The organism is Rhodococcus sp. I2R, assembly GCF_020889545.1.
Lineage (GTDB): Bacteria > Actinomycetota > Actinomycetes > Mycobacteriales > Mycobacteriaceae > Rhodococcoides.
On the sequence record NZ_JAHUTG010000012.1, the window covers coordinates 1 to 57671 of the forward strand.

General features: G+C 62.6%; 58 protein-coding genes and 1 rRNA gene (1 of these 59 running past the window's edge). 25 read left to right on the plus strand and 34 right to left on the minus strand.

Going from position 1 to position 57671, the window contains the following annotated elements; genetic code table 11:
- Nucleotides 1-2 precede the first annotated feature (2 nt).
- Nucleotides 3-119: ribosomal RNA gene (rrf, locus tag KVY23_RS14075) — 5S ribosomal RNA — on the plus strand.
- 110 nt (nt 120-229) lie between these two features.
- Here the strand turns inward: rrf and KVY23_RS14080 are convergent.
- From KVY23_RS14080 to KVY23_RS14095, 4 genes are all read right to left on the minus strand, one after another.
- On the minus strand, nt 230-625 hold the full coding sequence (locus KVY23_RS14080) for a hypothetical protein (RefSeq protein ID WP_230557111.1): 396 nt from the start codon (nt 623-625) through the stop codon (nt 230-232).
- Nucleotides 625-1008, minus strand: coding sequence for a hypothetical protein (locus KVY23_RS14085; RefSeq protein ID WP_230557112.1), 384 nt, complete (start codon nt 1006-1008; stop codon nt 625-627). Before KVY23_RS14085 ends, KVY23_RS14080 begins: the two co-directional genes overlap by 1 nt.
- A gap of 148 nt (nt 1009-1156) precedes the next feature.
- On the minus strand, nt 1157-1906 hold the full coding sequence (locus KVY23_RS14090) for a YqjF family protein (RefSeq protein ID WP_230557113.1): 750 nt from the start codon (nt 1904-1906) through the stop codon (nt 1157-1159).
- Between the two features lie 61 nt (nt 1907-1967).
- A complete protein-coding gene (locus tag KVY23_RS14095) occupies nt 1968-2630 on the minus strand; it encodes an SIMPL domain-containing protein (protein ID WP_230557114.1) in 663 nt (220 codons plus the stop codon).
- A gap of 152 nt (nt 2631-2782) precedes the next feature.
- Here KVY23_RS14095 and KVY23_RS14100 point away from each other — a divergent pair, with 152 nt between their 5' ends.
- The 6 genes from KVY23_RS14100 (at nt 2783) to KVY23_RS14125 (ending at nt 11750) form a co-directional block, all read left to right on the plus strand.
- A complete protein-coding gene (locus tag KVY23_RS14100; protein ID WP_230557115.1) occupies nt 2783-4825 on the plus strand; it encodes a hypothetical protein in 2043 nt (680 codons plus the stop codon).
- A complete protein-coding gene (locus tag KVY23_RS14105) occupies nt 4818-6296 on the plus strand; it encodes an ATP-binding protein (RefSeq protein WP_230557116.1) in 1479 nt (492 codons plus the stop codon). Before KVY23_RS14100 ends, KVY23_RS14105 begins: the two co-directional genes overlap by 8 nt.
- Entirely contained in the window at nt 6293-9211 is a 2919-nt protein-coding gene (locus KVY23_RS14110; protein WP_230557117.1) for a Z1 domain-containing protein, read from the plus strand. Before KVY23_RS14105 ends, KVY23_RS14110 begins: the two co-directional genes overlap by 4 nt.
- Nucleotides 9212-9241: 30 nt before the next feature.
- Nucleotides 9242-10096, plus strand: a complete 855-nt coding sequence (locus KVY23_RS14115; RefSeq protein ID WP_230557118.1) for a ParA family protein — start codon at nt 9242-9244, stop codon at nt 10094-10096.
- Nucleotides 10093-10593 carry a hypothetical protein gene (locus KVY23_RS14120; protein WP_230557119.1) on the plus strand — a complete coding sequence of 167 codons (501 nt, stop codon included), beginning with the start codon at nt 10093-10095 and terminating at the stop codon, nt 10591-10593. Before KVY23_RS14115 ends, KVY23_RS14120 begins: the two co-directional genes overlap by 4 nt.
- Before the next feature lie 92 nt (nt 10594-10685).
- Nucleotides 10686-11750 carry a DNA polymerase IV gene (locus tag KVY23_RS14125; protein WP_230557120.1) on the plus strand — a complete coding sequence of 355 codons (1065 nt, stop codon included), beginning with the start codon at nt 10686-10688 and terminating at the stop codon, nt 11748-11750.
- Here the strand turns inward: KVY23_RS14125 and KVY23_RS14130 are convergent.
- The 15 genes from KVY23_RS14130 to KVY23_RS14200 all read right to left on the minus strand — a co-directional run bounded on the left by KVY23_RS14130 (nt 11747) and on the right by KVY23_RS14200 (nt 23724).
- Nucleotides 11747-12154 carry a CoA-binding protein gene (locus KVY23_RS14130; RefSeq protein ID WP_075837904.1) on the minus strand — a complete coding sequence of 136 codons (408 nt, stop codon included), beginning with the start codon at nt 12152-12154 and terminating at the stop codon, nt 11747-11749. The genes KVY23_RS14125 and KVY23_RS14130 overlap by 4 nt on opposite strands.
- 9 nt (nt 12155-12163) lie before the next feature.
- A complete protein-coding gene (locus KVY23_RS14135; protein WP_230557121.1) occupies nt 12164-12574 on the minus strand; it encodes a DoxX family membrane protein in 411 nt (136 codons plus the stop codon).
- The gene (locus tag KVY23_RS14140; RefSeq protein ID WP_230557122.1) at nt 12571-13053 is read right to left on the minus strand and encodes a heme-degrading domain-containing protein; all 483 of its coding nucleotides are present in this window, start codon (nt 13051-13053) and stop codon (nt 12571-12573) included. The genes KVY23_RS14135 and KVY23_RS14140 overlap by 4 nt, the downstream gene beginning before the upstream one ends.
- Entirely contained in the window at nt 13050-14102 is a 1053-nt protein-coding gene (gene mgrA, locus KVY23_RS14145; RefSeq protein WP_230557123.1) for an L-glyceraldehyde 3-phosphate reductase, read from the minus strand. The genes KVY23_RS14140 and mgrA overlap by 4 nt, the downstream gene beginning before the upstream one ends.
- A gap of 13 nt (nt 14103-14115) precedes the next feature.
- Nucleotides 14116-14727: a bifunctional 4-hydroxy-2-oxoglutarate aldolase/2-dehydro-3-deoxy-phosphogluconate aldolase gene (locus tag KVY23_RS14150; RefSeq protein WP_230557124.1), complete on the minus strand. Its 612-nt coding sequence runs from the start codon at nt 14725-14727 to the stop codon at nt 14116-14118.
- Nucleotides 14715-15458 carry an IclR family transcriptional regulator gene (locus tag KVY23_RS14155; protein ID WP_206510296.1) on the minus strand — a complete coding sequence of 248 codons (744 nt, stop codon included), beginning with the start codon at nt 15456-15458 and terminating at the stop codon, nt 14715-14717. Before KVY23_RS14155 ends, KVY23_RS14150 begins: the two co-directional genes overlap by 13 nt.
- A 19-nt stretch (nt 15459-15477) precedes the next feature.
- Nucleotides 15478-16389: a sugar kinase gene (locus KVY23_RS14160; RefSeq protein WP_230557125.1), complete on the minus strand. Its 912-nt coding sequence runs from the start codon at nt 16387-16389 to the stop codon at nt 15478-15480.
- Complete coding sequence (locus KVY23_RS14165) at nt 16382-17887, minus strand: tripartite tricarboxylate transporter permease (RefSeq protein WP_230557126.1); 1506 nt, start codon at nt 17885-17887, stop codon at nt 16382-16384. The genes KVY23_RS14160 and KVY23_RS14165 overlap by 8 nt, the downstream gene beginning before the upstream one ends.
- Nucleotides 17884-18402: a tripartite tricarboxylate transporter TctB family protein gene (locus tag KVY23_RS14170; RefSeq protein ID WP_075837908.1), complete on the minus strand. Its 519-nt coding sequence runs from the start codon at nt 18400-18402 to the stop codon at nt 17884-17886. The genes KVY23_RS14165 and KVY23_RS14170 overlap by 4 nt, the downstream gene beginning before the upstream one ends.
- On the minus strand, nt 18399-19388 hold the full coding sequence (locus tag KVY23_RS14175) for a tripartite tricarboxylate transporter substrate binding protein (RefSeq protein ID WP_230557127.1): 990 nt from the start codon (nt 19386-19388) through the stop codon (nt 18399-18401). Before KVY23_RS14175 ends, KVY23_RS14170 begins: the two co-directional genes overlap by 4 nt.
- A 171-nt stretch (nt 19389-19559) precedes the next feature.
- Nucleotides 19560-19976, minus strand: coding sequence for a VOC family protein (locus tag KVY23_RS14180; protein ID WP_230557128.1), 417 nt, complete (start codon nt 19974-19976; stop codon nt 19560-19562).
- Nucleotides 19977-20034: 58 nt separating this feature from the next.
- Entirely contained in the window at nt 20035-21294 is a 1260-nt protein-coding gene (locus tag KVY23_RS14185) for a cupin domain-containing protein (RefSeq protein WP_230557129.1), read from the minus strand.
- Nucleotides 21291-21548, minus strand: a complete 258-nt coding sequence (locus tag KVY23_RS14190; RefSeq protein WP_230557130.1) for a BatC protein — start codon at nt 21546-21548, stop codon at nt 21291-21293. Before KVY23_RS14190 ends, KVY23_RS14185 begins: the two co-directional genes overlap by 4 nt.
- Before the next feature lie 98 nt (nt 21549-21646).
- Nucleotides 21647-22783: a hypothetical protein gene (locus tag KVY23_RS14195; RefSeq protein ID WP_230557131.1), complete on the minus strand. Its 1137-nt coding sequence runs from the start codon at nt 22781-22783 to the stop codon at nt 21647-21649.
- An 11-nt stretch (nt 22784-22794) separates the two neighbouring features.
- Complete coding sequence (locus KVY23_RS14200; protein ID WP_230557132.1) at nt 22795-23724, minus strand: metal-dependent hydrolase; 930 nt, start codon at nt 23722-23724, stop codon at nt 22795-22797.
- 171 nt (nt 23725-23895) lie between these two features.
- On the opposite strand from KVY23_RS14200, the gene KVY23_RS14205 reads away from it, so the two are divergent.
- Genes KVY23_RS14205 through KVY23_RS14225 form a run of 5 tightly spaced genes read left to right on the plus strand, consistent with a single transcriptional unit; the run spans nt 23896 to nt 27641 of the window.
- Entirely contained in the window at nt 23896-24507 is a 612-nt protein-coding gene (locus KVY23_RS14205) for a TetR/AcrR family transcriptional regulator (protein WP_230557133.1), read from the plus strand.
- 19 nt (nt 24508-24526) lie between these two features.
- Complete coding sequence (locus KVY23_RS14210; RefSeq protein ID WP_230557134.1) at nt 24527-25024, plus strand: nitroreductase family deazaflavin-dependent oxidoreductase; 498 nt, start codon at nt 24527-24529, stop codon at nt 25022-25024.
- Nucleotides 25025-25075: 51 nt separating this feature from the next.
- Nucleotides 25076-25465, plus strand: a complete 390-nt coding sequence (locus tag KVY23_RS14215) for a hypothetical protein (protein WP_230557135.1) — start codon at nt 25076-25078, stop codon at nt 25463-25465.
- A 2-nt stretch (nt 25466-25467) separates the two neighbouring features.
- A complete protein-coding gene (gene galT / locus KVY23_RS14220; protein ID WP_230557136.1) occupies nt 25468-26559 on the plus strand; it encodes a galactose-1-phosphate uridylyltransferase in 1092 nt (363 codons plus the stop codon).
- A complete protein-coding gene (locus KVY23_RS14225; RefSeq protein ID WP_230557137.1) occupies nt 26556-27641 on the plus strand; it encodes a galactokinase in 1086 nt (361 codons plus the stop codon). The genes galT and KVY23_RS14225 overlap by 4 nt, the downstream gene beginning before the upstream one ends.
- Before the next feature lie 50 nt (nt 27642-27691).
- Here the strand turns inward: KVY23_RS14225 and KVY23_RS14230 are convergent, their stop codons facing one another.
- Nucleotides 27692-28333 carry a hypothetical protein gene (locus KVY23_RS14230; RefSeq protein ID WP_230557138.1) on the minus strand — a complete coding sequence of 214 codons (642 nt, stop codon included), beginning with the start codon at nt 28331-28333 and terminating at the stop codon, nt 27692-27694.
- A gap of 70 nt (nt 28334-28403) precedes the next feature.
- On the opposite strand from KVY23_RS14230, the gene KVY23_RS14235 reads away from it, so the two are divergent.
- A complete protein-coding gene (locus KVY23_RS14235) occupies nt 28404-28808 on the plus strand; it encodes a hypothetical protein (protein WP_230557139.1) in 405 nt (134 codons plus the stop codon).
- 25 nt (nt 28809-28833) lie between these two features.
- On the opposite strand, the gene KVY23_RS14240 is transcribed toward KVY23_RS14235, so the two are convergent.
- Nucleotides 28834-29211 (minus strand): VOC family protein, encoded by a 378-nt coding sequence (locus KVY23_RS14240; protein ID WP_230557140.1) that lies wholly within the window; start codon nt 29209-29211, stop codon nt 28834-28836.
- A gap of 55 nt (nt 29212-29266) precedes the next feature.
- Between KVY23_RS14240 and KVY23_RS14245 the strand changes: the two genes are divergently transcribed.
- Nucleotides 29267-30109 carry a helix-turn-helix transcriptional regulator gene (locus tag KVY23_RS14245; RefSeq protein ID WP_230557141.1) on the plus strand — a complete coding sequence of 281 codons (843 nt, stop codon included), beginning with the start codon at nt 29267-29269 and terminating at the stop codon, nt 30107-30109.
- 51 nt (nt 30110-30160) lie between these two features.
- On the opposite strand, the gene KVY23_RS14250 is transcribed toward KVY23_RS14245, so the two are convergent.
- Nucleotides 30161-31537: an NAD-dependent succinate-semialdehyde dehydrogenase gene (locus KVY23_RS14250; RefSeq protein WP_230557142.1), complete on the minus strand. Its 1377-nt coding sequence runs from the start codon at nt 31535-31537 to the stop codon at nt 30161-30163.
- 215 nt (nt 31538-31752) lie between these two features.
- Between KVY23_RS14250 and KVY23_RS14255 the strand changes: the two genes are divergently transcribed.
- Nucleotides 31753-33009, plus strand: a complete 1257-nt coding sequence (locus KVY23_RS14255; protein WP_230557143.1) for a DUF4185 domain-containing protein — start codon at nt 31753-31755, stop codon at nt 33007-33009.
- Between the two features lie 16 nt (nt 33010-33025).
- On the opposite strand, the gene KVY23_RS14260 is transcribed toward KVY23_RS14255, so the two are convergent.
- The 5 genes from KVY23_RS14260 to KVY23_RS14280 are packed head-to-tail and all read right to left on the minus strand — an operon-like array spanning nt 33026 to nt 38469.
- Complete coding sequence (locus KVY23_RS14260; RefSeq protein ID WP_230557144.1) at nt 33026-34066, minus strand: substrate-binding domain-containing protein; 1041 nt, start codon at nt 34064-34066, stop codon at nt 33026-33028.
- A 48-nt stretch (nt 34067-34114) separates the two neighbouring features.
- Nucleotides 34115-35134, minus strand: a complete 1020-nt coding sequence (locus KVY23_RS14265; RefSeq protein WP_075837918.1) for an ABC transporter permease — start codon at nt 35132-35134, stop codon at nt 34115-34117.
- Nucleotides 35131-36681, minus strand: coding sequence for a sugar ABC transporter ATP-binding protein (locus KVY23_RS14270; RefSeq protein ID WP_230557145.1), 1551 nt, complete (start codon nt 36679-36681; stop codon nt 35131-35133). Before KVY23_RS14270 ends, KVY23_RS14265 begins: the two co-directional genes overlap by 4 nt.
- Nucleotides 36682-36715: 34 nt before the next feature.
- Complete coding sequence (locus KVY23_RS14275) at nt 36716-37480, minus strand: SDR family NAD(P)-dependent oxidoreductase (RefSeq protein ID WP_230557146.1); 765 nt, start codon at nt 37478-37480, stop codon at nt 36716-36718.
- Nucleotides 37477-38469, minus strand: coding sequence for an NAD(P)-dependent alcohol dehydrogenase (locus tag KVY23_RS14280; protein ID WP_187346694.1), 993 nt, complete (start codon nt 38467-38469; stop codon nt 37477-37479). Before KVY23_RS14280 ends, KVY23_RS14275 begins: the two co-directional genes overlap by 4 nt.
- Nucleotides 38470-38694: 225 nt before the next feature.
- On the opposite strand from KVY23_RS14280, the gene KVY23_RS14285 reads away from it, so the two are divergent.
- The 4 genes from KVY23_RS14285 (at nt 38695) to ppk2 (ending at nt 42497) form a co-directional block, all read left to right on the plus strand.
- A complete protein-coding gene (locus KVY23_RS14285; protein ID WP_206510317.1) occupies nt 38695-39642 on the plus strand; it encodes a sugar-binding transcriptional regulator in 948 nt (315 codons plus the stop codon).
- A 193-nt stretch (nt 39643-39835) separates the two neighbouring features.
- Complete coding sequence (locus tag KVY23_RS14290; RefSeq protein ID WP_075837920.1) at nt 39836-40234, plus strand: hypothetical protein; 399 nt, start codon at nt 39836-39838, stop codon at nt 40232-40234.
- Nucleotides 40235-40240: 6 nt separating this feature from the next.
- Nucleotides 40241-41644, plus strand: coding sequence for a hypothetical protein (locus KVY23_RS14295; protein WP_230557147.1), 1404 nt, complete (start codon nt 40241-40243; stop codon nt 41642-41644).
- Complete coding sequence (gene ppk2, locus KVY23_RS14300; RefSeq protein WP_374108726.1) at nt 41622-42497, plus strand: polyphosphate kinase 2; 876 nt, start codon at nt 41622-41624, stop codon at nt 42495-42497. Before KVY23_RS14295 ends, ppk2 begins: the two co-directional genes overlap by 23 nt.
- Before the next feature lie 31 nt (nt 42498-42528).
- On the opposite strand, the gene KVY23_RS14305 is transcribed toward ppk2, so the two are convergent.
- A complete protein-coding gene (locus KVY23_RS14305; RefSeq protein ID WP_230557148.1) occupies nt 42529-43848 on the minus strand; it encodes a diacylglycerol kinase family protein in 1320 nt (439 codons plus the stop codon).
- Nucleotides 43849-44048: 200 nt separating this feature from the next.
- On the opposite strand from KVY23_RS14305, the gene KVY23_RS14310 reads away from it, so the two are divergent.
- Nucleotides 44049-45656, plus strand: coding sequence for an MFS transporter (locus KVY23_RS14310; RefSeq protein WP_230557149.1), 1608 nt, complete (start codon nt 44049-44051; stop codon nt 45654-45656).
- A 151-nt stretch (nt 45657-45807) separates the two neighbouring features.
- On the opposite strand, the gene KVY23_RS14315 is transcribed toward KVY23_RS14310, so the two are convergent.
- The gene (locus KVY23_RS14315; RefSeq protein ID WP_206510322.1) at nt 45808-46425 is read right to left on the minus strand and encodes a TetR/AcrR family transcriptional regulator; all 618 of its coding nucleotides are present in this window, start codon (nt 46423-46425) and stop codon (nt 45808-45810) included.
- Nucleotides 46426-46509: 84 nt separating this feature from the next.
- Between KVY23_RS14315 and KVY23_RS14320 the strand changes: the two genes are divergently transcribed.
- Nucleotides 46510-47862: a cytochrome P450 gene (locus KVY23_RS14320; protein ID WP_230557150.1), complete on the plus strand. Its 1353-nt coding sequence runs from the start codon at nt 46510-46512 to the stop codon at nt 47860-47862.
- Between the two features lies 1 nt (nt 47863).
- On the opposite strand, the gene KVY23_RS14325 is transcribed toward KVY23_RS14320, so the two are convergent.
- From KVY23_RS14325 to KVY23_RS14340, 4 genes are all read right to left on the minus strand, one after another.
- On the minus strand, nt 47864-48727 hold the full coding sequence (locus tag KVY23_RS14325; RefSeq protein ID WP_230557151.1) for an alpha/beta fold hydrolase: 864 nt from the start codon (nt 48725-48727) through the stop codon (nt 47864-47866).
- Between the two features lie 79 nt (nt 48728-48806).
- A complete protein-coding gene (locus KVY23_RS14330) occupies nt 48807-49106 on the minus strand; it encodes an antibiotic biosynthesis monooxygenase (RefSeq protein ID WP_230557152.1) in 300 nt (99 codons plus the stop codon).
- 89 nt (nt 49107-49195) lie between these two features.
- A complete protein-coding gene (locus tag KVY23_RS14335) occupies nt 49196-51607 on the minus strand; it encodes an ATP-dependent Clp protease ATP-binding subunit (protein ID WP_206510325.1) in 2412 nt (803 codons plus the stop codon).
- A gap of 85 nt (nt 51608-51692) precedes the next feature.
- Entirely contained in the window at nt 51693-52565 is an 873-nt protein-coding gene (locus KVY23_RS14340) for a hypothetical protein (protein ID WP_230557153.1), read from the minus strand.
- Nucleotides 52566-52682: 117 nt separating this feature from the next.
- Between KVY23_RS14340 and KVY23_RS14345 the strand changes: the two genes are divergently transcribed.
- The 4 genes from KVY23_RS14345 (at nt 52683) to KVY23_RS14360 (ending at nt 55423) form a co-directional block, all read left to right on the plus strand.
- Nucleotides 52683-52976 (plus strand): hypothetical protein, encoded by a 294-nt coding sequence (locus KVY23_RS14345; protein ID WP_230557154.1) that lies wholly within the window; start codon nt 52683-52685, stop codon nt 52974-52976.
- A gap of 194 nt (nt 52977-53170) precedes the next feature.
- On the plus strand, nt 53171-53941 hold the full coding sequence (locus KVY23_RS14350) for a hypothetical protein (RefSeq protein WP_230557155.1): 771 nt from the start codon (nt 53171-53173) through the stop codon (nt 53939-53941).
- Between the two features lie 106 nt (nt 53942-54047).
- Complete coding sequence (locus KVY23_RS14355; protein ID WP_230557156.1) at nt 54048-54899, plus strand: hypothetical protein; 852 nt, start codon at nt 54048-54050, stop codon at nt 54897-54899.
- Entirely contained in the window at nt 54896-55423 is a 528-nt protein-coding gene (locus KVY23_RS14360; protein ID WP_230557157.1) for an LpqN/LpqT family lipoprotein, read from the plus strand. Before KVY23_RS14355 ends, KVY23_RS14360 begins: the two co-directional genes overlap by 4 nt.
- A 1-nt stretch (nt 55424) precedes the next feature.
- Here KVY23_RS14360 and KVY23_RS14365 read toward each other — a convergent pair whose 3' ends face one another.
- On the minus strand, nt 55425-57671 hold the 3' portion of the coding sequence (locus KVY23_RS14365; protein ID WP_230557158.1) for an excinuclease ABC subunit UvrA. It continues 51 nt past the right edge of the window; the window shows 2247 of its 2298 coding nt (coding positions 52-2298); its start codon lies beyond the right edge, outside the window — the gene reads right to left on this strand; the stop codon is at nt 55425-55427.

Sequence of the window (57671 nt, forward strand, 5' to 3'; positions counted from 1 at the left end):
GTTACGGCGGCCATAGCGGAGGGGAAACGCCCGGTCCCATTCCGAACCCGGAAGCTAAGCCCTCCAGCGCCGATGGTACTGCACTCGACAGGGTGTGGGAGAGTAGGACACCGCCGAACACAATTTAAGAAAAAGGGGACCCACCTTGGTGGGTCCCCTTTTTTTGCGTCCACCGGAGCAGTTACACCGAGTCGTTGGAGATCGTCATCGCCCTCACAAGGAGGGGAATCTAGCGCCGATGCCGTGTGCGGTTGAGAACTGCACCCATTGCGACGGATCCCAGGATGATGCCGGTGACTGCGCTTAGGCCGGACCACTGGAAGTCGTCGGACATGCTGAAGATGCCAGTCGCGCCGACAACGAACAGGATCAAGACCGAGACAAATCCGGCACCCGCGACCCGAACCGCCCGGGCTGCGCCGTTTCGGAACGCTGTACCGATGCTTGCCGCAACCACAGCCCCGATGAACAGGCTGGCTGCGGTGGTGAAGGTAGACCAATCAGAGAGGGACACCAGAATTGGAATAGCAATCGCCGCAGCAATTAGGGCCGCCACGATGCCAATACCTGGCCCGCCGAAGAACGACCGGGTCCGGTCATTTAACTCGAGGAACGAAGTCGCCATCAGATGTACTCCCAAATAATGCCTCCCGCGCAGCTCACGGCACCCAGTACGCCAAGTCGACGAACTAAGAACTTCGCTGCGCGGTCCCAGATGGTCAGTTCAGCTTCGATACTGGCCCAGAATCCAGTTGCAGTCAAAGAAACACCGAGGCAGGCTGCGACCGTTCGTTTGATCTCGTCGACGATGCCCGCACGCAGCATTGGATTGCCCTCCAGTGTGGCAGCCGACCGCTGGTAGGTCGACCCGTCCGCCATGTAGCCGATGACACTACCGTCGGTGCGGTACTCCAACGCCGTTGTGCCAGTGGGTATTTGCTTGTTGCCAGCCGATGCCAGCCAGCGAGCCACGTGCTGGGAACGAGCTCGAGCGGGTATGAACAGCAAGCGAACTCCATCACCGATCCCACCCGAGCGAGACCGATCAAACACAGGCTTCGACCACCGGCTGACCGTACGAAGGAGGACCGGGTGGTCATGATCGACGTCGACCCGGCCGATCTATCGGCCTATGAGACGCTGTAGGTTCTTGGAATCAGGTAGAACGAACGAGATACGGCTTCCCGAATTGCGTCGCCACTCCCTCCGAGAACAAGACCGAGTCCGGTTGCCGGTCCGCAACCCCGGGGAGTCCCGCCGCCTCGATGAGACGGTCGGAGCAATGAGTTACTTCAGCGCCCGTGAGTTTCCAGCGACGGTGCACATTCGGCACGTACAGGAGTCTGCCGGCGAACATCGTGTGCAAACCCCAACGCGCTGTGAGGAACTGAGCCAACGGGTCGTCGGACACATTGGTGGTTCCCCGAGTGATTCCGAAGTCGGTCGTGGCACCACGGTGTGGAGGGGCGAGGCGTCTGCTGCGGTAGCTGATCGCATCATCGCGCACTTCTGCGGTTATCGAAGCCCAGCGATACGGAATTCGTGCGAGATTGGTCCCGATCACCACCGCGAGCCGGTTGGCCTCCAGTGAACGGAAGAACACGCCGCGCCGGCCGTCGGCATCGATCGAGTAAAGACGAACGTTGATCTCGTCGAAAGTTCCGAAGTAGGGGACAGGGCAGCCGTAGCCGAGTCCAGCGTCGACCATCTCGAAGCCGATCAGACCCACCCAGGACGAGCCGTCGAACTCGTCGGGCCGGCAACCAGCGGGGAGGAGCGGCGCGACTGCTTCACTGGGGACTCGCCAGTGCAGAAAGGCCAGGTTTTCCCACCTCTGGTCCATCAGGATCGGTCGCGGCAACTTCGGAGGTCGGGGCCACAGGCGTGGTCCATCGAGTCTGTCCACAGTTCGAGAGTAGGCGTGAATGGGCCGGGAAGGACGAACACGGTCCACAGCGGGCGTTGTGTCAGGTCGCGGTGAAGCGCGCATGAACCTCGGCCCGGAGCGTGATGTCCTGTGGACGCAGCTCGAAGCCGTCCTCCGCTCCCGCGAATGTACGAGCCGATGCAACGTAGCCCGACTGCGTGGGGCCCACGCCGAGCAGTCCGGGATCGGCGATGGACATCGCTGTGATTGCCGACCGTCCCACGCTCTGGGCATAGATGTCGGCCTTCTCGACGGCATCCTGCACAGCGAGAGTTCTGACCTCGCGGATCTTCGCTGCCTGGCTGTCCGTGGCAAGACCCCACTCGAAGTGCCCAACTTCTACGCCATCCAATGCGGACACGGCATAGACGAAGGCATCGATGACGTCTATCTGACCGAACTCGACGATGATCGTCGCGACTGCCTGGTACACGTACGGCAGCTGCTCTCCTTCGTGGTTCGACGGACGGTGGCGCGAATGCCTGACCTGATCGAGCGCCCACGAATCGATCGGACCGTGCGCCGGATTGTAGAGCGGATCGATGAGTCGACTCAGCTCATCGACCAGGCGATGAGCGGGTTCCGCAGCGGCCTCCGCGGAGCGCCCATCCGACCGCACCGTGAGGGCGATAGTGCAACGCTCGGGCGCGAATGTCGCGCTGCCCTGACCGACGACCGTGATCTCTACGGTGTTCGATTCCATGGGTTCGAGTTTCGCACAAAGGTCGTCGCGACCGCGCAAACGACAAGCGATCGGGGCGATCACCTGCGCATGTGCGGCCGGTGAAAGCGGGCAAGCGGTCTGTGCTCTATCTTTGACCAATCTATGCCGATACCAGTGGGAGCGGGGCGAAAATGTTGGGTGTGAATTCGCTGCCCCGGTCCGATCTCAGCACCACCACGTGGGTCGATTTGATGCCTTGGCTCGATGACTATGTGTCCGAGCGGGCCGGGTTGTTGGAGCCCCTCGCGCCCGGAGAGGCGTGGTGGCTCGAGGACAGCCCGTCCGAGACTGCACGAGACGTCGACCTCGAAAAGGTCCTGTATGAACTGTCCGGGCTCTTCGTCTCCAGCCATAATTCGTGCACGTTCGCCGAGAGCCTTCCGTCCTTGTCGCCTGACCTTCCGGTTGCCGTCCTGGGGTTGCCGGCGCGTCCTACAACAACCGTGCGGCGTCTGACCGATGCGACCACTCTTGCGGGCCTACTGGCGCACACTGTGCTGGACGTGTTCTCTGTGCCTGGCACAAGTGAGCAGACTGTTCGCGACATTTCCTATGCTCTGCTCTGCTGTGCAGTTCTCGACAACCCGATCTGTCGCGTGGACACGAGCGAGACGATCGCCGACGAATCACCTGTCTTGACGCAGCTGATCGACGACCTTGTAGCCCTCTCCTCGTGGAGACGGTTGCGTGGTGAACATGACAAGTCCCTCCTGTCGGTCGACATCGATGCCGAGTCGCCGGAAGAAGTACAGGAGCTCGCGGCCAGGATTTCAGCACTGCGTCCCCGCGATCTCCCAGATGTCGAGCAGGGCGATCCCGTGGACGAGATCGAGAATCTGGTCGCGCAACTGGATCGGCGTGAAACGCTTGCTCTTCATACGCGCCTCCTTGCCCGTGAGCCTGTCTCGTTGGGCGAGTTGAGCATCAGGTTGCACCTGTCGAAACCTGCGGCGGGTGCAATCGAGGCGCAGTCGAAAGCGAAGATCAACTCTGCCTGCGGGTACGGGACGGCAGTCGGTAACCTCCTCGCGAGCCTCCGAATCGAAATTCAACCGGTGGCATCGATGGAACGCCTGATCGCGATGCATCCGATCATCGACACTCCAGTGCCGAGTCTGGGCATCCCGCTGTGGCTCGTCCTCGATCGTCTGGACGACTACTTCGAGGTGACCGACGGGTGGGCGGCGAGCCCAGGGGTGATAGGTGCGAGGAAGAAAACTGAATCGCTACTCGAAGACTTGGAATCGCCGAATGGAGTCGTTCCTCTCGACCAGCTCGCGGCCATGGTGACGATGCCCCGAGATGAGCTGGAGGAGTGGCTGGGTTGGTGCAACGTACCAGTAGTGGCCAGCTCTGCTCTCACTCGAACGAAGAGGCTTGCCGATACGCTCGTCGCAACGCTCGAGGCTGTAGGCGAGCCATGCGCGACCGATGAGATCGCTGAGCTCGGACGGACTGGGAAGCCGCTAGCATCAGTTCGCAGGGCGCTTGAAAGTGACGAGCGCGTCGCACACGTGGACGGTCGCTGGCGACTCGTGGAATGGGCGACCGCGACGGAAACAGTAGCTCGACATCCAGATCGTTTCGAGGCGGTGCAGGGCATCGTTCGCCGTCGGCGTACAGGGGCGACGAAGACACCCGAGCAAACTCGACGGCTCTATCGAATCGGGCTGGCCTGGCGCTATCGGATCGTTGTGACTGCGGATCACCTTCGAGGATCCGGTTTCGCCCTTCCTGCAGGCGTTGCTGCGGCCGTAGGCTGCGAGCGCGGAAGCACCGTCGAGTTGAACAGTCGTCTGGGGACTCAAATGGTTCGGTGGACCGGGGCTCAACCCACGTCAGGAACGATCGGCCGGTTCCTCCGCGAACTCGATGCCGTAGTGGGCGACGAGATACTGCTCGAATTTTCGGCCGACAGGAGTTTTTCGGTCGTGCGTCCAGCGTCGCTGCCCGAGGACGCGACGCCATTGCGGCAGGCGCTTGCGGCTATCGGACATCCCCAACCCGCTAGCATCGCCGAACGTCATCTGATTCGTGTCCTCGCCGACGCCATTGGCATGTCAGGCGAAACTCGACCGCGCCGGTTGCTGACCGCTTACGAATCCAGTAGCGAGGAGCACGTCGTGGCACTTCTCGAAAAGGCGTGGATGCATCAGGGTGCCGTGCATGACTGAGTCGATGCGAGTGGTCGACATTCGGGCGTCAGCTGCGGATCCTTCACTGACAAGAGCTATCGGCCTGCATCACACATTGCCCACGGCAATCGCAGACCTGGTCGACAACAGCCTGGACGCAGGTGCGAAACACGTGCTGATCAGATTTGTGCGCGAGGGCACGCGCATCGTCGGGCTGCGCATCATCGATGACGGGAAAGGAATGTCCTCTGACACGATGGATGCCGCAATGGCGTATGGAAGTGCACGGAGGTACGAAGCTGGCGACCTCGGCCATTTCGGCGTAGGCATGAAGGCGGCTTCGCTGAGCCAGGCGAACACGTTGGTCGTGTGGTCCAGGGCGGATGGGCATCCAGCCCAAGGGAGAATGATCCAGGCTGGTGTCGGCACGGAGGCCACCCTGGACTCGGACGACGCGCAGTCGATTTTCGACGCTACGAAGCCGCGGTTTCCCTTCAACCGCGGAACGATCGTCGAGTGGCGTGGGATCACCACCTTCCTCATGTCGGCGAACGAGGACGAACAAGTCAGCTGGCTCGAGACTGCTATCGACGATGTACGAAGCCATTTGGGCGTCGTCTTCCACCGCATCCTCGATGGCACCAAGCGAATGACGGTCGACGTCTTCGACGCCGGACTCGGCAGAGCTGGCCCGCCGCGAACCATCGTGCCGATCGATCCATTCGAGTATCCGACGACGGGCGCCGACGGATATCCGCGCGTCTCCGCGCTGGACGTTTCCGACGGGAAGGCAGCCCTCACAGCGCATATCTGGCCGGCACGTAGCGGCCTGCCCCAGTACCGGCTTTTCGGGGCACCTGGACGGGACCGCCAAGGGTTGTACTTCTACCGCAATGACCGGTTGTTGCAGGTCGGCGGATGGAACGGCTTGTGGCATCCGCGCCCAGACTATGGGCCTGCACGCATTGCCATCGACCTCGACGAGGCATTGATGACGCATGTCCGAATCAATCCGGAGAAATCAGGCGTCACGCTGAACGCGACCGTGGCGGCAGCTTTGCAGGCGGCACTTACGCAGGTGGTCTCGGATGCAGTCGCAACGACCAAGGCTGCGCGGACACGTACCCCGAAACCGATCTCTGCACTCGAGCCCAGCTCCGGCCTGCCCGAAGACGTCCTCGATGCATTCGGTGACGCGTTCGATTTCCCCGATGGTCAAGAACCGGTCGCCATACAGTGGCGAGTTCTAGTGCGCGACAGGTTCTTCGAAGTCGATCTGAAGAACCGAACTCTCTGGATCAACGCCAGATTCCGCACGGATTTGCTCGGGCGTCGCAGCAGGGACAACACGGATGCGCCAGTCCTCAAAGCGCTGCTGTACTTGCTGGTACAGGAGATGTTCACCGCCCAGAGACTGAGTGCGAAGCAAGTCGAGCAGATGCAGGCCTGGCAGGACGTACTGATCTCGTCCCTGACCAGCCATCGTGAACAATTGGGGGCCGCGAAATGAAACTGGTAGAAGCCATCGCCCGAGAGTTCGGAGATTTCAGTCCGTCGCATCTCTTGAAGCCGGTCAACGCACGAGCGCTCGACGGGTATCCCGACGGTGTCGACATCGAGACCATCGTCGCAGTGCTCGTGGACGAGCAAGCATTGGTGGTACGCAACGCCGTCGCGTCGAGCTTGCTCAGGTGGGATGCTGAATCCGAAAGTAGCTGGACTGCAGGCACTGTTCCAAACAGTCTCGAACGAAGGGTGCTCATCTACGAGCGACTGGGGATACCTGCCGGACACGTTGAGATCACCGAGACATTCCCCCTGGCAGGTGGACCTGTAGTCATTGCAGCACCTCAGCCGTGGGGCCCGTGGTACACCGAAAAGCGTAGGAAAGAACACGATTTCTATTGGCGTGCGTATTCGCGAGTGCTCGGGCAGAAGCTCGATTCAGACACGGTCGGAAAACTGGACGTGATGACGCGCGAAATCGTGCAACGACTGGCTGATCCGACCCGCGACGAGCCGTATCAGTCCAAAGGTCTCGTCGTGGGCTACGTCCAGAGCGGAAAGACTGCCAACTTTGCAGGCGTGATAGCAAAGTCGATCGATGCCGGCTACAGACTGATCATCGTCCTCACCGGAACGATCGAGATGCTACGTAGTCAGACTCAACGTCGACTCGACATGGAACTCATCGGCAGGCAGAACATCGGCGCCGACGGCGACTATGCAGACGACCAAGACTGGCTAGCAGGAAGATTCGTCGAGCACGAGGTCGATCCGAATTCCTCGCCCAATGCACCGGCCATCCGACGACTTACGGGAGTATCCGAAGACTTCAAGTCGCTGGGCAAAGGGCTGTCGGCGCTGCAATACGAAATCGTCGACCACTCGAAGCCGTTGAACGATCCGAGGAACTTGTACTCGAGCAACGTTCGGATCGCGATCGTCAAGAAGAATTCGACGGTACTCAAGAAGCTGGTTGAGGATCTGCAGAGGGTGCCCACCGCGTTGGATCAGGTTCCCGCCCTGATCATCGACGATGAAGCAGACCAGGCGTCGGTCAACACGTTGAACCCGGACAAGTGGGCAAAAGATCAAGTAGAACGAACCGCTATCAATGGGCGTATCTCGGACCTGCTCGCGCACCTGAAGCGAGCACAGTACATCGGTTACACGGCAACACCGTTCGCGAACGTTTTCGTCGACCCAGTCGACAGCGAGAACATTTTCCCGCGCGATTTCATCATCAGCCTCGAGCGCCCAGGTCCGTACATGGGCGGAGCAGATTTCCATGACTTCGGCGAGGATTTCGAAGGAGGGCAACGGACGCCGTACAACTCGAACAAAGCCGCGTTCGTCCGCGATCTTTGGTCAGGCTGGGATGACGAGGGTCGCTTCGACGAACAGCTCCTCGCACTCGACTCGTTCGTACTTGCTGGCGCTGTCAAGCTGTACCGAGAAGCGCACGGTGCACAACCGTTCGGTCATCACACGATGCTCGTGCATCAGTCGGTGAAACAGCTCGAGCACACCGCACTTGCCGAGGAGTTTCGGCGACTGTGGAAGTCTGCGGGCTACAGTCAACCGTCTGGACTCCTACGGCTCGCAAAGGTGTGGGACGACGACTTTGCTCTCGTCTGTGCTGCTCGGCCGCAGCAGGGGTACGCAACGCCTGAGTCCTTCGAGGTGCTCGAGGAGTTCGTCGGCGAGGCTTGCGACAGAATTTCTCAGGGAACGAGCCCAGTAATCGTGGTCAACGGGGAATCCGAAAAGGACTACACCCAGGACGCGCTGGACTTCGCCGAACGGCCGGTGTGGAAGATCCTGGTCGGAGGGGCGAAGCTCAGCCGCGGGTTCACCGTCGAAGGCTTGACCACCACGTATTACACGCGTCGCACACCTCAGGCCGACACGTTGATGCAGATGGGTCGGTGGTTCGGATTTCGAAAGGGTTACCGCGATCTGGTGCGATTGTTCATCGGAAGAAATGTTCCGGGGCCGGCAGGCAAGCCGTTCGACATGTATGAGGCGTTCGAGACCATCGTGCAGGATGAGGAAGAGTTCAGGCGCGAGCTGAAGCGGTTCGCTCGTTTGAACTCCAAGGGGGAACCGATGGTGACACCAATGGATGTGCCTCCCATGGTTTTCCAATCGCAGCCTTGGCTCAAGCCGACATCTGCAAACAAGATGTACAACGCGGAGTTGGCGTATCGGGGCGTGGGCGGTGAAGCCTTCAGCTTCACCATGCAACCCCCACGAGACGACGGGGCGAACAATCTGAAGCACTTTTCGTTGGTCAAGCCATTGTTGGAGAGTTTGACCGCGGAAACGACATTCGAGATGACACAACGTTCTGGACTGCGCGGTGAGTTCTCGTCCAGGTATGGGATCGTCGACGCGAAGACTGTGCTTGCAGCGGTGGAGCAGTTTATCTGGGACTCGAACTGGGATATCGAACCGCACCTAGCCGCTATGAGGGAGAAGATCTCGAACGGGACGTTGGAAGACTTTGCGATCCTCCTGCCCCAGCCCAAGACGCGTCCCGCGCTCACCGTGATCGGTTGGGAAAGCAAACTACCAATAGTCAACAGGAAGCGCCAGGACCTCGAATATCGGACCGGTTTCACAGGGACCGCCGTCCGCGAACGACAGGTGATCGAGCACATCGCCGGAAGCCCGCAGAAGGATGGTGGCGCGAATGCTGCGAAGCTCTACAAGCCGACGCGCGGTGGGTTGATCTTGCTGTTTGCAAACGACCCGGACAACAACTCACGTCACGCCAAGAAGGCACAGACCGGCCCGGTCAATCCCCGAGACTTCGCGACGTTGTTCTCGTACGCGCTGCCCTACGCCTCGGAACCAGACCCGCGTGTTGGTTTCAAAGTTAAGAAATCCGGTGCGGGGGCAATCGTCGATGCCCGCTGAAAACGCAGTAGTCAACTCGAACGGAGCATTGTGGCCAAGGTAATCACGACCATCAGCCTGAAAGGCGGCGTCGGAAAAACGACCATTACGGCCGGGATTGCGGAATTCATGTCGGCCGAGTTCGGCCGCAAGGTTCTTCTGATCGACTTGGACTCACAGATCAACCTGACCACGATGATGATCAGTGAGGAGCACTGGTTCGACCTGAACAAGAAAGGTCTGACTCTCGCGACGCTGTTCAAGGATGCCGTCGAAGGGACGTCCAACTTCGATATTCAGGCGAGCATTCAACAGTCGGTGTCTCCGGTCAAGAAGGTAACCGGCGTGGACCTGTTGCCGTCGTCCTTGGACCTGATCGGACTGCAGGAGCGGATCAGTGCGTTGCGGGTGAACGAGGGCTCACCCACGAGCGCCGTCGATATCCTCGGAAAGGCCATCGACCCAGTCTCCGCCTACTACGACTACATTCTCATCGATTGCCCTCCAAACGTCGGCCCGATAACGCTCAACGGTCTGGCCATGGCAGACGGCTACATCATTCCGACCATCCCGGACGTGCTGTCGACCTACGGGATACCGCAGATTCAGAGTCGAATCAAGGAATTCGGCGGCGAACTCGGACGCAAGATCGTCGAACTAGGGCTTGTGATCACAAAGTACAAGTCGAATTCGTCGATTCACAGAACCACAATTCGAAACTTGCGACGCGATCCTGAAATTCAGAATGTGCTGCCGGTGTATCTGGCGGAATCGAACTCGATTGCGGCGTCAGCGCAGTTCGAGCCCTACGGCACGTTGAAGACCAAGTATGGCAACGCTGGTCAGTTCGATCAGCTTCGAGAGATCACCAAGACCATCATGACGGAGGCCGAGGCGAAGCTATGAGTAGCAATGACGAAGCGGAACAGCGCGTTCAGGTCCAAGAACTCGGAGGCGCGTTGATGAAGCTGGGCGCCGCCGACGCCACCGCGGCCGCCTTGCTGACCAAGCTTTTTCAGGTGGTGGCGGAGGAGGCCGCTCGCACGCCGCGATTCGCCAAAGCGCTGGCCACTGCGTTCACTGTCGCCCCGGCTACAAGCGGACAACCGGTTGCGGCGGTTGCAACGCAGAAGCCACCGCCTCGGAAAAGGGTACCGACCACCAAGAAGGTTGCGCGAGAGCCGGGTCTCTTCGATCCCTTCGTAGTGCTGCGTGACTCGGGCGAGAAGGCACTCGAGGAACAGCTACACAGCCTGACACTCGATCAGCTGCGGGACATCATCGCCGAGCAGGAGATCGACACACGTAGCGAAACCGGGCGCAAACGGAATCCAAAGATCATTGCCTCCTGGACCGTCGAAAGGGTGAAGGCGCTCGCGTCGAAGGGCAGCGTTTTCCGCTGACCCTCCCGCCGAGATCGAAGTTGTGTCTCGAAAACACCCGATTGCTGGTCGTAACCTCGATCTCGGCGGGAGGGGTGCAGCACAATGGCTCCATGACCACTGCGCCGCGCCGACGGTGGGTGCTGCATGTGGATCTGGACCAGTTCATCGCCGCGGTCGAGGTCCTCCGTCATCCGGAACTCGCGGGTAAGCCGATTGTCGTCGGGGGCAGGGGAGACCCGACCGAGCGAGGCGTGGTCTCGACGGCGTCGTACGAGGCACGAGAGTTCGGCGTCGGATCCGGGATGCCCCTGCGTGTCGCGGCGAAGAAGCTGCCAGATGCGATTTTTCTGCCCGTCGACGGTGATGCGTACAACGCGGCGTCGAACACCGTCATGGACGCCTTGCGCAGCCTGGACGTGGTGGTCGAGGTGATGGGCTGGGACGAGGCATTTCTCGGAGTCGAGACCGAGGATCCTGTGCGGTTCGCTCGGCGGGTACACGACACCGTCTTCGAGGCGTCGAGGTTGCACTGCTCGGTCGGTATCGGCGACAACAAGTTGCGGGCGAAGATCGCCACAGACTTCGGGAAGCCGCAGGGCATCTACACCCTCACGAAGGACAACTGGTTCGAGATCATGGGGGAGCGTTCGACCGATTCGCTGTGGGGTATCGGCAAGAAGACGGCCAAGAAGCTTGCATCGATAGGGATCGAGACGGTTGCGGAGTTGGCGGCCACGGACGATGAGGTGCTGGCCGCTGCTTTCGGACCGAAGACCGGGCCGTGGATTGCATCGAAGGGGCGCGGCGTCGACCTGTCGCCGGTGTCCGCAGAGCCATGGGTGGCGCGCTCACACAGCCGCGAAACGACCTTTCAGAGCGACCTCGAAGACTGGAACGACGTCACTGAGGAAGTACGACGCCTCGCGATGCGGGTGCGGGAGGATCTTCTCGCCGAGGATCGCTGCGCAGTTCGAGTCACCCTCAAAGTGCGGTACGCGCCGTTCGAAACTCACACCACCACAGCGCCGCTGCCGGAGCCGACTTTCGATCCGGCGGTGATCTCCGATACTGCCGTGGCACTGGTCGATCGGTTCGACCACTCACGCGCTGTCAGATTGATGGGGGTTCGGCTCGAAATGACCCCGCCGGATGCGAAGAACAGTGAGCAGGCTTAGCGGCGACGCCACTGTATTGCCGGGCAGGTGTCCATGATCATCGGCACGCCTGCGGCGATGGTTCGTTCGAATGCGGCCTCGTCGATGACACCGAGTTGAAACCACACACCTTTGGCGCCGATGGCGACGGCTTCGTCGGCGAACTGGCCGGCGGAGTCGGACCTGCGAAACACATCGACGACGTCGATGGGAAACGGAACATCTTTCAGGCTGGCGTAGCCCTGTTCGCCGAGGACTGTCGGGGCGCTGGGATGAATGGGCACGATTTTCTTGCCGTGCTCCTGCAATACCGTAGCGATTTCGTAGGCGGTCTTGGAGGGGTCGCCCGATAGCCCTACGATCGCCCACGTGTCGAGTCGGTCGAGCATGAGGTTCACTGACTCGGGTTCCTGCCATGACGTCATATCTAAAAGCTACACCTGGCGTGCAGTCGTATCCCGCGTTCGCCACGAAGCCCACGCGTCGGTGCACCACAGAGCCCAGATGATCAGCAGCGGCTGAAACACCAGCCGCATCCCGCGGGCAGCGTCGGTGTCCAGTCCGAAAGCATCGGTGCCCGTGACGAACTGCGAGATGTTGCCGGGAAACACGGCGACGAAGAACGCGGCAACGACCCACCCCACCAAGGCCCGTCTGCGAACCCACAGGATGAGGGCAGCACCGAGGACGATCTCGACCACGCCGGATGCGAGCACCACGAAGTCCGTGTCGATCGGAACCCACGTCGGCACCTGCGCCTGAAACTCCGTCCGCGCCCAGAACAGGTGGCTCAGTCCCGCAAAGACCAGAAAGGACCCCAGGATGACGCGGGCGATGAGTTTCATTGCTCCATGGTTACACGTTGGCTGCTCGGCGCAAATGCTCTCAACTGCTCCATGACGAACGTGTGATCCTCGCGGTGCGGCAGACCGGATACTCCAACGAAACCGACGATCCCGACGCCAGTCACCTCGATCGGCACGACGCCGCCCGCCGCTGCAAACGTTTCCGTCGGCAGGTGTGCTTGAGTGTCGAAGTCGCGGCCGGTGGCAGTGAAGAACTCGACGATGCCGAGCGAGCTTCGGCCATAGCGTTTGGCGGCCTCCATCTTTCGCGACAGCCAGTGATCGCTTTCTGGATACGAACCCGGAAGCGCGGCGTGGAACGCACGTTGGTGACCGTGGACAATGCCGATCACCAAGGGCAGTTGCCGCTGCGCCGCCTCCTGCCGCATCTGGCAACCGAGGGCCCAGGCGTCGTCGTAGTCGAACCTGTCCAGGCGCACTTCCTGCTCGTCGGCGACAACCGCGTCGAGGGCGTTCATGCGGTTGAGGAGGCGAGCCAGATGTTCAGTTCGCCGTCGACGGCGTACTCGTCGATCTCGGCGAGCTCGTCCGCAGTGAATTCCGGGCTCTGCAACGCCAGTACGCTGTCGGCCAGCTGACTCGGCCTCGAAGCGCCCACGAGCACCGAGGACACCTGAGGCGTTCGCAGGACCCACGCCAGCGCCATCTGGGCGAGCGGCTGTCCGCGTCGCTCTGCGATCTTGTTCAACGCTGCGACGTTGTCCAGATTCTTGTCCGACAGCATGCCGTCGCGGAGCGTCTTTCCCTGCGTCGCTCGCGATCCCTCGGGGATGCCGTTCAGATATTTGGTGGTGAGCAAGCCCTGGGCAAGTGCGGAGAATGCGATGCAGCCGATCCCTTCTGCTGCCAGCACGTCGAGCAGCGACGGAGTGCCGTCTTCCACCCACCGATTCAGGAGCGAGTACGACGGTTGATGGATGGCCAGAGGCGTCCCGAGCTCACGCAGCAGACCAGCGATTTCGACGGTACGCGCCGCGGAATACGACGAGATTCCTGCATACCTGGCTTTGCCGGAACGCACCGCGGTGTCGAGTGCGCGCGCGGTCTCCTCGAGTGGTGTGTTGGGATCGAACCGGTGACTGTAGAAGATGTCGACGTAGTCGAGTCGCAGGCTCTTCAGCGAGTGCTCGAGACTACCCAGCAGGTACTTGGAACCGCCACCGCGACCGTAGGGTCCGGGGAAAAAGTCGTAGCCGGCTTTGGTCGAGATGACGATTTCGTCGCGCAGGTTCGAAAAGTCCTCCGCGAGAATCCGTCCGACGTTCTTCTCGGCCGACCCCATCGGGGGTCCGTAGCCGTTGGCAAGGTCGAAGTGTGTGATTCCGAGATCGAAGGCTGCGCGGACGATGTCGCGCTGCTTCTGGATGGGGGTGTCGTCGCCGAAGTTGTGCCACATTCCGAGCGATACCGCTGGTAGCAGCAATCCGGATGTGCCGACGGGACGGTAGTCCATCGAGTCGTAGCGGGTGGGCGCCGGGGTGTAGGCGTCGTTCAGAAGAGAATGCATGGGTGAAGGCTCCTTATCGAGCTGCGAAGAGGTCTGTCAAGAGGTCGATTTGGGCGTTGTCTTCGAGTGCGGAACCGACGGCGACGACGCGGGCGCCTGCCGCGAGGAACTCGGGTGCGTTCCGTGCGTTCATACCGCCGGTAGCAACGAAGTTCATCGATGGGAATGGACCCTGCATCGCGGAGAACCACCCCGCGCCCAGCACTGATGCCGGGAATGCTTTCACCCACCCGAGTCCGAGGGCCGCGGCCTGTTGGACGTCTGTGCCGGTCGCGACTCCCGGTAGATGCGGCATACCAGCATTCATGCTGGCCAGCGCTACCGCTGGGTCGAATCCGGGTGCCACTGTGAACGAGGCGCCCGCTTCGCGTGCCTGCGTCACCAGTTCCGTTGTGACCACGGTGCCGGCGCCGACGGTCATGCCGCGGTCGGCTGCCGCTTTCGCGGTGGCGGCGAGCGCGTCGATCGCCGACGCGGATTGAATGGGTACTTCGATGCAGGTGATGCCTGCGTCCCATCCGCGTTGGGCGAGTTCGACGGTCCGGGCGGGGGCGAATCCGCGCAGAATTGCCATCACCGGGGCCCGAGAGAAAGCCTCGTCGAACCAGGAGTTCATGGTCTCCATCCGAGCTCCTTCGATACGTTGTCGGTCACTGCGCGTAGGTCGGGCAGCAACAGTTCGAGTGCCGTGAGATCCGCACGGCCCTTCAAAGCGGTCACCGAGACGGCTGCGACCACGCGATTGCTCGCGTCCCGCACCGGCATCGCGACACAATTGACGTAGTCCTCGTATTCGGCGTCATCGACCGACCACCCACGTTCTGCAACGACAGCCAACTCGGCATCGAATCGGCTTCTCGAGGTAATGGTGGTGGGCGTATGCGAAACGAAGTCCGCTGCCTTCATTACGGAATCGACGACGTCGGGTGGCTGGAAAGCGAGAATTGCCTTGCTGACTCCGGCCGTGTGCAGGCACACGGGCGCACCGATCTGGGAGAACAGTTTGATCATTCCGGGTTGCTCGATTTTGTCGACGTACACGATCCGGCCACCTTCGAGTGCCGCGAGGTGGATGGTGTGCGAGCACTGTTCGCCCAATTTCACGAGATACGGGCGCGCGACGTTCGCGAAGTCGAACTGTTCCCGTGCCGCATTCGCCAGCCCGGCTAGCCGGTAGCCGACGCTGTACTTTCCGTCGCTGCGTTTGCGCGTCAAACCCGAATCGGTGAGAGTCTGCAGCACCCGAAGCGCGGTGGATCGGTGCACGTCGAGGTGCGAGGCGACCTCGCTCTGAGTGCGCGGCGCAATGGCCACGAACTCGAGAATTTCGATGGCGCGTTCTACGCTCTGCGACATTGACTGCTCCTTCGGTTCTTCACGCGCCGAGCTCGACTGCTGGGACGAAGTCGCTGGTGCTCGACAAGGCGCGGGCTGCGAGATCGTGGCCCATCGAGAGCCTCCCGTGGGCATCCTTGCCGTTCGCCATTCCTGAGAGGTAACCGGCTGCGAACGCGTCCCCGGCACCCACCACTTCGACGACATCGACGGAGCGGGCAGCGACGAAGCGAGTTCCTGACGCGCTGAACTCGGTGGCCCCGATGCCACCGTCCTTGACCACCAATGTTCCTGTGCTGTATTGCTCGTCGAGAATCAGAGTGGCGATGGATGCGGCGTCTGTGGTGGACCAGAGAGTGGCTGCCTCGTCCCGGCCGACGAAAACGATGTCCGCCCGCCGCGCGAGGTCGAGAAGTGCAGGCGCGGCTTGCTCTATTTCCCAGACACCGGGACGGTAGTTCACGTCGAAGGAGATCGGTGTACTCGATGCTGCGCATCGATCGAACAGCGCGCGCATCATCTCGGCGCACGTGTCGGACAACCCGGCATTGATACCGGAGACATGTACGAGCGAAACTTCATGCAGCGGTAGTTCATCCAGTGTGGAAGGTGACATCTTCGAGGCCGCGGATCCGCGACGGTAGTAGTGCACCGTCGTCACGCCGTCGTCCGGGTCCTTGAAATAGACGCCGGTGGCGGCGTCCTCGCGCATTATGACGAACGATGTGTCGACTCCGTGCGAGGCGATCTCGTCGACGATGCGGCGGCCGAGTGGATCGTTGCCGACGTAGCTGGCCCAGGCGACACTGTGTCCTTGTTCCACGAGGTAGAGCGCCACCGTGGATTCGGCACCGCCCATGTGCAACGTGAACAACTCGGCGCACGAGAGGGGCACCGCCTCGACCGGGGCGACGAGTGTCATTGTCTCCCCGATGCAGAGAAACTCAGGCATCGATCGTCCCCTTCGAACGTGTGCCGCGCCCCTTCCTCAGGGCCGCGCGAATGTGCGGACCGATGATTGCGAGTGCGCTGAGGACGAGCAGGCCCACGGCGATACCGCTGGTGTAGATGCTGGCTGCGCCGTCGATCAGGAAAGCGCGACGGATATTGCTCTCCGCGAGGGGGCCGAGGATCAGGCCGAGGACGAGCGGGCCCGCCGGGAAACCGTTGCGGCGCATGACCAGTCCGAGGAGGCCGAAGACGAGCATGAGGCCGACGTCGAACGCGCTGTTCTGGACGGCGTACGTGCCGACCATGCAGAACGTGATGATGACCGCCCAAAGGTACTGCTGCGGGAGGTCGAGTAGCTTGACGACTCCGCGCATCCGGACGAGCGCGAGGGCGAGGGCGGCGAAGGTTGCCAACAGCATGATCGCGGCGATGCTGTAGACCAGGTCGGGCGATTCGACGAACAACGCTGGTCCCGGCTGCAGTCCCCAGATGACCATGGAACCGATCATCACAGCCATGACCGCGTCACCGGGAACGCCCAGCGCGAGTGTTGTGGTGACAGATCCGCCCATGGTGGCGGTGCTTGCCGTGTCGGCCGCTGCCAAACCTTCGAGTGATCCTTTGCCGAACTTTTCCGGCGTTTTCGATGCGCGCCTTGCCTGATCCCAGGACACGACGCCCGCGATGTCACCGCCGGCAGCCGGAACGACTCCGACGACGGCACCTACACCTGATCCGATGAGCGCAGGTTTGACGAGTTCGCGTCGTTCCGACCTGTTCGGCCACCACTTGCCGAGTTGGGTGATCGGTGCCGGTATGTGCGTCGGATGGCGGCTGATCATCTGGTTGAAGACCTCGGCGATGCCGAAAAGTCCGACTATCGCGGCAATGAACGGTATGCCGGAACTGAGTTCGTTCACACCGAAGGTGAAGCGTCCGTCGCCGGTGATCGGATCGCGGCCGATGGTACCGAGCAGCAACCCGAGGATGCCTGCGAAGAGGCCCTTCGCGATTCGTCCACCCGAGACGCCGATCATCATCGTCATTCCGAAGACCACGAGAGCGAACATTTCCGCCGGCCCGAACTCGAGGGCGACACTTGCGATGGGCTGCGCGGCGAAGACGAGGATGCAGATGCCGACCACGGACCCCACCGCCGAGACCAGCGCTGAGCTCGTCAATGCAATCCCGGCGCGGCCTTGCTTGGCCATGGGGAAGCCATCGAATGTCGTGGCGATCGACGCGGGCGTTCCCGGTGTGTTGATGAGGATTGCGGGCACCCGGTCACCGAACTGTGCGGCAACGTAGATGGACAGAAGTACCGACAAACCTTGGAGCGGTTCGAGTGTCAGGGTGAATCCTGCAGCAAGTGCGACGGCCATGGCTGCGGTGATGCCCGGAATGGCACCGACGAGCGTGCCGAGAAGTACCCCGATGATCAGGCACAGGCCGATACTGGGATCGAGGAGCGCATTGAGTCCCTCGGCGACGGCGTTCACAGCGGGACCCGCAGCAGCAAGCCGAAGACCGACCACAGCACTGCGGTGGTGACAACGGGAAAGAGTACGAGCGCCCTGATGCCGCGCCCACCGCCGATAGCGACGAGGCCCGCCAACAGCAGAACCGTGACGGCCCGGAAGTCGAAGTACTGCCAGGCGAGGCCGTATGCCGCGATCATCGCCAACGTCGTCACCAGAACGACACTGCCGGACCTGGTGATCGGTGACTCCTCTGACGTGATTCGCTTCAGCACCGCCTGAACAACCAGGATCAGTCCGATGACGATTGCTGCTATCGACAACGCCGTCGGCCACCAGCGTGGTCCGAACGACTGACCGTCCCTACCGACCTCGATCGCATCGGCCGCGAAATAGACGACGATGCCGAAAGCGATGACGGCAATCCCTGTCGCAACTTCGTACACGCGACTGTTGGGTCGGGCCACGACATCCTCGTGGATGTCATCTGGGGTCTGATCGGGGGTATTCACCTCTGGGAGATGCCGGGTGGTCATTGTTGCCCTGCCAGTTGTTCGAACCTGTCCGACTCCGATTCGACGAACGTGGTGGTCTCGTCGGCCGAGCGATACAGCGGTAGATTGCCGCCGGCCTCGATGAGATCGATGTATTCATTTGTTGCCGAGGCTGATTCGATGGCATCCTCGAGTTTCGTCGCAACGGCGTCCGGCAGGCCGCTGGGTGCCGCGATCACGGCCCAACTGCCGATTACGACGTCGTGTCCCTGTTCGATGGCGGTCTGGACACCGGGTAGGGCTGGTGCGGGCTCCTCGGTGAAGACGGCAAGTACCCGCAGGCGTCCATCCGCGTGGGCCGGTGCCGTCTCGCCGATGCCGGCGACCACGGCGTCGACCTGAGATCCGATCGCCGCGGTGACGGCGGGTGCTCCGCCGTCGAAGGGGACGCCGGTGAACTCCACGTCTGCGACGCGGCCGAGTTCGAGTGCACCTGCTTCCCAGATCGAGCCGGGTCCGGCGTTGGAGATGGTCACGCCTCCGGGGTCTGCCTGCGCTGCTGCGATCAGGTCATCGAGCGTCTGAAAGGGGCTGTCGGCGGGTACGGCGATGGTCCCGGGCTGTGAGTTGACCTGTCCGAGGAAGTCGTAGGCGGCCGGGTCCGTCGAATATCCCTGGTGGCCGAGCAGGCTGACTTCGACGGGGAGAACACCGATGGTGTATCCGTCAGGATCCTGATCAGCGAGATATTGCATGCCGATCGATCCGGCGCCGCCTGGTCTGTTCTCGACGACCACGCTGACGCCCAGTTCGGCCTCCATTTGTTGGCCGAGCGTGCGTGCGGTCAGGTCGGTTGCGCCGCCGGCGGCGGTAGGGGTCAGCAGGGTGATGTTCTGGTTCGGAAAGTCCTCGGCCGAGGATTCACCAGAAGCGCGATCGGCGCATCCGGTGACCGTTCCGGCCAGGATCGCCAGTGCTGCACCGGAGCCGACGAGTGCGCGGGATGGACGTGGAAGTGATGTGAACAAGGTAAGCCTCCGAGGTTATGTTGCACTGTGTGCAACACTGTTGCTCTCTGTGCACAAACAATAGCGCATGTGTGACCCGGGGCATAGTGGTTCTGAAATGTGATGTGTCGAATATGGAATGAAGGCAGCAATAAGGGGCCCCACCCGCCGGGTGGAGCCCCTTCTCGAAATCTATCCCTGGCTGCCGGAGATGTTGACCAACCAGTTGATGCCGAATTTGTCGGTGAGCATGCCGAAGGTGTCGCCCCACGGTGCCTTGTTCAGGCCCATGGTGTTCTGCGCGTCGACGGCGAGTTTGTCCCAGTAGCCGGTGAGCTCGTCCTCGTCCTCGCCGCTCAACGAAACCGAGACGTTGTCGCCGACATTGAGGGCCATGCTTGCCGGGGTGTCAGCGGCCATGATCGTCAAACCAGACGGCGACTCGAGTTGGCTGTGCATGATCTGATCTTTTTCGGTGGGATCCTCGGTGGTGCCGAAATCTGCATAGGTGTTCATCGCGAGTTCACCCCCGAATACGCTCTGGTAGAACTCCATTGCTTCACGGGCGGTCCCGCGGAAATTCAGATACGGGTTGAGTCGGGTGGGCATGATCCGTCTCCTCGTCGGTTGGTGAGAGGTCAATCGTAAGGCGCCGCGACCGCCCGCGTCAGGAGTCCGGGACCACGATTCCCTCGCGCAGCAGGCGTCGGGCAACGACGATGGCACTGCCCTCGTCCAGACCGGTGAGATCGCCCACTCGGCAGGGCTTCCCCGATCGAAGCCGAGCTACTGCGGCAGAGGCCTCGATTGGAAGTGAGACAGTCTTGGAACTCAGGGTCAGATGGACCCGGCTGTCGTCCTCGCGGACGCGCGCGGTGAGGCCTCGACGCCAGAGCACGATGCTGTCCGCGTCGAGTCCGGTCATGAACGAGACCGTATGCAGCGGGTTGACGGGCTCGGGGCGCGTGATCTCGACGAACCGTCGTCCCAGTCGTTCCGCGATGCGGCGTCTGGCCTCGGGGTCGTTCTTGATGTCGTGGAGCCTCGAGAGGACCTCGTCGATGACGCGACCCACATGCGGAAGGACTGCATCCGGATCCGTCAGATCGAGGCCGGCGGGCAACGGCCGACGCAGCGCGGGATCGTCTTGCACGAGAGCGAGGAGGTGATGCGCGACGTCGAAACGGTTGAAGGAGGCAATCCCGAGGGTGAGGTGAATCGTCGTCTCGCCCAATGCCTCGGCAGAGTGGATCCATCCGCGAGGAAGGTAGAGGCAGTCGCCCGGCGCTAGCACCGTGTCGAGGAAAGGTGTCTCGCGCGCGCGTTCTTCAACGGCGCTGCGGCGATCCGACCACGGCTGATTCGACAGCGGATGTGGGTGTACCGGCGGATGTAGGACCCAGCGCTTCTCGCCGCTGATCTGCAGCACGAACACGTCGTGCACGTCGTAATGCGGGGAGAAGCCCTTCGATGAGGCCGGTGTGATGTACGCATTCACCTGGGCGGGGTGGCCGAGATCGTCGACGAGATCGCGCACGAAGTCGATCAGCGGTGGCCACAGACGATGAAGTCCCTGAAGGACGAGGGTGTGACCGTCGGCGAAGGCCGACAGCACCGAAGCGGAATCGAGTTGATCGGGCATCTTCGCCCCGAATCCACCGGATGCGGTGAACTCGTTCTTGTCCAGGAGCGCACCGTCCTTGGCCATGCGCGCGAACGGAGTCCGCACTCCGCGACGCGAGACGAGCTCGTCGACCGAGGCGGGCGTCATCAAATCCTCGAACGGGCCGGGTAGCTCGCGCGCGCGAGACAGGAGAGGCGAACGCCCCCAATGGTCCTCGGCGAAGACGCTGCCGTCGACGGAGATCAGACGAGCGAGCGCGGACCGGGGATCCGATCCGCGCTCGTCAGCTGCGGGCTTGCTCAAGCCGAGCCGTCGGCGCCGCCGTCGTGGCCGCCGGGGTTGGATCCGCCGTCGGCAGGTCCTTCGCCCGGCTTTGCAGCGCCGTCGGCGCCGCCGTCGTGGCCCTCGGGGTTGGATCCGCCGTCGGCAGGTCCTTCGCCCGGCTTTGCAGCGCCGTCGGCGCCGCCGTCGTGGCCCTCGGGGTTGGATCCGCCGTCAGCAGGTCCTTCGCCGCCGCTCGTACCGGTTGTGGTGATGTCGTCATCGTTGATGCTCATCGAGTGCCTTTCCGTTTACGGGTCGAGGAACCTCACGGTCCGCGGACAGTATTGTCGATACCGCCCGCTTCCAAACACTGTACGAGCGTTGTTTCCTGTCATGCGCTCGCTGGAGTGGTCGGGGAACCGACTCGGACCGTCGCCGAGGTGAATGTTGCAGCGACAGTCGCAATCGCAATAGCGAAGCAGGCCAGCGTGTACCAGAGATTCCCGATGGGATCGTTGTTGCCGGTGACGCCATCGGTTGCGCCGAAGAAATCGGGCAGAGCGCTGATCCAGAACAACGCCATGATGCACAGGTACACCACGGCGTAGCCCTGTACGAACCGGTTCCGGTACACGGGAGCATCGGCAACCCCCTTCCGCAGCCGCGTCCACTGACGCGTCAACACGATGATTGCGACAATCGTCAGGATCAGCAGTTCTGCTGCGTACAGGAAACCCCGAACCGTGTCGCTTCCCACCCCGAGGACCGTCGCGGGGAGCGGGAGAATGAACGTACCCAGTGACGCAAGAACACCGATGACCAGCGTGAGCCACACCAACTGCAGACCATCGAAGCGCTTGCCCTCGTCGACGTGTCGACCGACGAACCACTGGACACAGAATGCGAGCGACATCGGCCACAGTGCGGCGAACACCACGACGCTCCCCAGCGGAACCGAATCGAACATAGGTTGGTTGAGTGGGTTGTCCGTCGACCATGCCCACCATCTGAGCTGGGGCCCTAGGTGATCGAAGATTTCGTAGAACGCATGGTGCACGAACCCGACGCAGACTGCACCGACGAGTGCACCGTATCGACGGAAGATGCCCAACATTTTCACGATCTCGAAGGCGATCGTGGCCATCAACGGGTAGATCGCAATGATGTACAGCGGTAGTCGGCCCCACATGAATTCCACGGTGAACACGTTGTGCGCGAACATCGTGTCGACGTGTTCGTCGATTCCGAACGCAGCCGGGAAATACAAGGGCGGTTCGATGATGAAAAGGTATGCGCAGGCACCGAACCACAGGACCAGGCTGGTGGGGTCGCCGTGCCGTCGGAGGCGCACGATGGCAACTACGAGCGCGAGCACTGCGCCCAGAATGATGGTGAGCTCGAGGACGGGAAGTGTCCAGTTTTCGAGCGCGAGCGGGTTTCGGAACTCGACCAGTCCACCGGCTTCGGAACACGAGAAGCCGAGGGATGTGGCCAGGGAATCGAAGGTCGGTGCGCAATGATCTGCCATCTGTCCTGCCCCTACTTCGACGAAGCGTTCTCGGCCGTGTACCAGCGGGTGACGTCGTAGCCGTCCTCGAAACGTTCGAACCACCGGTCAGCGAGTTCGGGAAGTTTCTCGTGGTCCGGGTTGTGCTTCGGCAGCTGGCTGCGGACGACTCCCACCAACGCGGTGAGTTGCTCACCGATCGGCAGATGGTCGAATGCGCGCGGCATCGGGCCGTGGTCCTCGAAACTCACCAGCGGTGTCCATTTTTTCAGATGCTGTGCGCGTCGGTGCGATGCGAACATTGCGAGCGCATCGATCTTCCGCTCGTCCAGCGGGACGTGCCGATTGAAGCCCTCGCACGCAATCTTGATGACATGCAGAACGTGCCGAAATATCGACGGCGCCATACGCATCCGGTAGACGTCGCTTCCGACGATGGAACTGAAGATTTTCAGCGCCGAGCTTCGATGCTCTACCTCCTCGACGAAGTGCCAGATGAACAACGACGCGACTCTGTCGTCTCCAGGCTGGAACAGCGTCGAATCGTTGTCGAGCATCAACTTGAAGACCGGGGTGAACGTTGCTTCGAGGTCGGCGGTGTAGGCGAGCCGGTACTTCAGCGAGGTCTCCGCGGTGAGCTTGTCGTAGGCGCCGATGACGTCGTCGAGCGTTTCCTGGAGTTGTGGATATGCCTTGATCAAGCCTTTTGCGTGTTGACGATGGGCGCTCGAATGCTGCCCCTCCTGACGTACGAACGCGATTGCTTCCTCGGCGATCGCGGGGTCGGTGATGTGGGGCTTGGCCTCGCTGATCATCTGCACGATCATCTTTTCGAAGCCGATCGCCAAGAACGAGACCGCGTTGGCCATGCTCGAAAAGGCCGGATTCTCTTCGTTCCAGAGGAACGGCACGTCATAGTCGGCGAAGGCGAAGCGCATCTTGCGCACATGTAGATCGGTCACCGTCGATACCTCGTTCTCGGGAAGCGAATGCGATTCGGCTGAGCTGGGCTGGTCGAGCGTGCGAATGATGCAACCATACACATTGCTGTCGCTTTGTATGATAGTTTTCGTGCATCTCTCGACCAGATGCCCGTGGTAGCGTCGAAAACCCTTCGACCGAGGAAGCGGGACGTGGCGCGACGACGCGGATGGAACGGCAGTCCACCGGACACCGATGACGAGGCGGCCCGGCGAATCGTCGCCGCGGCAGTAGATCTGATCGCAGTGACGGGATCAGCTGTGAGCATTGCCGACGTCGCGGAATCGCTCGGCGTCATCCGGCAGACGGTGTATCGCTATTTTCCCAGCGCCGAGGCTCTGTTGAGAGCGGCGGCCATTGCGTCGGTCGACGGATTTCTCGAGCGGCTGTCGATCCACGTGAAAGGCATCGGAGACCCGGTCGAGGCGATGACCGAGGGAGTGGTCTACACGCTCGCGGAAGTCCGTCGAACCCCACACCTGGGCATACTGCTCACTGGCACTCACTCGAACGTCCATCCGGAGGGACTCACCTCCCACGAAGCGCGTGCATTCGGCCTGACCATGATCAGGCGCTTCGACGTCGACTGGGAGTCGTACGGGTACGACGATGCATCCCTGCAGGAACTCGTCGAATACGTCCTCCGAACGATGCAATCGTTCTTCGTTTCCCCTGGTAATCCTCCGCGGGACGACGATGATCTGCGCAGATTTCTTCGCCGCTGGATGGGATCGGCCATCATCGCTCAAGAAAGACCTCAATAGGCGGCCTAGGCTTCGCTCCATGACGACATCGCCGAAGCGGCCGCCTCAACTGGATTCTCCGCTCGTACCGAAGGTGCTCAAGTATGCGTCTCGGGCGCAGGTCTGGCTGTATCAGCGCACCGGCGGGCGAGTTGGAGGGAAATGGCGAATCGGTAGCGGGTTCCGCAAGCCGGTGTCGGTTCTGTTGCTCGGCCACACGGGCCGGAAATCAGGCACGTCGTACACGACACCGCTGCTGTATCTCCGAGACGGCGACGACGTGGTCGTGGTGGCGTCACAAGGTGGTATGCCCAAAAATCCGCAGTGGTATCGGAATCTCGTCGATAGCCCTGATACCTGGATTCAGATCGGAAACGATCGGTCCAATGTCCGTGCCCATACGGCGTCGGCGGACGAGCGGGCGCGGTTGTGGCCGCAGCTGGTGCAGCTGTATGCCGACTTCGCGAACTATCAGTCCTGGACTGAGCGCGTGATACCGGTGGTCGTTCTCGAACCCCGAGGGGCGGTCGCGAGTTGAATGTGCGTTGCAGTTCCGAGCCGATCGAGTCCTGCCGGTAGCGTGCCAACGATGTATCGAGCCACGCTCCCGCTGACCCATCGACCGGCCAGAGATGGTTCGGCCGTCGAGGCGGCACACGTCCCGGCGTACTTGGCGCTGGAGCTCGCGAGCCAGGCCTGGGCCGATGCGTTGAGCCACGCCAGTGCCGGGCGCTTCACGGCGATGGACGTGATGATCGTCAACGTCACGTCGAACTTCTCCCGCGAGCTCCTGGTGGGTATCGCCGACGTCGAAGTCTCCGTAGCGAAGGTCGGGCGGAGCTCGTTTTCCGTCGATGTTGCCATCGACCAACACGGTGAACGCGCCGCACTTGCGTCCTTCACCTTGGTTCGCGTCGTCGACGGTTCGGCCAGTGCGCTGACCGACGATCACCGTCGCGTTCTCGACACGCTGCGATAGTCATGTCCACCACGCGCACCGTTCGCAGCGAGCTGGCCGACGGACGTGAGATCCTGTTCTTCTCGTTGGCGGGCAACACCGCTCGTCCGGTTCCGGATGTTCGTCCGCTGCCAGCGCGCGCCGATACCGCGCCGTCGGAGATTCGGCGCGACCGCCAGACCGGCGACTGGGTCGCGATCGCTGCGGTGCGACAGGAGCGGACATACAAGCCGCCGGCCGATCAGTGTCCGCTGTGTCCGTCGCCGAACGGTGATCGCAGTGAGGTGCCTGCAGCCGAGTACGACGTCGTGGTGTTCGAGAACCGATTTCCCAGCCTGTCGGGCGCTGGCGACGACGCACCGGCGCCCATCGACGATGCTGTGTCGGCCCCGGGAGTCGGCCGGTGCGAGGTTATCTGCTTCTCGAGCGAGCACACGACGTCCTTCGCCGAGCTCGGCCACGCTCACGCGCGGCTGGTCATGGACGCTTGGCGTGAGCGGACCGCGGCGCTGTTCGCGTTGACCGGCGTCGAGCAGGTCTTTTGTTTCGAGAACCGCGGCGCGGAGATCGGGGTGACGCTCCCGCACCCGCACGGTCAGATCTACGGATATCCGTACCTGACACCGCGGACGGTGTCGATGCTGCGACAAGCGCGGGAGTTCGCGCAAATGTACGGCCGAAACCTGTTTGCGGACATACTTTGCGGAGAAATCGATGACGGCCGTCGTATACTCGTTTCCGACGAACATGTAACGGCCTTCGTACCGTTCGCCGCGCGGTGGCCTGTCGAGGTACACATCTACCCGAATCGTCACGTACACAACCTGAGTGAGCTGACCGACGCCGAACTGGACGCTCTGACGTCGGTGTATCTCGATGTGCTCGGCCGTTTCGATCGACTGTATCCCACTCCGCTGCCGTATATTTCGGCGCTGCACCAGTATCGAACCGAGGGCATTCAGGCGCACGGCTACTTCCACATCGAGTTGATGTCGATCCGGCGGTCGGAGACGAAACTGAAGTATCTCGCTGCATCCGAATCCGCGATGGACGCGTTCGTCACCGACGTGACGCCGGAGCAGGCCGCAGACAGGCTCAGAAGCGCGGCGTCGTGAGTGCTTTCGCTGCGCGAGCACCGGGCCGCATCAACCTCATCGGCGAGCACACGGACTACAACCTGGGTTTCGCGTTGCCCATCGCGCTGGAGCGGTGCACTACCGTTCGGTTCGAGCCCGACGGGTCCGATTCTGTGACCGTGTCGAGTGACCGAGAGAACGGCGCGGTGTCCTTTTCCACCGATATACGCCCTGGTGATCTCGATGGCTGGTCGGCGTACCCGGCAGGGGCTCTGTGGGCGCTCGCCGATGCGGGGCATCCGGTGGTGGGCGGCGTGATGTCGGTGACGAGCGATGTGCCCGTCGGCGCAGGGTTGTCGTCCTCGGCTGCCCTCGAGTGCGCAGCACTGCTGGCAATGAACGCCGCTACCGGAACCGAATTGGATCGCAGCGAGACCGCACGGATTGCGCAGCACGGTGAGAACGACTTCGTCGGAGTCCCGACCGGGCTGATGGATCAACTGGCCTCGATGTACGGCGAAGCCGATCGGGCGCTGCTCGTCGACTTCGAGTCCACCTCGGTTCAGCTTGTCCCCTTCGACCTTGCGGCGCACGGACTCACACTTCTGGTGGTCGATTCCCATGCAGTGCATCAGCACACCACGGGGGAGTACGCCTCACGTCGTGCAGCCTGCACTCGGGCGGCGCGGATGTTGGGGGTGGGCTCACTGCGCGACGTGCAAGGCCGCGAGGTTCTCGACGAGATCGAGGGGGTCGTCGATCGTCGCCGGGTCCGGCACGTTCTGTCCGAGAATCAGCGGGTACTCGACTGCGCAGAGGGGTTGGCGGCCTCGGACTTCCCGCGTGTCGGGCAGCTGATGATTCGATCGCACGAGTCCATGCGCAAGGACTTCGAGATCACCACACCCCACATCGACCTCATCGCGGCCTCTGCGGTCCGGCATGGTGCTCTCGGCGCGCGCATGACCGGCGGAGGCTTCGGCGGCTGCGTCATCGCCATTGTTCCGGCATCCGAGATCGACGCCATCACCGACTCGATCACCGGTGATACCACTGCAGGCGGATTTCCCTCGCCCACGATCTTCACCGCGCGCGCCGGCAGAGGCGCCTCCCGCATGTGAGCGGAAATCCATAGTGGTGCACGTATTTCCACTCACATGCGCGGAGCGCATCACATGGCGTCGACCAGCTGGCGGTAGGCCTCGGCAAGGAGGTCGGATGCGAGATCCTCGCTGTGATCGGTCGTCTCCGGCTGAGCGTCGCCGCTCATCAGTTGTGTATTGAGGGTGTAGGCGAGATCGTCGAACAATTCGTCGTCGATTCCGAAGTCGACTTCCGCATCGTCGGTCAGGAGCGCGCCCAGGTCGATTCGCCACGTCCACACCTCGTGCGAGGAGTAGCTGCCGCGCGTCGCGGAGACGACATCGGTCGAAATGTCGAGCTGCTGGGCGGTGTACCCACCGGGGATCGCGGTATTGACGGTCATCTCGAGTTCGATCGTGTCGTCCGCCTCGTTGCTGTACTCGGTGACGAACAGCGTCTCGAGGTTGCCGCAGGTCACTGTGAGCAGGCGTCGCTCGTGATCGGATCCCGACGGTGTCAGCGCCTCGACGGTCCAGCGGTGGCGCTGTGTATTCGCGGGGTCGGAGATCGTCGAGTTGATGTAGTCCGCGACGATGTTGCGCACGTCCGGGTAAGCGATGTGTTCGGTCAGCGTCCAGAAACGCAGTCGCTCGGCCGGTGACGAGCCGGACAGCAGTGTCGTGCGCTGTGCACGGTCGGCTGGAAAGGTGAAAACGGGGTTCGATGCCATGGCAGTCGATTCAACTACATCCGTTTCGAAAGGTTCCCATTCGACTCGATCGACGGCACACTGACTGACCATGGACTCGGAGAACGCCAGACTCGTCGCCTCCCAACTCGGGCGCGCTCTCGCCGTATGGGGTGGGGGCAGCGTCGTCGCCGGTGCGATCGCTGCCGCCACCAGCAGCCGCCCGATGGTTCGCGCATTCGGGATGCAGACCGCGGAATGGGGTGCCATCGATCTCGCGATCGCCGGGGTGGCATCCCGCCTTCGCACGCCGACCTCGTCCAAGCTGCGGAAAATACTGCTGGTGAACGTGGGCCTCGACGTGGGCTACATACTGGGGGGTGCGTACCTGGTAGCCCGCCGGCCCCGGTTCGCTGGCCGCATCACCGCCGACGTGGCCCGCGCGAACGGGGTAGCCGTGGTGATACAGGGGGCCGCGCTGTTGGTGCTGGACACCACGCACGTCCGCAAGCTCTGACTGCTGTGTCCGAGCGTCGGCGCCGTCAACCCCAGTTCTCCGCGTTCGTCAGGCAGAACGGGTGTCCAGCCGGGTCGAGAAGGACACGCCACGATTCGCCCGGTTGATCGTCGGGGAGCGAGGCGCCGAGTTCGACTGCGGCGGTTGCGGCAGCGTCGAGATCGGCAACAGCGAGATCGAAGTGGAATTGCTTGCTGCCGTTCGCATTCGGCCAGGTCGGCGCAATATAGTCTTCGACGCGTCCGAAGCCGAGCGCGCTGCTCGGCCCCTGGAGCATCGCGTAGTCCTTCTCCGCGTGGACGATGCTCCAGCCCAGGAGCGATGACCAGAACGACGCACTCGCCTCGGGATCTGCGCAGTCCAGGGTGACCATCTTCAGCGTTGCGACCGGTGTAGCGCTCACAGTTGGTCTCCTTCGTAGCCGTTGCTTGTCGGTCCATCCTCCTAAACTTCGATGCGTGCCGGATAGGAAAAACGCGACAGGCTCGACGGCGACCACTGCCGGTGTTCTTCGTCCCGACCAGTTGGCGAAATGTGTCGACCTCGTTCGGCTACCGTGCGCACCGTCGCTCGCGCCTTGGGTGGAGAACTACTGGCTGTTGCACTGGGAGCTACCAGCGGAAACGTTCTACCGCAGCTCGACGCTTCCGCATCCCGCATGCACTCTCAGCGTCGAGCGGGGATGGGTGCGTGATGGTGTCGATGCGCTCGGCGGTCCCGTTGTCGTGACCGGTCTGCTCACTCGCCGGTTCGACGTGACGCTCGCCGAGACAGGCTGGGTCTTCGGTATGAAGTTTCGTCCCGGTGGTTTCACCAGCCTGACTGGGATCAACGCTCGATCTCTGCGCGACGTACCGGTTGCACCGCCGTCGGCGATCTCGTCGGAAACCGTCGACGCCTTGGGCGCACTCGGACCGAATCTGACTGCAGATGCCTGCCGGGAGCTGGCCGATTCGGCTCTGGACGTCCTCCACCGTGCCCCTGACCCCGAATACGACCAAGTCCTCGAGGTCATCTCGATGATGCTGAGCGACCGGACGTTGACTCGCGTCGGGCAGGTCGAGGAACGGTGCGGAATCGGTTCTCGGCGGCTACAGAGACTGTTCGCCAGGTACATCGGCGTCGGGCCCAAGTGGGTTCTCGCTCGATACCGCATCCACGATGTCGTCAGCGATCTCGACGCCGGCTACACCGGTTCCCTTGCCGACCTCGCCGCGCGGTACGGCTGGTTCGACCAAGCGCATTTCACGCGCGAATTCACCGAACTCGTCGGGGTATCGCCGCGTGCGTATCAGAGTTGAACACGGCCGCGCCGATACTCGCTCGGCGCGGCCTGTGTCTCGGGTTCTTACTTACTTCTTGGACACTCGCACGAGCTTCTTGTTGACGAACTCGTCCATTCCCCACGGCCCGAGTTCGCGGCCGACGCCGGAGCGCTTGATACCGCCGAACGGGAGTCCAGGGAGGGTGGTTCCGTGCTCGTTGACGAAGGCCATGCCGACATCGAGCTGCTCTGCGACTGCGCGGGCGCCATCGAGGTCGGCGCTCCACACCGAGCCGCTCAGCCCGAATGGAGACTCGTTGGCCAGGGTGATCGCCGCGTCGGCGTCGGCGACCTTGTAGATGACACCGGCCGGCCCGAAGAGCTCCTCACCGTAGGCGCGCATGTCCGGTGTGACATCGGCGAGCAACGTCGGCTCGACGAAGGCTCCCGGTCCGTCGATCTTCTTGCCGCCGGTGAGCAGTGTCGCGCCCTTGGCGACGGCGTCGTCGATCTGCTCGATCAGGTTGTCGGCGGCGGTCTGCGAGGACAGGGGCCCGAGCGTGGTGCTCTCGTCGAGCGGATCACCGGTCGCGGTGGCCGCGAACGACTCGGTGAGCTTGGCGACGAACTCGTCGTAGTACGGCTCGGTGACGAGGATGCGCTTGGCGGCATTGCACGCCTGACCGGCGTTCGACAATCTTGCGCGCGTGGCCGCGGCAACGGTGGCGTCCATGTCGTCGCTGTCCAGGACTATGAACACGTCGGAGCCGCCGAGCTCGAGCACGACCTTCTTGAGGTTGCGGCCCGCGGTCTCGCCGACGGACGTTCCGGCCCGCTCACTACCGGTGAGCGAAACACCTTGCACGCGAGGGTCGGCGATCATGTCCGCGATCTGCTCGTTGGTGGCGAAGATGTTGATGTAGGCATCGGCGGGTAGGCCTGCCTGGTGGAAGATCTCCTCCATGAGCAGAGCGGACTGCGGGCAGTTGGGCGCGTGCTTGAGCAGCACGGTGTTGCCCAGCATCAGGTTCGGGCCCGCGAATCGGGCGACCTGGTAATACGGGAAGTTCCAGGGCATGATGCCGACGAGGGCGCCCACCGGCTTGCGTTGCAGCACAGACTCTTCCGCGCCGGGGACGTCGAGCTGCTCTTCTTCGAGGAACTTCGGTCCGTTGTCGGCGTAGTACCGGTAGATAGCCGAGGACAGTTCGACCTCGCCTTTCGACTCGGTCAATGGCTTACCCATTTCGAGCGAAATGCTGCGCGCCAGTTCGTCGGACCGTTCGTCGTAGATGTCGGCGACCTTGCGGAGGGTGTCCGCGCGATGCTGCGGCGACGTGGCGCGCCATGTCTGGTAGCCGGCGTGCGCCGAAGCGAGGGCACGCTCGACGCCCGGTCCATCGAGGGTTTCGAATTCCTTGACGGTTGTGCCGTCGGCGGGATTGACAGTTTTGTAGGTTGTCATACCTAGTGCAACGGGCTGGGGGCGGGGGCTTGTTCCTGCTGAGTCGAATTGAGGCTTCCTCGCTGGTCGCAGCGGTGTCCGTGAATCACAACGTTGGCATTCGTTTTGTCAAGCTTCGACACGCGTGATTTGTTGCGCAGGCCGTTGAATTGCGCCACACTCACCACGTCAGTCACATACGTCACAGCAGTCACACGTGAAGGGTCAGGTCGTGTATGCGCGCTCGTAGTCGACAGATCGTGGTAGGCACCGTCCTCACCTTGGTTGCAAGCGGGCTGTCCGTCCTCTCGGCGCCCGTGGCGTCTGCAGAACCGTGCGGCGGTATCGGCAGTCCGGGCTCGTCGCCGCTGTTCGGATCGTCCGGCAGCTCCGGCGGCGACCCAGGCCGGGACCCGCTTGGCCCCCAGGGCCCGCTGCCCACGATCTCCGGCAACTCGACATCGGTTGCCTGGGTGACGGGCCCGCGCAGCCAAAACGACACCTACGACCGCTTCGGTATCTCAGGTACCGATCTCGGTATCAGTTGGGACAATGGCTCCGGCCAGACGCTGATGGCGTTCGGCGACACGTTCGGAAACTGCTCGATTCCGGGTACACAGTGGCGCAGCAACGCTCTCATGCGCTCCGACGACACCAATTTGTCCGACGGTATCTCGATCGAACCGGGCATTCCCGGTGATGTGACCTCAGGTGCGGTAGTCCAACCCGAGAATCCGCAGTTCGCCAGCGAGATCATTTCGAGTCTCGGTATCGCCGGTGTCGAGGACACCGTCATTCCGACAGCCGCAATCGCGATCGACGGCGTCCAATACTTGAACTACATGTCGGTGCGCGAGTGGGGTTCGCCCGGCCGGTGGGTCACCAATTTCTCGGCGATCGCCACTTCCGTCGACAACGGCCAGAACTGGGTAACGGCAACGGAAACGGTGCGGGTCAACGCCGGGATCACCATTCCCACACTCCCTCAGGTCGAGGAGAGCAACGGCAAGTATCAGATGAACGCCTACGTCGAGGGTGAGGACGGCTACATCTATCAATTCGGAACACCCAACGGGCGTTTCGGCGCAGCCTTCCTTGCCCGAGTGCTGCCTGAGGACATTCTCGATCTGAACGCGTACGAATACTCGACGCAGGATCAGGAGGAACCGTGGTCGACGGAAGTCGGTGACTCCGTCTCGGTGGTTCCCGAACCGGTGAGCGAGATGTCCGTCGCGTGGAACGACTACCTGGGACGCTATGTGATGATGTACGGCAACGAAGTTCAGCGCACCATCGTCGCCCGGACCGCCGAGAACCCGGAGGGGCCGTGGGGTCCGCCGCGGACGGTGCTCAGCCCGCTGGAGACGGCGGGCGGCATTTACGCGCCCTACATTCATCCCCTCACCAGTGGGAACAAGCTGTACTTCACGGCATCGCGGTGGGTCGACTACAACGTGATGTTGCTCGAGACCAACTTGGATCTGCTGAGCTAGAGAACGGTGAGGCGTTTTACTGCCCGGGGATGCCCTCGTAGGCGATGTCGCCGGATTCGAGGTTCTCATCCGTCAGCTCGACGAGCCCGTCGAGGAATGCCTGACGGTCGGTCACCACGTGCTCGATGGCCACATCGACGTTCTCGGCCGTGACGGCGGGCATGACGTAGACGGGTTCGGTGTCGACGTCCTCACCCTTTGCGATGCGGTTGGCGACGGCGAGACCGGCGGACAGTTCCACTGTTCCGTTCTGCAGCGATGTGCCGATGAAATCGCCGCTCTTGACGGCGTTGAGCCCGTCCTCGATACCGTCGATGCCGACGATCGGGACATCGGTTCGTCCGGCTTCCTTCAGCGCCTGCAGCGCTCCGAGTCCCATGTCGTCGTTCTGTGCGACGACTCCGTCGATCTGGTCGCCGAAGCTCGAGAGCCAGTTCTTGGTCTTGTTGACCGCCTCGGTGCGCTTCCAGTTGGCGGTGTCCTTGGCGAGGACGTTGATCTCCGGGTAGTTCGCGAGAACCTGGTCGATACCGGCGCCGCGGTTGATTTCTCCGGAGCCACCGAGCGGGCCCTGGAGGATGACGATGTTACCGCGGCCACCGAGGGCGTCGGCCATCATTTGCATTTCTTGCGCGCCGGCGGCGACGTCGTCGGGCTGGACGTTGCCGGAGATCTGGTCGGACTCGAGCGCGGCGTTGACGGCGATCACCGGAATGCCCTGGTCCGTTGCCGCCTGTACCTGCGGGGCCAGCGAATCTGCCTGTGCCGGTACCACGATGATGGCATCGACGCCCTGATTGATCAGCGAGTCGACTTGGCTGGCCTGGGTGGAGACATCGTTGTTGGCCGAGTTCCACAGCAACTCGATGTCATTGGCGGCGGCATAGGTGTCCATACCCTCCTTTCCCGCGGTGATGAACGAGCTCATGTCGTACACCGTGACGCCGATGCGGGTCTTGCCGTCCTGTGCGCTGGTATCGCCGGCTCCGCAGGCGGTGACGCCGACTGCGAGCAGACCGGTGGCTGCAATGGTCAGCATCTTGGAAGCAAACTTCATTGTCATCTCCAGATCGAGGGGTGTGGTTCTTTCAGGGAAGGGGCTGTGTCACGTTCTTCTTTTGGACGACCAGACGTCGACCGAGACGGCCGCAACGATGAGCACGCCCTTGATGACGTCCTGCCAGTAGGCGGGAACGATGAGAAGGTCGAGACCGTTGTTGAGCGTCTGAATCATCAGCAGGCCGAGCGCGGTACCCCAGATGGTTCCGCGTCCACCCATGAGGCTGGCGCCGCCGATGACCACTGCCGCGATCGCATCGAGTTCGTAGCCCTGGCCCAGGTTGGGAGGGCCGGAAATGACCCGCGATGCGAGCATGACGCCGGACAAACCGGCGAGCAGACCGGAGAGCGCGTATACGCTGAAAAGGATGTTCTTGGCATTGATTCCGGCGATCTCGGCCGCGGTACGGTTGCCGCCGACAGCGTAGACGCGCATGCCATAGGCGGTCCGCTTCATCACCACCGCCAGCACGATGATGCCGATGATCATCACCAGAACGGGGATCTGCAGGCCGAGAATCTTGGTGTTGGCGATCTGGCCGAACTCCGCGGGGAGTCCATTGATGGGTGCGCCTCCACCGATAACATATGCGAAACCCGAACCGGCTGTGAGCATACCGAGTGTCGCGATGAACGGTGGCACATTGATGCGAGAGACGAGAAATCCGTTGATGCATCCCGCGATGAGGCCGACTGCCATCGCCACGAGCACCGTCAGGTACACCTGGCCGGGATTGGCTTTGGCGACCGCAGCCGAAGCCATGGCCGAGACCGCGATGACGCTGCCGACGGACAGGTCGATGCCTCCCGTCAGAATGACGAGTGTTTGGCCGAGCGCGATGAGCGCGAACGGTGCGGCGGCGACCAGGATGGTCTGCAGGTTGTCGACGGTTCCGAATCGCGCACTGCGGTAGGAGAAGTACGCGATGACGAGCAGCATGACGATGACCATGGAATAGCGCATGGCCATGGCTCCCGCCCAAGCGCTGGAGAATCGGCGCGCCGGTCCTCCCGTTGTGGCCGAACTGGATTGCTCAGAGTCCTTTTCGGCAACGGGTGTACTCACTGGTATGCCTCCTCGAGTGACGACGGCGTCGTGGCCGGGTCGGTTGTGCGTGTGTCCAGGGCGGTGGCCAGACGGAACACCGAATCCTGCACCTCTGGATGGTCGAGCGCGTCCCGGTCGAGCTCACCTACGAACCTGCCCTCGCGCATGACGAACGCGCGATGCGAGAGACCGACAATTTCAGGCATGTCCGACGACGCCATGACGACGGCCATTCCGCGTTCGGCGAATTCGGTTATGATGCGGTAGATCTCGGACCGTGCGCCGACATCGACACCGCGAGTCGGTTCGTCGAGCAGAAGCACGTTGACCGTACCGGTGAGCCATCGCGCCAGCACCACCTTCTGCTGATTTCCACCGGACAGAGTGCCGACGCTCTGGCTCAGGCCGCGACTACGCAACCGGACCGAGTCCATCGCGCTCGATACTGCCTCCGAGCGTGCCTTGTTGCGCAGCCATCCCGCGACGTCGAACGAGGACAACCGGGGTAGTGATCCGTTGTCGAGCACACTCATCGACAGCACGACGCCGTTGACCTTGCGATCCTCCGGCACCATGGCCATGCCCGCGGTGATCGCCGCGGCGGGTTTGCCTTTCGGCACGCTCTTCCCAGCGACCTCGACCGAACCGGAGCTGACGGCGCGCATCCCGAACAGTGCTTCCAGCAATTCGGTGCGTCCGGCGCCGACGAGTCCGGCGAGTCCGACGATCTCACCACGTCGTACCGTGAGGTTCACCGGCCCCGACGCGCCCACTACCTGGAGGTTCTCGACTTCCAGAACCACTTCGTCGGTAGCGGAACCGACACTGGGGAAGAGATTTTCGAGTTCGCGTCCGATCATTGCGGTGACGATCTCGTCATCGGTGATGTCGCCGAGCATTTCGTCGGTGATGAGCTTGCCGTCTCGGAGAACGACGACGCGGTCGGCGATCGCCCTGATCTCGGCCATCTTGTGCGTCGTGTAAACCATGGCCACTCCGCGATCACGCAGCTGCTGCATCACCTTGTAGAGGCCTTCGACCTCCCGTTCCGAGATGGCGGAGGTCGGCTCGTCGAGCATGACGACCTGGGCGCCTGTCCGGGCGGCCTTGACGATCTCGATGATCTGGCGCAACCCGACGGGTAGTGAACCCATCCGCGCGGTCGGCGAGATGGTCACGTCGAAGACGCCCAGTGTTTCGGCGGCTTCCTTGATCATGGCCCGGCGGTCGAGGAAGATCCCCCTGCGCATCTCGCGGCCGACGAACATGTTCTCGTAGACGGTCATGTCGTCGATCGACGCGAGTTCTTGAGGCACGATCACCACGCCGCGGCGCACCGCGTCGCGTGGATCGCCGGAGGACAAGGTGTGTTCGCCGATCGTCACCGTGCCCGTGTCTGCGCGCAACTGGCCAGTGGCGATCTTCATCAGGGTCGATTTGCCTGCGCCGTTCTCACCGGCGAGCGCGGTCACCGTGCCCGGCTCGAGGTCGAGCGAAATGCCCTTCAGGACGGGTACGCCGCCGAAACTCTTGGTCACCTCACGGCAGGCGAGCAGTGCGGTCACGGTGCACCTCCGACGGTGCTGGCAGCTTCGGTACTCACCATGCCGTGTAGCCCCCGTCCGCGACCAGTACTGATCCGGTGATGAAGCTGGCGGCGTCACTGGCCAGGAACACCACGCTCGGCGCGATCTCCTCCGGCAGGGCGTAACGCTGCATCGGCGCGTCGTCGATCCAGTACCTCTTCAGGTCGGGGCGGTCGACCGGTGCCATCTCCGTCTTGCAGTACCCGGGGGCCACGGCATTGACGCGAATTCCCAGCGGACCCCATTCGGCAGCAAGTGATTTCGTGAGGTGATGCACCGCTGCCTTCGACGCGTTGTAGGCAGGTTGCATCTGCGGACGGTTGACGATGATTCCGGACATCGATCCGATGTTGACGATCGATCCGCTGCCCCGTTCGCGCATATGCGCGCCGATGGCGATCGTGCACTCCCATAGTGCTTTGACGTTCAGGTCGAAGACATTGTCCCATTCAGTCTCGGTGACATCCCAGGAGTCGTTGTGGTAGCAGGTCCCCGCGTTGTTGACGAGGATATCGACGTGTCCGAGTGCATCGATGGCTTCTGCGGTCATCCTCTCGATATCGGGGCGGCGGGTGATGTCGGCGGTGATCGAGGTGAATTCGTATCCGGCGGTGGCGGCTTCGGCCAGGACCTTCTCGTTGCGTTCGGCGCTGCGTCCGGCGATGGCGACGCGGGCGCCGGCGGCGGCCAGCCCGAAGGCGAAGGCGCGTCCGAGTCCTTGGTTCCCTCCGGTGACGATGGCGGTACGTCCGGTCAGATCGAATGGATTGTTGTTCATGCAGGCACCACTATCGACTTGAGGCTGGCTGGGTCGTTGTCGCTGTCGAGAGCATCGGCGACGTGTTCGAGGTCGTAGCGTCCGGTGACGAGACGGTCGAGGTCGACCAGACCGGAGGCGACGAGATGTATTGCCGCCGGCCATGTGTCGGTGTAGCGGAAGATGCCGGTCACCGTGATCTCGAGGTTTTGGATGTGGCTGACCGGGAGCGGGTAATTGTCGGCGCCCATTCCGACGAGTACCACTCGACCGGCGGGGCCTACGGCGCGGATGCCGCTCTGTACGGCCGGAACTGCGCCGCTGGCGTCGACGAACACATCGACCTGTGGGTCGAGGGCTGCGACGTCCTGGTTCATCGGGTCGATCACCTCGGTCGCGCCGAACTCCTTGGCTCGTTCACGGCGGGATTCGACCGGGTCCGACACGACGATGCGTGCGGCCCCGAAGGCTCGGGCGGCCTGTGCGGTGATGATGCCGATGGGACCGGCGCCGGCGATGAGAATCGAAGACCCGGGAACGATGCCGGCCTTGCGCATCGTCGCCACCGCTACGGACAGCGGCTCGAGCAGGGCGGCTGCCTCGTCGGATACCGAATCCGGTACGGGATGCGCAAAGTCGGCGTCGATGGTGACGTACCGGCAGAACGCTCCGTCGACGGGCGGCGTCGCGTAGAACTTCATCTGCGGACACAGGTTGTAGCGGCCAGCCATGCATTGCGCGCAGCGACGGCAGGGGTGCTGGGGTTCGACGGCGACGCGTTGACCGATGCGGCCCGCGTCGACACTCTCGCCGACTGCAGCGATGCGGCCGGACAGTTCGTGACCGAGGATCATCGGGTCATCGACGACGAAGTCGCCGATGCGGCCCTCGCGGTAGTAGTGCACGTCCGATCCGCAGACGCCGACGGCGGCGACCTCGATGAGTACTTCCTCGCGAGCGGGCTTCGGGACGGGGCGGTCTTCGATCGAGAGCGTGCGTACCCCGGTCATCACGCTCGCGCGCATCGACGACGCAGGTGGGGATATGTCGGTCGTCGTGATGTTCTTTCCAACGCGCTCCAGGGTGGCGTCGTCGAGCATGCTCATATGATCTACCTCACTGCTCATGTGAATGGTGAAGAGGATCATGCATCGTTGTTTGCTCATATGTCAACGGCCTTGCCCATGTGAGCGCATGGGAGGATGATGGTGGCCATTCACATGAAAGGTGGGGGGATGCCGCAGGAGATCGACGTCCGCAGAGTCGGACCCGAGGAGCTCATTCAGCGCGGCCTGATCGCTCGTCGCTACTACCTCGACGGACGCACTCGGGTTCAGATCGCCGAGGAGTTCGACCTCTCGCGCTTCAAGGTCGCTCGCATTCTCGAAGACGCCGTCGCGTCGGGAATGGTCGAGATCACCGTGCACGCACCGGAATCGATAGACATCGACCTTTCACGCGCACTGAAGGACAAGTTCGGGCTGCGAATGGCCTTCGCGGTGCGCACGGCCAGCGACGAACAGGACGAGCTCTGGGATGCCGTCGGACGCGTCACCGCCGATCTGCTGAGCGAGATCGTCACCGCTGCTGATGTTCTCGGTGTCGACTGTGGGCGCACGCTCTCACGGATGGCGACGCACATCGACGCCATCGCTGCGTGCGACGTCGTGCAGTTGACGGGAATGGCGGGCGCCGTCGGTGCTACGTCCGCCGACCTGGTCCGCCGCATCACCGAACTCGGAGGGGGGCGAGCGTGGTCGATGTACGCTCCGCTCGTGGTCTCGGAGGCGAGCACCTGCGCCGCACTGCGTCGCAGCCGAGGGATCAAAGAAACACTCAAACATCATGCTTCGGTGACGAAAGCAGTTGTCTCCATTGGTTCGTGGAGCCCAGGGCTCTCTCAGGTGTACGATCTCTTGGCGCCGGAGGAGGCCGAGAAGTTCGCAGACAGGGGAGTCGTTGCTGAATCGTGCGCGCTGCTGCTCGACGCCGAGGGCAACCACGTCGAAGGCTTGGCCGACCGCCGCATCGGCGTGTCCGAGGAAACTCTCCGCGGCATCGACCATGTCGTCGCCATCGCGGCGGGTGAGAAGAAGCTCGCGGCCGTCCGGTCGGTCCTCGAATCCGGGCTGGTCTCCTCGCTGATCATCGACGCCGGAACTGCCGCCGGACTCGTGCGCTAGTCGGGTGTCGCTGAGATTCGGGTGTCGGCGTAATTCGAGATCGGCTGACGGCTTATCTGCCCGTTGAATTCTCTTACCACATTGTCACCCAGAAGACATTTCTTGGTCCTATCAATTCCCTGACAACAAGATGCCACGAGAGTACCGTTATTTTTCCCAGTTCGTCCATGCGAGTGCGGCAAGGGGAACGATCATGTCTGATAGAACTCTGGTCAACCAAGGTGCGGCAAAGGGAACTTCGATGGCAGGGGCGGTTCTCCTCCTCACCGTCGGCATACTCGAAGCCCTGCAGGGAATCTCTGCTATCGCCAAAGACGATCTCATTGTCGTCGGCGACGAATACATCTACCAACTCGACGTCACGACGTGGGGATGGATACATCTCGTGCTCGGCGTGATCGTGGCTGCAGTCGGTGCGGCGTTGTTCACCGGAGCAACCTGGGCGCGCGTCGGTGCGGCAATGGTGTGCGCCCTGTCGATCATCGTGAACTTCATGTGGTTGCCTTTTTACCCGTTGTGGTCGATCACGATCATCGCGTTGAACGCGGTTGTGATTTGGGCGGTCGCGACGTGGAATCCTGAAAGAGTCTGACATGCGATGGACAACGTAGCGAGCGCAAACCCGCTCGACGAGGACGAACGCGCTGAACTTCTTCGGCTACGCAACGAAGTATCGACACTGCGCGCTGGGGCCGGTGGCGAGGCCGTCGCCGGCCCTAGCGTGCAGCGTTCACCGCGGAACGGGCTACGCTGGACGGCGGTCACAATATTGCTGGTTCTGGTCGCTGTTCTGGCGATCGCATCGGTCACCGCCCGCTTCACGAGAAGTCAGATCCTCGACACCGACCGCTACGTGGCCACGGTCGCACCCCTCGGTGAGAATTCGGCCATCCAGGCGGAGATCACGAACCAGATTACCGACGAGATCTTCACCCGGGTCGACGTCGAGGGGACCACCAAGAATGCCTTGACTGCGCTGACCGAAGTGTCGAACGCGTCCGCGAACGCTCCGCGCCTAGATCAGGCCGTTATCGGACTCACACCCGTGATCACCAGCCAGGCAAGAAACTTCGTCCATGACACCGTCGGTTCGCTAGTGCAGTCCCAGCAGTTCGAAGATCTTTGGGTCCAGGCGAATCGGGCCGCACACGACGCACTCGTCTCGGTGATGACTGGCAACTACGGCGTGAGCTCGGTTGCGGTCGACCAGAGCGGAACCGTCAGTATCTCCCTGGGCACAGTGATCGACAACGTGAAGGCCGCACTGACCGAGCGCGGTTTCGCCTTCGTCGACGAGATCCCTGCGGTGGACAAACAATTCGTGTTGTTCCAGTCACCCGAATTGGTGAAGGCACAGCGAGCCGTCTCCGCGCTCGATCGTGCCTCTGTGATCCTGCCGTGGCTGGGGATCGCCTGCGCTGCAGCCGCTGTCGCCCTCGCGCCCTCGCGCAGGAGGCTCCGTGCACTGGGCCTCGTAGGGTTGTCGATCGCACTGGGGATGCTTGTTCTGGCAATCGGACTACTCGTCGGACGCGCGAGCTACCTCGCCAGCGTTCCCGCCGATGTTCTCTCACCCGATGCTGCGTCTGCGGTGATCGACACCGTCTTGGTTCCGCTCCGCACGAGCCTGCGCGCGGTTGCAGTCCTCGGTCTGGTGGTCGCTATCGGCGCCTACCTCATCGGTGGCTCGGCATCCGCCGAAGCCGTGCGTCGCGGCTACGGGCAGGTGTTTGACGCCTTCCGCCGATCGGGAAGCGGCAGGCCACCGAACGGGGTTGAACGTTGGGCGAATCAAGTGCGAATTCCGCTGCAGTACTTCATAATCGGAGTAGGAGCGGTGGTGCTGATGTTCTGGCCGTACCCCACGGGGATGGTCGTGTTGTGGATCGTTCTCGGCGTAGTGCTGGCCCTCGCGGGACTTGAACTACTCGTCCGACCGGCTCGAGTGTTCGCCTCGTCCACGGGCGGAGGGAGAAGCCTTGAAAAAGAAGTCGAAGCATGACGAGCCTGAACGCGACTTGCCTATGCCCCACGCCGACCAACTCCCCGGGCCGTCGAGCGACAAGCCCCTGAAGAACGACAAACCCATGAAGAACAAGGAGTACCGCCGACTGCTCCGTCCGCTTCACGGTGAACTCGTCGCAATGCAGGAGTGGGTGAAGTTTTCGGGTGCGAAGATCTGCATCGTGTTCGAGGGGCGCGACACCGCAGGGAAAGGCGGAGTGATCAGGGCAATCACCGAGCGGGTCAGTCCGCGGGTGTTTCGCGTCGTGGCCCTGCCGGCTCCGACGGATCGTGAGAAGACGCAGATGTACATTCAGCGGTATCTGCTGCACTTCCCGGCCGCCGGGGAGGTTGTCATCTTCGACCGCAGTTGGTACAATCGCGCCGGCGTCGAACGGGTGATGGGTTTCTGTACCGAGGATGAAGCGAAACAGTTCCTTCAGCTGACCCCGGCCGTCGAACGTGCGATGGTCGACTCGGGGATCATTCTGCTCAAGTACTGGCTCGAGGTGAGCGAGGAACAGCAGACGCTTCGGTTGCAGAACCGCATCGACGACCCGCGGAAGACATGGAAGCTGTCGGATCTGGATCTGGAGTCCTACACCCGCTGGTACGACTACGCGCGGGCGCGTGACGAGATGTTCCACCTCACCGATACCGGCTGGGCGCCTTGGTATGTCGCCGTCAACGACGACAAGAAGCGCGGTCGACTGAACATCATCAGCCACCTCCTGAGTCAGATCCCGTACGAACCACCCGAGCGTCCCCGCATCACCCTTCCGGAGCGGCGGGGCGCAAGCGGTTACGAGGCGCCGAGGCAACCATTGCATTGGATCCCGACGCCGTATTGAGGTTCGCGCCGGAAAGGTCGAGAGGTCGAAGTCAGCTCGGGAAAGCCGTCCGCCACAGCCGAACCCAATCGAACACCGGTGCAGCAACACGTACCCCCGGCCTGTCTCGGGGAACCAGCACCCGCAAGGCGCCTGGGTGTACGGTGCACCGCACGGGAGTGCGGAGCAGGAGCGATTCACCGTCGACGCCCACGGGGATCTCCGGGGTGTCGGCCTCTACAATCACCTCTCTCGCCGTTGTCTGCGTCAAACCACGAACATTGTTGAGGCGCAGTAAGTCGACCGCTTCTCGGGTGTTCGATACAGACAGCGTGACCACGCCGAGGACGCCGCGATCGAGACGGTCGCGGCGGCTCAGACCCGCAAGGTCACTGGTGCCATAGGAATTGTTGCTCACCAGAACTGCTTGCGGCTCTTCCACCGCATTGGCACCGATATGCGCAACCAAACGTGGGCCGGAGTGCCCGGTCAGCAGATCGGGGAGCAGTTTCAGGACAGTTGCAGCCTTGTCGTCACGGTATGCGGGGCTGCTTACGATTTCGGCGTACACCCCGAAGGATGCGTTGTTGACGAAGGGCCGTCCATCGACCGCGCCCAGATCCACGCGCAGCTCGACACCATCCCGGAGTGCATCCAGCGATCGGGCCGGATCGGATCGATCGAGTCCGAGATCCATCGCGAAGTGGTTGCGGGTTCCGGCGCTGATCACCAAGAAGGGCAGGTCGTGTTCGGCCGCGACCGCCGCGACGAGCGCCTGGGTACCGTCCCCGCCGGCCACCCCCAGCAGATCCGCCCCCTGCTCGACAGCCTGCCGGGCCAGAGCCGCGACATCGATGTTGCCAGGGCCTTCCAGTAGCACTACCTCGGCGCCCAAAGCCTCGGCTTTGCGCTTCAAGTCGAATTTTGCGACCTTTCCGCCACCGGAATGCGGATTCATGATCATGAACGGATGCTGCGCTGGCGAGGCAGGGTATTCGGGCATGGTCGCCTCCGCGCGATGGGTACGCAAGGCGGCACGGGCGCAGACGCCCGCTGCCAGCGCGAGCAGGTAGGCAAGTAGGACCACCCACAGCAAGTGAGCCCGCACGAACACGGCGAGAACGATGACCGGTGTCACGATCGCCACTCCCAGGGATATCCACCTGAGCACCCCGCGTCGGGCGAGGAACCAGTACAACGACGCCACCGTGACCACGACGCCACCGATTTCCACGACGAGCAACGCCACGGCGCCCAGCACCCCGGCAAACAGCACGGGTACCGCCGCCGCAGCCACTGCCAACGCGAATGCCCCACGTGCCCACCAGCGCCGACCACGGTCACTGAAATTGGCAGAGTCTGATCCGTTCACGTGAGGGCCCCTCCCGGTTTCGCGTCCATTCCTTGCGACGGATCGACTTTTCATCGTATGTCCCATCTTCCACCTGTGGGAGAGGAATTCTGGGCGGTGTCCAGGAGTGTGCGCCGAGGCATCTCATCCGAGACGGGTGATTCGGAATCGACCGACCAGCTGCATAGTCGTGGGACCAATGCTGCCAGGCGGGTGAGTTCATGACTGCTGCAACGAAAACAGGTTCAGGGCTTGTGCTGACGGTGTTGGCGTCGAGTCAGTTCTTGATGACGCTGGACAGTTCGGTCATGAACGTGTCGATGGCTCAGGTTGCTGCCGACCTGGGCACGACAATTACCGGGATCCAGACAGCGATCACGCTCTACACGCTGGTGATGGCGACGCTCATGATCACCGGGGGCAAGATCGGCACCATCATCGGAAGGCGCCGAGCGTTTGCCCTCGGTCTCATCATCTACGGCCTCGGGTCGCTCACCACGGCATTGGCACCGAATCTTCCGGTGCTGTTGATCGGGTGGTCGTTACTCGAAGGCATGGGTGCGGCGCTGATCATGCCTGCCATCGTCGCGTTGGTTGCGGCGAACTTCCCTCCCGAAAAGCGATCAGCAGCATACGGTCTGGTCGCTGCGGCGGGCGCGATGGCGGTGGCGGCGGGACCCCTGATCGGGGGAGCGGTGACCACGTTCGCCTCGTGGCGGTACGTGTTCGTCGGTGAGGTCGTAATCGTCATTGTGATCTTGTTGGTGCTGCGTCGCATCAACGATGTTCCGCCTGCAAAAGTTCGGCTCGATCTGGTCGGCTCCGTGTTGTCGGTGGCCAGCCTGGGTCTGATCGTGTTCGGCGTGCTCAGGTCGGGTGAGTGGGGGTGGATTCAGCCGAAACCGGGAGGCTCCGAAATCGCGGGCTTGTCACCGGTGATCTGGCTGCTGCTGGCCGGAACGATGCTCTTGTACGTATTCATGAGATGGCAGACGCATCTTGCCGAGTCCGGCAGAGAGCCGTTGATCGATCCGCGGCTGTTTCGCAACCGTCAGTTGACCGGTGGGCTCACCATGTTCTTTGCGCAGTTCACCGTCCAGGCGGGCGTCTTCTTCACCGTGCCGCTGTTCCTGTCTGTCGTACTGGAATTGAGCGCCCTGCAGACCGGCATACGACTCATCCCGCTGTCGATTGCGTTGCTCGTCGCGGCTGCTGGCATTCCGAAGCTGTGGCCTCGTGCGAACCCGCGTCGAGTCGTGCGGTGGGGGTTGGCGTCGATGACAATCGGCATCCTGGTGTTGGTTGCCGGGCTCGATCCCGGTGCCAATGCCGGCATCGTTGCGGTACCGATGCTTCTCATGGGCCTGGGGCTCGGGGCCCTGGCCTCGCAGCTCGGAGCGGTGACGGTATCGGCCGTGCCGGATTCGCAGAGCGCAGAGGTCGGCGGATTGCAGAACACGGCTACCAATCTCGGTGCATCACTCGGAACTGCGCTGATCGGATCCGTTCTCATCGCAACCCTGAGCGCGACGATCGTTGCGGGCATTCAATCGAATCCCGATGTTCCGGCCGCAACGAAGGAGCAGGCTTCGACCGAACTTGCCAGCGGTGTTCCGTTCCTGTCCGATTCCCAGCTGAGAGTTGCCCTGAACGAGGCGTCGGTGTCGGAATCGACTGCTCAGGAGATTGTGGACCTCAATGCGGATGCTCGGCTCGAGGCACTGCGAGTAGCACTGGCGCTGGCAGCTCTGCTGGGGCTGACGGCCTTGTTCTTCACGGGTAACATTCCGCGGCAGGCGCCTGCCGCTCAGGTGCCCGAGAACCCGTAGCCGAGAACCCGTAGCCGAGAACCCGTAGCCGGGAAGCTGTCAGCGGTGAGAACTGTTTCACCGCAATGGATATGGCGCGCGTCCACCCAACATGATGTTGCTCGAGATCAAGTTGGATTCTCAGTTCTACTCCATCCACTGTAACGACGTGTCAGCGGTGGGCGGCCGAGAGAAATTGGCGCGTCGCAGCGTCGACGATCTGCTGCGGTGTCGCGTCGATCTCATCCCCGAGCCATGCGACGACGAGTTCGGCGAGTCCGCCGATGAACAGGAGTCCGTGAATGGACGATTGCGGCTGCGGCCAGGCGCGCTCGCCGAACAGTTCATGGGATTCCTCGGCGACGATCCGCGAGAAGTCTCGCATCAACTCTCGGCGGTGCGTGCGAAGGGATTCGACTGCGGACGACTCGATCAGCGCCACGCGACCCTTGCGCCTGTCCTCGGTGAGAACGGCGACAAAGGCTGCGATCGCATTCTCGACCTGCTTGTCGACGGTTGCTGCGGGGGAGTGCAGGGCGCTGAGCGCGGCGAGTTTGATTTCCTCGGATACCGCGTCGACGACGTGCCGCAGTAGATCGTCTCGGCTGGTGAAGCTTTCGTAGAAGTAACGCTCGGTGAGCTTCGCCTGCGCGCAGACAGCCGTCATCGTCGCCCCGGCAGCTCCGGCGGTGGCGAACACCTCCAACCCGGCTTCGAGCAAGCGTGCTCGACGCTCGGCAGCGCGGTCGTCGGCGCTCATGCCTGCGTAGCGACGCGTGGTGGGTGTCATGGATAGATGTTGACAGATCCGAGGAGTGTGACGCACACTACATCCAATCTGACATGACCCCCTGTCAGATTGACGGAGGTGCACATGACACGCGTTTTGGCTGCTCCACCAGCGGAGTCTCGACTCCAGGCTGTATCCGGCGACGGCGGCTTGCCGGTCGTCGGGCACACGCTGAACTACATCCGAGATCCACTCGCCCTGTTTCAGCAGCGTTGGAACAAGTACGGCGAGGTGTCGTGGATGACCATGGCAGGGAAGCGATGGATCACGGTCCTCGGGCCCGACGCCTGCCAGGAGGTTCTGCAGAACAAGGACAGGGCCTTCGTCAACAGCGACGGTTGGTCGCTGCTGATCGGCCCGTTCTTTCACGGCGGATTGATGCTCCTCGACTCCGAGGAGCACATGCGACACCGCCGGATCATGCAGCAGGCCTTCACCCGGGAACGGCTCGTCAAGTCGGTGGCGTCATTGAACCCGGTCGTCGCCGCAGGTCTCGACGCGTGGAACCCGTGCTCTGGCTTTCGTGTGTATCCCGCGCTCAAGGCGCTCACACTCGACGTGGCCACCGACATCTTCATGGGCGGGGCGGAGGGGAGCACGCCTGCCGAGATCGCCGAGATCAACGACAGCTTCGTAGCGTGCGTGCAGGCCGCGACGTCGATCGTGCGGTATCGACTGCCGCGAACGAGGTGGAAGCGTGGCCTCGACGGGCGTCGGATGCTCGACGAGTTCTTCCGGCGCTACCTTCCGGCGCGGCGTGCCACCGAGACCGACGACATGTTTTCGGTGCTGTGCCACATCGAGTCCGACACCGGTCAGCGGTTCACCGACGACGAAGTGGTCGATCACATGATCTTCCTGCTCATGGCCGCCCACGACACGTCGACGATCACGCTATCGACCATGATGCAATACCTTGGTCAGCATCCCGAATGGCAGGACAAATGCCGTGCGGAATCGCTCGGGCTCGGCACGGATTCGCCGACGCTCGGTCAGTTGGATCAACTCGAGAGTGTCGACCTGGTGATGAAGGAATGCCTCCGGTTGGTATCCCCGACGCCGGTGGTCGCCCGTCGCGCGATCAAGGACACCGAGGTGCAGGGGCACTTCGTCCCGGCCGGGACCTTCGCGGCGGTGGCGCCGCACTTCACCCATCACATGTCCGAGTACTGGCCCGACCCCGAGGCGTTCGACCCCGGCAGGTTCGCCTCGGACCGCCGCGAGGACAAGGTGCATCGCTACGCGTGGGAGCCGTTCGGCGGTGGCGTCCACAAGTGCATCGGCATGTTCTTCGCGGGCGCCGAGATCAAGACGATCATGCACCACCTGCTGCTGAAGTTCGACTGGTCCGTCCCGGCGGATTACGTTGCGCCACTGAACTTCACCTCCCTGCCCTTTCCTGAGGACGGGCAGCCGGTGAATTTGCGACGCCGGTAGCTCAGCCGAGTCGGTCGGTCAGCCAATCGATGATGTCGGAGGTGACCTCGTCGCGGTTGGTTTCGTTGACGATTTCGTGCCGGGCTCCGAGGTAGATCTTGACGGTGACCTCGCTCAGTCCTGCTTCGCGGTACCGGGAGGCGAGTAGTTCGATGAGCTGCCCACCGTCGGCCAGCGGATCATCGGATCCCGAGGTCAGGAGCAACGGTAGGTCCGAGCGGATCTCGCCGAGCTTCCTCGGGTCGGCGAGCTCGTCCGCACCGGTGAACAGGGCGGGCACCGTGGTGTCGGGAAGGTCGAAGCCACACAGCGGGTCGGCAACGTAGGTGTCGACTTCTGCCTCGTCGCGGGTAAGCCACTCGTAGCCGGTGCGGTGCTCGAACGCGCTGTTGAAGACGCTGAGGTCTCCCGCGGGGGCGTCGGCCATGTTCGCTGCCAGGACGTCGAGCGTCGTCGATCCGGACAGGACGACCCCGTCGTACAGATCAGAGCGTTCGATCAGAACATGTTGCGCAGCAAAAGATCCCATCGAGTGAGCAAACAGGAACAGTGGCAGGTTCGGGTGGTCCAACCGTAGTGACTCCCCAAGTTGTTCGATGTCCGACCACAACGCGGCAAATCCTTGTGCGCCGAAATCGCCCGGTGTGTCGGTGATCGACGAACCGTGTCCGCGGTGGTCGGAGGCAATGGCATGGAAGCCGGCGCTGTTCAGCGCTCCCGCGAAGCGGGCATAGCGGCTGCCGTGTTCGGCCAATCCGTGCGCGATCTGAACCACTCCGCGCGCAGGCTCGGCCGTGGTGGGCCACGTGTAAGTGCTGATCCTCAGCTCGTCCTGCATGGAAACGTACGACGATGCGTTGGCCACGGATTGCTCCTTCGACGGTGAGGGGGTCGTGGTCGAACATATCGCCAGCCGGGGCTCCAGCGGAGGAGATTGCAGACCTTTACGATCCGCCGAGGACCGGCGAGAAGTGCTCGACGATCGGAAATGGATCGTAGAAGTGGTGCAGCAACTTTTTCCACTGCAGGTACTCGTTGGACTGCCGAAATCCTTCGGTGTGGTCCTCGAGCGTCATCCACTCGACCAGTAGAACGTAGACGTCGGGGCGCTCTATCCCGCGCGAGAGCCTCAACGACACGAAGCCCGGCATCGACGAGATGATCGACTTGGCTTCCGCGAAGGCGGTTTCGAACTCGTCGGATCGGGAGGGTGCAACGTGCAGCAGTGCGTGCTCCAAGATCATCGGCACAGTATGGCAGTGCGCGCTCGAGCTCTGAATCCATGAACTCCCCGCACGTATGGCGTGCGGGGAGTTCATGCGGCGGAGTCGTGTCAGCTGACGCTCAGGGCCAGTTCGTCGTCGGCGACGTCGACGGCGACCTTGCCGCCCTCGATGAGGATGTCGTCGAGCAGCAAGTCGGCGATTCGGTCGTCGAGTGCACGCTGTATAGAGCGACGCAGCGGCCTAGCGCCGAACTCGGGTTGGTGACCGTTCGCCGCCAGCCAATCGACCGCAGAGTCACTGAAGGTGATCTCGATGCCCTTCGCCGACAGGCGCTCGCGGCTCTCCTCGAGCATCAGGTCGGTGATGCGGTGCAGCTGCTCGGTGTCGAGCTTTCGGAACACCACGATCTCGTCGATTCGGTTGAGGAACTCGGGTCGCATAGCCTCCCGTAGCCGTCCCATCACGCGGTCCCGCAGTGGTTTGTCGTCGGCGTCGCCTGTCGTGAAGCCGAGACCGCCCGACTTGCTCGAGATGATGTCCGAGCCGAGGTTGCTCGTCATGATCACCACTGTGTTGCGGAAATTCACCGTGCGGCCTTGCCCGTCGGTGAGCCGTCCGTCGTCGAGCACCTGCAGAAGCGTGTCGAACACATCCGGGTGAGCCTTTTCGATCTCGTCGAGCAGCACCACCGAGTACGGGTTGCGCCGAACCTGTTCGGTCAGCTGGCCTGCCTCGCCGTATCCGACATACCCCGGAGGTGCACCGACCAGCCGGCTTACCGTGTGCCGCTCGCCGAACTCGCTCATGTCCACGCGGAGCATTTTCTTCTCGTCACCGAAAAGCGATGCAGCGAGGGCCTTTGCGAGCTCGGTCTTGCCGACGCCGGTCGGGCCGAGGAACAGGAAGCTGCCGACGGGACGGTCGGGATCGCTCATGCCGGTCCGGCTGCGGCGTACCGCGCGGGCGATGGCCTCGACGGCTTCGTCCTGGCCGACGACGCGCTCGTGCAACTCCGACTCCAGTCGACGCAGGCGTTCCTTCTCCTCCTGTGTCATCTGGCTGGCGGGGATACCCGTCGCGCGAGAAACCACGCCGGCGATGTCCTCGGCAGTCACCTCCAGCGTGACTTGCTCGGTAGCGGTGCCGGTCAGGCGGGCCTGGAGCTTCGCGGACTCGTCGCGCAATTGCGACGCACGCTCGTAGTCCTCTTGCGCGATTGCTTGTTCCTTCTCGGCATCGAGTGCCGCGCGCTGCTTTTCGATGGCCTCGACATCCACCGACGGGCGGCTCAGCTGCTTTCGAGCGCCCGCCTGATCGATGAGGTCGATGGCCTTGTCAGGCAGGAATCGGTCGCCGATGTAGCGATCGGACAACTCGACGGCCGCGTCGATCGCCTCGTCGGTGTAGCGGACGCCGTGGTGCTCCTCGTAGCGACTCCGCAGACCCGTGAGTATTGCTTTCGCGTCGCTGATGCTGGGCTCGGGGACCGTGACCGGCTGGAACCGGCGTTCGAGAGCGGGGTCTTTCTCGATGTTGGTGCGGTACTCGTCCTGCGTGGTCGCACCGACGATGTGCAGCTCACCGCGAGCCAGCTTGGGCTTGAGGATGTTGCCGGCGTCCATTGCTCCCTCTGCGCCTCCGCCCGCACCGGCGATGGTGTGGACCTCATCGATGAAGACAATCAGCTCGTCCTTGTTGGCCGAGATTTCGTCGATCACCTTGGTGAGGCGTTCTTCGAAGTCGCCGCGGTACCGAGTGCCGGCGACCATCGACGAGAGGTCGAGCTGAACTATTCGCTTGTTCAGCAGGCGATCCGGTACATCCCCGTCGACGATGCGTTGGGCGAGGCCCTCGACGACGGCCGTCTTGCCGACGCCGGCTTCGCCGACCAGAACGGGGTTGTTCTTGGTGCGGCGCGAGAGGATCTCGATGGTTTGCGCGATCTCGTCGGCGCGTCCGATGACGGGGTCGACGCCACCCTCGCGTGCGCGTCCGGTCAGGTCGACGCCGTACTTGTCGAGCGTCGGCGTGCCCGAGTCGGACTTGGGTTCGACCGAGCCGCCCTTGATCGCAGTCTGCAACCCGTCCGGGGTGATCCCTTCGGACGTGAGCAGACGGCCGGCGATGTGGTCCTGATCGGCAGCGAACGCGAGAAACAGGTGCTCGGGGTCGATGTATGTGGAGCCCAACGTTTGGGCGATGTGATGAGCTTCGAGAATTGCGGTCTTCAGGGTGCTGCTGAGCACGGTGGCGTTGACTGCAGCGCCCGCACGCGATTGCGGGAGCCTCAGCTCCACGGCATCGACCACGGCGGGGGACTGGACGCCCGCGCGCTGCATGAGGCTGCGGGTGGGGTCGTGCTGCGCCATGACGTGCAGCACATGCAGCGCGTCGAGCTCGGCGTCGCCGCGACCGGCAGCAAACGTGGCTGCATCGCCGATGAGCGATTGGGTCGACCTGCTCATCAGGCGACTGATGTCGATGCGACGCGGGCCCTCGGGTCCCAGGAATGCCGGCATTGAGTTCCTCCTACGGAAGATTGAGCGACTTCGACTCAACTAACGTGCTCGGAGGCGTATCAATTCCCGCCGGACAGAAAAATCTTCAGCGCTTCTTCGTGCCCGGCAGAATTCCCGCGGTGAGGACTGCCTTGACGTAGGGGCGCGCGCTGGTGATCAGCTCCTCCGCGTCGGAAACGTTGCGCCAGATCGAGGAGGCCAGCACATCGGTGCGGCCCTCGATATGGGCATCGAGCGCGACTCCCTCGTCCGTGAGTGCCTCGCCGTCCTCGGAGTGCGTGAGCAGCCCGCGGGTCTGCAAACGCTCGGCCGCCGCGTTCCATTCCTCATCCGACCACTGCCGAGTGAGCTGCGTTATCCGCTTACCGAGCACCTTGCGCGCCTTCGGGTCGGGGTGCGTCGCGTCGTGGAACACGACGGCTTCGATGGGATCCAGTTCGGCGTCGACGAGGGTCGCAATGTGGCCGTCACCGCGCCACTCCCTCATGACGGCGATAGCGTGCCACAGGGCGAGGTGCGGCAATTCGGGACTGGGCGAGCAATGCCATGCCGCGGACAGCGGACGTCCCGCGAACACTGCGGTCTCGCTGATCTCGTGGAGCCGTCCGGCGATCTTGGCCAGCTCGGGATCGGTTGCGAGTGGGCCGAGAGCGTCGCTGAGCACGTTGTCGAGCATCGCCCAGCGTCGAGCTGACACGGTGTCCAGCCCGGCTTCGACCGCCTGCGGCCACACCCGCTCGATCAGCTCGGGGTTGAAGTTGTAGAACGCGGACGTGACGACGCTGGCCGCGCACGGCCCCATCGGAGCCGCCCGCGCACCGACGTACCAGGCGTGCCCGTCGAGCCCTGTCTCCTCGCCGACCGACCTCAGCTGCGGGTTGAAGTACGCGGCGAGGTGGTAGGGCTCGAGGGTCTTGTACGCGGCCCGGGCAATGGCGGTCGATGTGTCGTTGCTCATGGTGCCCGAACCTACCTGCTCCAGGTGACACCTCGGCTGATCCTGAAGTGGAACCGATTCGTCCCCGTTCGCGTCGAAATCTATGAACGACCGACCTTCCGATAGGAGTGCACCGACGTGAACGTGGATCCGGCAATACTGCGTGCGTTCGCGGGGATGCTCGGGCAGTCGGCAGGTGCATTGGATGGGATCGACGCCCTGGCACCGTTCAGGGCCTCGGAGGGGGCGGTCAAGGGCACCGACTTCGACCAAGCCAACACGCTGTCTGCCGCTGCTGCTGCGGCCGCTGTTCAGGGCCTTGCCGGGCGCCTCGGTTCGGTCGCTGAAATCGCTGCCGGCGTAGCCAACGACTATCAGGTTGCCGAGAGCGAGTTCACTGAGAAGCTGGTGTCGATGGGCGGACCGAAATGAGCCTCACTGTCTCGCAAGTGCGGAGTTGGAAGCCGGACGCGCTCCGTTCGACGCAAGTCGCCCTCACGGAGGTTGTGAGACGTGTCGATGGACAGCGCACGAGTGTGCTCCGAGAACAGGACGATCTGGCTGACTCGTGGGGTGGTGACGCCGCAAACGCTGCTGCTGCTCGCATCGTCACAGAGTGTTCGCGAATGGGCCACGTCGCAGGACACCTCGAGGTACTCGGCGCAGCGTACGAGGCAGCGGCGCGCATGTTGGAGGCTGCAAGAGAACATGTCGAGTTCGAAGTCAGCGCAGCAACTTCCAGTTCCTTCGACGTCAACGACGAGGGAGTGGCGAATGCCGAGGCGGCTGTTGCGTTGTTGCCGGCCGGTATCGTGAACGTCGGCGAACTTGCCCGCGACCTCAGGCACGCCGCTGCGGAGCAGTCCGTTCGAATCGCAGAGGCTCTTCGCCAGGCTGCTGAGACGGCAGCCGAAGCCGCAAGCCGGCTCGACGAGCCCACCTTGCAGCTGGCAAAGCTGGGGCTCGAGAATCCACCGGGTCGATTCGTCGAGAACGCGGAGGGAGAGTTCACCTGGAAACCCGATATTCCGGCAACGACGGCGTCGTCGATCATCTCCGGGATGACGACCTCGGTGACGGAGGGATTGAAGAACGCTGCCGCCGGATCCGTTGATGATGTCGCCCGAAATATCGGACGGGGATTCGGGGCCTTCGGGGCAGTTCTCGGTACGGTGCCTGCCATCAAGAACGACATCGACGGTGGCATGGATGTAACCCAAGCGGTGGTCACGAATTCAGTGGGGACGTTGGCCGGTGTGGGAACAGCTATTGGAGTGGGTGCCGCTGCTGGGTCGGTCGTCCCCGGTGTCGGTACCGTCGCCGGCGCGCTAGGTGGACTGGTTCTGGGTGGACTCGCTGCGTATGGAGTCACCAAGGGTATGCAATGGGCTTGGTGAGCATTGAATCGCGGGACGGGGAAGAAACGTGAACGAAGAGGGGCTCGAATCCAGGGTGCATGTGGCTCCAACCTGGAGAGCATATTGGCCGAGGCGTGTCGGCATCGTGCTGTTGGTTTCGGCAAGCGGCATAACGCTCGCCGGGGCGTTGTCACTGGCGATGGCCTTTTCGGGAGTTAAGGATAAGGACTGGGGTATCGCGCTTGGAGGCGCGGCCTTCGGGCTGGGAATGCTGTTGCTCAGCTCGACAGTCTTCGCCTTGGCAGGAATTCAGCTACGCAGGCCATGGCGCAAGGTCAAGTTGATCATTGATGAGCACCGGGGGCCTGGGCTTCAGCTCCGGCGTCGGTTGACGGGTCTCCTGCTTGCCGCATTTCTCGCGATGACGGTATGGGCCGTGGTTGCCGTTGTTGTGCAGTTCCGTGGAACCTCGGAGTCCTTGCTGCCATCATCTCGCAACAATGATGAGGGTGGTGTGATCGTGCTTGGCATGACAGTTGGTCTGATTCTGTTCATCATTGTCTGCCTGCTACAGGCGCGAACCGATGTGTCGCTGTACCCAGATGGAATCCTGCGTCAGGCGCGTCGTCGTCGGTTGTTGCGGTCCGAGTGCGTCGAGGAGTTTCTCCGATGGGAGGATATCGACGAAGTCAAGGTCGATACACACGATGTGCACACGGCTTACTCGACGGTGAAGAATCCGATCATCAGACTCGTCTCCAGTAGCCTCGATCCCTCTCGGAAGTTGGAGCGTTTCGATACCGAAGACTCCATGGCATTGAGGGCGTACGAGCTGGGCGCTGAGCCGAACGCGATCATGGCTTTGGTTCTGTGGTGTCACGAGAATCTCTGGGCAAGAGAGCGGTTGGCCCGCGAGGACGCGCGTGAATTGCTTCACGCGCCACCTCTGAGGGAACGGCTACGACTCTCCCGCGAGGCGGTGAAGAAACCACAGTGAGCAACCCCAAGACCATAAGTCAGTACCTCGACGAACAAAGAGTCGATCTGTCCACCGCCTCTGTCGACGAATGTTCGCGTCTGGACATCGTTCTCACCCAGCCCGCCGGATGGAACCGGGCACCCGAAACCATGTTTCCGCACGCCGCTGCCGTGTTTTTCGACGACACGAGTGTCGTCGACGGATTCGCACCGAATGTGGTGATACTGGTTGGCGCGTTGTCCCGAGCGGTCGATGCGGAGGAGTTGCTGTCCTACGGGTTCAACGATTCGCGCGCCCTCCCCCAATGGGCCGAGATCACCCGTGATCGCGACCAATTCTGTGGCCTACCGTCCGTGTCCATCAGCGGGCGCTACCGAAACAGTGAACATCAATTGGTCGGCCGCACCCGATACACCGTCGTACATCCCCTCGTCGATCAGTATCTGGTGCAGCTAACGGCCACGATCTCGGCCTCGCAGTGGGCCACATTGGGTTCGCGCATGGAAGCTTTGACCGACTCGGTGACAATCGGGCGTCAATGACTCACCGGCCGAGGCTTTTTGCCAGGTAAACCCCAGTGTGCGTATCGGACTTGACCAACTCGTCGACGGTTCCGGTGAAGACGACCTTGCCACCGTTGTGACCGCCGTCGGGACCGAGGTCGATCACCCAGTCCGCAGCCGCGACAACGTCGAGATTGTGCTCGATCACGATCACAGTGCGGCCCTCGTCGACCATGCCGGACAGCAGCCCGATGAGGTTCGCAACATCCGACGGGTGCAACCCGGTCGTCGGTTCATCGAGAACAAGGATCGGTGATGATCCGACGAGCTCTGTTGCCAGCTTGAGTCGTTGACGCTCGCCACCCGACAAAGACGAAAGATTCTGGCCGAGAGACAGATACCCGAGACCGACGTCGGAGCAGCGATGCAGAATGTCGCGTATCTTCTTGACCTCGAAGAAGTCTTGGGCGTCCTCGACAGACATCTCGAAGATGTCCGCGATGCTGATGCCGTCGACGGTATGCCGGATTGCTCCGGGGCGAAACCGTCTGCCCTGGCACGTCTCGCACGTGCTCGACACTGGGTCGGTGAACCCCAGGTCGGTGAAGATGATCCCGCTGCCCTGGCAGTCCGGGCACGCGCCGTCGGAGTTCGGCGAGAACAGCGACGCGGGTTGGCCCGTCTTCTTCGCGAAGTAGGCCCGGATGGGATCGAGTAGCCCGGAGTAGGTGGCGGGGGAGGAGCGACGCGACCCGCGGATGGGTGACTGGTCGATGATGACGGCCTCGGGTGCCACGGAACGTAGATGGCCGTGGATGAGAGAGGACTTGCCGGACCCGGCGACCCCGGTGACGGCAGTCATGACCCCCAGCGGCACGTCGACGCTCACGTTCTGCAAGTTGTGTGTGTTCGCGCCCGCGATGTGCAAGAAGTCGGTCGGGGTCCGGGAAGTTCGGACGATGGCGTTGTCGCGGCGGAGCGCGGTACCGGTGCGTGTGTCGGCCGTCCTGAGTTCATCGAACGTGCCCTCGAAGACGACTGTGCCGCCGGCCTTGCCTGCGCCCGGTCCGATTTCAACGATGCGGTCGGCGATCGACATCACCTCGGGATCATGTTCGACGACCAGCACGGTATTTCCCTTGTCTCGCAACGCAAGCAACATCTCGTCGAGGCGGTGTACGTCACGTGGATGCAGGCCTGTGGTTGGTTCGTCGAAGACATAGAGCATGTCGTTGAGCGTTGCGCCGAGGTGTCGAACCATCTTGATGCGCTGCGATTCCCCGCCGGACAGCGTCGATGTTGCGCGGTCGAGGCTGAGGTAACCGAGTCCGAGGTCGACAAGTCTGCGCAATTGGGTGACGATCTCCGAGCGCGGAGCGTCGAGATCCTTCAGCGTCCAGGTGTCGATGAGCTCGGCGAGTTCGGAGACCTGCATGGCGAAGGCGTCGGGTAGCGAGAGTCCCTCGAGCGTCGCGCCGCGGATGGTCTCGTTATAGCGTGTTCCGCCGCATGCGTCGCAGACTCCGCGCGTGACGATGCGATCGAACGCTGCTTTCGCCTTGCCCTTCAAAGCGTCGGCGTCCTTCGACAGGTAGCTGCGCCGGAACCGCGAGACGATGCCCTCGTAGGTCTTCATGATCGCGTCCGGATTGACCATCGCGACCTCGCCGGGCTTGGCATCGAAGAACAGGTGACGCTCACGGGCGGAGTACTGCTCGATCGGCACGTCGAGGTCGAACAAACCGGAGTCGGCGAACACACGGTACGGCCACTTGCCCGGCTCGAAGTCCGGGTGCTTGAAGGGGCCCTCGCGCAACGACTTCGACTCGTCGACGAGTTGATCCATGTCGATCACCTTGGCCTCGCCGAGGCCCTCGCATTCGAGGCACATCCCGGCGGGGTCGTTGAAGGAGAACGCGTTGGCGTACCCGATCGACGGCTTCACCCCGCGCGACCACAGCATTCGCAACCAGTCGCCGATGTCGGTGATGGTGCCGACCGTCGAGCGCGGACCGCCGAACAACCGCTTCTGGTCGACGATGATGACTGCCGAGAGATTGGCGATGAGATCGGCGTCGGGGCGGCCGTACGACGGCAGAAACGTTTGCGCGAAGGCGGTGAACGTCGAGTTGATTTGCCGCTGGGCCTCGGCCGCGATGGTGTCGAACACCAACGATGACTTGCCGGAGCCGGACACCCCTGCAAAGACCACCAGCTTCCGCTTGGGAATGTCCAGATCGATCTCGTGCAGGTTGTTCTCGCGCGCGCCTCGAATGACGATCGTGGA

Coding starts and splice junctions, on each gene's coding strand:
- KVY23_RS14080 (WP_230557111.1), bottom strand. CDS start 625: ATGGCGACTTCGTTCCTCGAGTTAAATGACCGGACCCGGTCGTTCTTC.
- KVY23_RS14095 (WP_230557114.1), bottom strand. CDS start 2,630: ATGGAATCGAACACCGTAGAGATCACGGTCGTCGGTCAGGGCAGCGCG.
- KVY23_RS14100 (WP_230557115.1), top strand. CDS start 2,783: ATGTTGGGTGTGAATTCGCTGCCCCGGTCCGATCTCAGCACCACCACG.
- KVY23_RS14105 (WP_230557116.1), top strand. CDS start 4,818: ATGACTGAGTCGATGCGAGTGGTCGACATTCGGGCGTCAGCTGCGGAT.
- KVY23_RS14110 (WP_230557117.1), top strand. CDS start 6,293: ATGAAACTGGTAGAAGCCATCGCCCGAGAGTTCGGAGATTTCAGTCCG.
- KVY23_RS14120 (WP_230557119.1), top strand. CDS start 10,093: ATGAGTAGCAATGACGAAGCGGAACAGCGCGTTCAGGTCCAAGAACTC.
- KVY23_RS14125 (WP_230557120.1), top strand. CDS start 10,686: ATGACCACTGCGCCGCGCCGACGGTGGGTGCTGCATGTGGATCTGGAC.
- KVY23_RS14130 (WP_075837904.1), bottom strand. CDS start 12,154: ATGACGTCATGGCAGGAACCCGAGTCAGTGAACCTCATGCTCGACCGA.
- KVY23_RS14135 (WP_230557121.1), bottom strand. CDS start 12,574: ATGAAACTCATCGCCCGCGTCATCCTGGGGTCCTTTCTGGTCTTTGCG.
- KVY23_RS14140 (WP_230557122.1), bottom strand. CDS start 13,053: ATGAACGCCCTCGACGCGGTTGTCGCCGACGAGCAGGAAGTGCGCCTG.
- mgrA (WP_230557123.1), bottom strand. CDS start 14,102: ATGCATTCTCTTCTGAACGACGCCTACACCCCGGCGCCCACCCGCTAC.
- KVY23_RS14150 (WP_230557124.1), bottom strand. CDS start 14,727: ATGGAGACCATGAACTCCTGGTTCGACGAGGCTTTCTCTCGGGCCCCG.
- KVY23_RS14155 (WP_206510296.1), bottom strand. CDS start 15,458: ATGTCGCAGAGCGTAGAACGCGCCATCGAAATTCTCGAGTTCGTGGCC.
- KVY23_RS14160 (WP_230557125.1), bottom strand. CDS start 16,389: ATGCCTGAGTTTCTCTGCATCGGGGAGACAATGACACTCGTCGCCCCG.
- KVY23_RS14170 (WP_075837908.1), bottom strand. CDS start 18,402: ATGACCACCCGGCATCTCCCAGAGGTGAATACCCCCGATCAGACCCCA.
- KVY23_RS14180 (WP_230557128.1), bottom strand. CDS start 19,976: ATGCCCACCCGACTCAACCCGTATCTGAATTTCCGCGGGACCGCCCGT.
- KVY23_RS14190 (WP_230557130.1), bottom strand. CDS start 21,548: ATGAGCATCAACGATGACGACATCACCACAACCGGTACGAGCGGCGGC.
- KVY23_RS14195 (WP_230557131.1), bottom strand. CDS start 22,783: ATGGCAGATCATTGCGCACCGACCTTCGATTCCCTGGCCACATCCCTC.
- KVY23_RS14210 (WP_230557134.1), top strand. CDS start 24,527: ATGACGACATCGCCGAAGCGGCCGCCTCAACTGGATTCTCCGCTCGTA.
- KVY23_RS14215 (WP_230557135.1), top strand. CDS start 25,076: ATGTATCGAGCCACGCTCCCGCTGACCCATCGACCGGCCAGAGATGGT.
- galT (WP_230557136.1), top strand. CDS start 25,468: ATGTCCACCACGCGCACCGTTCGCAGCGAGCTGGCCGACGGACGTGAG.
- KVY23_RS14230 (WP_230557138.1), bottom strand. CDS start 28,333: ATGGCATCGAACCCCGTTTTCACCTTTCCAGCCGACCGTGCACAGCGC.
- KVY23_RS14235 (WP_230557139.1), top strand. CDS start 28,404: ATGGACTCGGAGAACGCCAGACTCGTCGCCTCCCAACTCGGGCGCGCT.
- KVY23_RS14250 (WP_230557142.1), bottom strand. CDS start 31,537: ATGACAACCTACAAAACTGTCAATCCCGCCGACGGCACAACCGTCAAG.
- KVY23_RS14255 (WP_230557143.1), top strand. CDS start 31,753: ATGCGCGCTCGTAGTCGACAGATCGTGGTAGGCACCGTCCTCACCTTG.
- KVY23_RS14260 (WP_230557144.1), bottom strand. CDS start 34,066: ATGAAGTTTGCTTCCAAGATGCTGACCATTGCAGCCACCGGTCTGCTC.
- KVY23_RS14275 (WP_230557146.1), bottom strand. CDS start 37,480: ATGAACAACAATCCATTCGATCTGACCGGACGTACCGCCATCGTCACC.
- KVY23_RS14280 (WP_187346694.1), bottom strand. CDS start 38,469: ATGACCGGGGTACGCACGCTCTCGATCGAAGACCGCCCCGTCCCGAAG.
- KVY23_RS14285 (WP_206510317.1), top strand. CDS start 38,695: ATGCCGCAGGAGATCGACGTCCGCAGAGTCGGACCCGAGGAGCTCATT.
- KVY23_RS14290 (WP_075837920.1), top strand. CDS start 39,836: ATGTCTGATAGAACTCTGGTCAACCAAGGTGCGGCAAAGGGAACTTCG.
- KVY23_RS14295 (WP_230557147.1), top strand. CDS start 40,241: ATGGACAACGTAGCGAGCGCAAACCCGCTCGACGAGGACGAACGCGCT.
- KVY23_RS14310 (WP_230557149.1), top strand. CDS start 44,049: ATGACTGCTGCAACGAAAACAGGTTCAGGGCTTGTGCTGACGGTGTTG.
- KVY23_RS14315 (WP_206510322.1), bottom strand. CDS start 46,425: ATGACACCCACCACGCGTCGCTACGCAGGCATGAGCGCCGACGACCGC.
- KVY23_RS14320 (WP_230557150.1), top strand. CDS start 46,510: ATGACACGCGTTTTGGCTGCTCCACCAGCGGAGTCTCGACTCCAGGCT.
- KVY23_RS14330 (WP_230557152.1), bottom strand. CDS start 49,106: ATGATCTTGGAGCACGCACTGCTGCACGTTGCACCCTCCCGATCCGAC.
- KVY23_RS14335 (WP_206510325.1), bottom strand. CDS start 51,607: ATGCCGGCATTCCTGGGACCCGAGGGCCCGCGTCGCATCGACATCAGT.
- KVY23_RS14340 (WP_230557153.1), bottom strand. CDS start 52,565: ATGAGCAACGACACATCGACCGCCATTGCCCGGGCCGCGTACAAGACC.
- KVY23_RS14350 (WP_230557155.1), top strand. CDS start 53,171: ATGGGCCACGTCGCAGGACACCTCGAGGTACTCGGCGCAGCGTACGAG.